Origin of the sequence: Pectobacterium jejuense (genome assembly GCF_026800125.1) — a bacterium.
Taxonomy (GTDB): Bacteria; Pseudomonadota; Gammaproteobacteria; order Enterobacterales; family Enterobacteriaceae; genus Pectobacterium; species Pectobacterium jejuense.
Window position 1 is genome coordinate 230,687 of sequence record NZ_JAPQKX010000006.1, and the last position, 57,671, is coordinate 288,357.

The following is a 57,671-nucleotide window of genomic DNA, read 5'->3' on the forward strand; positions in this document are numbered from 1 at the left end:
TATCTTCCAGTTCGCTATCGAGACGCATGCGGTAAATACCTAACGCATCATCACGCAGGCTGGTTTTGAGATACTTATTCGCCAGATTACGGGCAACGCTCACCTGCACGGCAGCCTGTGGCGTCCATGCATGCGGCGTAAAGCTCCAGGTGCGGATATCAGCACGTGGTTCGATACTGATGGCCGATGTCGCTTCACGTTTACCCGGCAGAGCCAGATGTGATTTCACCTCGCCAGCAGACTGACGCGGGATCGTCGCTAAATAGCGTTCAACCTGCGGCAAAATCTGTGCAGCTGGCATATCTGCCACCAGATAGTAGGTGACCGGAGCAAACACCGCTTTATGCCACTGTGACAGCAGCGCGGGCGCTGAAATTTGCTTCAGCTCTGCAATTTCAGGCTGCTGCCAGGCTGGCGCACCGAAACGCAGTTTGGCAATGTCACTGGCCCGTGTTCCTGAAACCGATTGATCGTCATTGGCTTTTTGACGCGCCAGACCCATCATGCTCTCTTTCATCACTTCAGGATCGATACCTGGAGCCACATTCAGCTCACGGTATAACGCTAACAGGTTTGCTAACTCACCCGTTGGCGCATTCCCGCTTACCGTCAGTTGATCCGCTTCCTGATTGATGCCCAGCGACAGCGTTTTTTCCTTTTTCCAGTTACTGAGCGCTTCACCGCTCCATGTTGCTGGTCCGCTTTGGTTGACTAATTGACTTGCCAGCTGAACCTGCCACGGATTGGTCGACGTCGACAAATATCCCGCGTCGCTCACTGCCGTCAGGTAGACTTTTTTACCCGCTTCTGGCGCACGCAGCCAGACCACGCGGTCACCATTGCTCAACTGCCACTGTTCTACCTTCTGCGCGGCAAAGGTCTTCACCGCCGTGCGTTTCCCCGTTTGCGTTACCGCAGGCAATTCAGGGATAACTTTCTCTTTTTCTACCTGTAACGGTGCCAGCGTCGCGGCCGCCCACTGTGCCTGTAACTTACGAATCGCATCCGGCGTCGGCAACGTGAAAGGTGTCGCACCCGGCACGCTAAACTGTGCCAACGTATCCGGTGAGGCTAACCAGCGTTGCCATTGGCGGTTCACGTCCTCTGCCGTGATCGTGTTCAAGATGTCCAGCGCATCCTTACCGCGCTGCTGGCTACCAACATAAGGGCGATCCTGCTGCCATGAGATGGTCAAGAGTTGAACCCAGTCTGCAAACTCACGTTTTTCAGGCGCATCGCTCATACGCTGTGCCGCTTCACGAATGTTGGATTTGATCTCCGTGATGTCCTGCTCGTTTAACGGATAGCGTTTAAACCGCTCAATTTCTTTCAGCACAGCAGACATCGCAGCGTCATGACCACCCGGCATCACATTCGCGAAGAAGCCCAGCGCTGCCGTTGTTTTACCGATATCCGATTTACGTACCACCAGACTACTGGCGTCTTGCGGCAGCTCCGCTTGTTGACGGCGAACCTGACGCCCTACCGCAGACATCGTGATTTGCGTCAGCACACGGTGATAGTAGTCAGACTGACCGAATGTGTCCTTGTCATTGAAACGGTAGACAAATGACACCTGGCTGCTGCCGCTTTGGCTATCCTGCAAACGCGCAACGTTGAGTCTCGGTTTCAGTAACGGCTCGTAGTAATCACGAGCTGGCACAGCGACATTTGGCAGCGGTGCAAAATAGCGTTGAATTTCGCGTTCAGCATCCGCAGGCGTGATATCACCAATAATCATCAAACGCATATTCGACGGGTGATACCAGCGTTGATAGAAATCCTGCAGTACGCTGGCTGGCGTGTCGTTAATCGACGCTTCCGTGCCAATCGTCGGGCGGGAAGGATAACGAGAGTCATGGCGAATTGCCTGTACGCGCTGCTGGTTCATGCGTTCCGCTACGCCCAGCTTGCCACGCCACTCTTCCAGAATAATTTTGCGCTCATCATCAAGATCGCTTTGCAGCAGTTTCGCATGGCTCGTCATCTGGCTCAGCGCCTGCAACGTCGTGCCCAGATCGCGATTCCCTTTCGGCGGGCTCATCATATACATGGTGCGCTCGTAGTTGGTCACAGCGTTATAGCTCTGACCACGTACCCAGCCTTGCTTGTGCAGCTCGGTACTTACGCCTTGAGGAAACGCCTCGCTCGCACGGAACACCATATGCTCCACGATATGCGCAACACCGGATTCGTTGTCCTTCTCATCAATCGAACCGACATCAACAATCAGGCGAACATCTATCCGCGACTTTTGCCCCTCCAGCGGTACGAGGGTGTAGCGAAGTCCATTCGCCAATGTCCCTTCTTTAATGACCGGCAATGGGCTTTTCACTTCTTCAGCCTGGCTCACAACACTTCCAGCTAACAGGCAAATAGCACCCGCCAGCCAGTACATGATTTTATTTTTCATCACTGACCTTTATTATTTTTCTCACTTACCATGAATACGTCACATCCAGCCAAAACTGACGACCTAATCCATAGTTAGATTCGTTCTTATTGGCTTTATTCAGGACATTGAGTACATCTACGCCCACTTTTAGATTCTGCTTACCTAATGGCTGGGTATAAGTCACACGCCAATCCAACAGCATATTGTTGCCATACTGCTCTTCTTCATAAACATCGGTAGCACCAACATATCCGGAACAACGGTCATCATCTGGACAGTTAATAGTTTCAGTTCGCGTCATCGCCTTATAGCCACCCACATAGCTTAAGCGTTGCGTCCAATCTAAACGCCAATTAGGAATTTCAGTATTCAATTCAATAAATGCTGTCCAAGGACGGTTGAAATTATCTGCCGGTTTATCAATCGCGCGGATCATTTTCCCGTTGTAGAGAATATAGCCATCGAGATCCGCTTCGGTGTCATAGTCTTTATTTGAGGAAGTACTTTTTTGAATATTTCCTCCCGCCGTCCAGCTAAATACCGCGGAATTCCATTCAATTGGAGAAACCGGTTTTACCACTAGACTAAACGTGTCGGATTCAGACTTACCATTATTAGTGAGCTCATAAGTTTTTGTGGTTTTATTTTGCTCAGCAGAAAATTGATCTTTTGCTTCACGATGAACCCATTTCAGCGCCCAAACCGTATCATAAATACGCTGCTGCACACCGAGATTCAATTCATCACTGTAGGGTGTGTTTAATGAGGTGTATTTATAATTAACTGGCCGAAGGTTTGTCATAAATTGCCAGTCTTCTGTTGTATTACCCGAACTCCTTGACGTTGATGGGCATGAAGTGCCAACAATGTGATCAGTTCGGCATTCGTTATAACCCAATTTACGGGCTTCTCTCAGCTTATAAGCCAAGACATTGCCTGCATAGTAACGATTAATTCCACCGAAGACTTCAGTGGAACGATCTCCCCATATATCATAGCTTGAGCTAAAGCGCGGTGAGACATTCATGTTTTTCATATAGTCATCATAATCAACACGAATTCCGGGAACCATGGTTAAGCGGGAATAGGTCAATGTATCTTGTAAATAAACAGCATAAGTGCTTGCTGCGACTTTTACATCCGAAGCTTCATATACTGTTCGTTGACGGAAATACTGTTCACCGTCAATACATGCAGAATCACCATTACATACCACATTATTTTTTCTGACCGCATTAGCATAAGAATAGGAATTATTTTTACGCTGATACCTAGCTTCGGAAAAGTCGGTATCAAAACCAAAATCAAACTGGTGCTGTACACCCCATGCAGAAAAAGGATTTAGCTGCCAATCCTGTTTAAAGTTAATGCCAGATTGCTCGGTTCTTACCGTGCCATACCCACCCTGCTGGGCAGCAGTTCCTGAAAAACTCGACACCCAGTCAATACTATTTGTTTTAGCCCAAGAATAAAAATTCTCCCCCTTATTCTTTATGGTATTCTCATTCTGCTTCCATATTAACTGTGTGGCAACTTTGCCCCACTTATTCTGGTTATCCCACTTAAGGTTGGCATTATACCCCCCTCCTTCGGCAGTAAAATCCCCATCTTTTATATTGGAACGTACATAGCTTGCACTATGAGGTGAATGCATGAATGATAAGCTAAATTGATTTCGCTCATTGGCATCCCACGCCCCCCGTAACATATAGGTTTCAGATTCGCGCGACTGGTCTTCCCATCTTTGAAAAATCGTATGCCAGAACGGAATGTCAGATTCCTTACGGCTATACACAAACATCAGCGCAGCATTATCACTTAGTGGCTGACTCACATTCAGGTTATAAAAATTTTTGGTAAACTTAGGCTGCCTCTTAGCCGTAGTAGCGGCACTGAACGAGGCTTCATCTTTTTTCTCCAGATGATATTTCGTCCATGACGAACGCGTTGTACGGTAAGAGACAGAACCAGACGGCTCGGTAAACGAGGGTTTCTTAAGTTTGGCATCAATGACACCGCCAGTGAATTGGCCATACTTAGCCGACACGTTACTGTCATAAACCGACAGGCTTTCAATCAGGCTACTGTCTATCCAGAAGGATTCAGGATGACCAGAGGGGAAATCATTAGCGGCATTCCCATTGGCTGTAGAACCCACCTCACCGACATTCACACCGGGGTTCAGGCGATCGTTGTTCGACATCCCGTCGATCATGAAGTTGTTGTTATAGAACTTCTCACCGTGAAATGAGACAACATCCGGGGCCAGTTCTCCTGGAGTCTCACTATTGCGTGAGGTTTCAGAGAATTGCACATTTGGGTTAGTGCGCAGCAATTCAGTAATATTTCCATTAGCTGTCGGCTTTTTTGCGATTTCCTCAGCCACCAATTGTTGGCTACCGATCTCCATCGGCCCCGGCGTAATCTGCGCTTTTACCATAATCACATCGCCGCGCCCTTCATTTCCTGAACGGCTATTCTCTGCACCCGTAGGTATGCTCTGTACATCATCCGCCGCAGGCACGCTAGCCATTGGGCGAATGATAAAAGCTTTACCGGTTTCTGTAGGCTCTGCATAAAGGTTATTACTGTTCAATAACCTGTCCAAAGCCTGTTCCACCGTGTAGTTTCCTTCCAACGCAGGAGCTTGCTTCCCTGCCACCAGTTGGCTATCAACACCAAAATTGACACCCGTCTGCCGTGCCAACTGTGTTAATGATTTCTCCAATGACTGAGCAGGAAGGTGTATTGATTGTGCTGGTGCCGTTGCGCCAAACGCCGAGCCGCCTCCGCTTAACGCCAGCGTTAGCATCGCCGTCGGCCAAATTGTGTTACGCATCCCCAAAAAATTACGCATGAATTTACCCTGAATTATTTTATGTTTTCAGGAGAGAAGACGTTGTTCAGCAAAAATCGGGCAGAAGAAAATAAAAATAATTATCATTTATATTTAAATTAATTATTTACCATTGATTATTAACGATTTTTATTTTCACTAATCCAGACAATGTAGCCGAGAGACTGCCGGACGGAGATGGGAAGGGAGTGTTTCAGTAGTTCGAGCGCCTGCTGACTGTCATTCAATGGCAGAACGCCGGTGAAGCGCAGACTGTCTAGTTCCTGACGCTGACGCGGATCCAGATAAATGAGTCCTGGGTAATGACGGGAAAGTTCATCAACAACCTGAATGAACGGGGCATTTTCAAAAATCAATTGGTTGTGAATCCAACCCGCTTCCATTGATGCCCCCACTGGCCGGGTAATATGGAGCCGATCGAGTCCAACCTGCTGACCAGCACCAAGGTCGAGGCGAATATGCGAGTTCTCATTTGCAGTAACACGTACACGAGATTCGTCAACGCTCACCAGCGTATCTTCTCCTGTATCACGTACGCTATAGCGAGTACCCAGTGCCTGAGCCGCTGCCTGTGCACTGTCAATCACAAACGGTCTGCTACGCGGATCTTTGGCAACATGCGCGTAAACTTCACCACGTAGCAACGTGATTGTTCGTTTTTGTGATGTGAAGGAAATATTCACAGCCGAATTGCTGTTCAGCATCAATTCGCTGCCGTCATCCAGAACAATGCGCCGAACTTCACCAGCAACAGTGCGCTGATCGGCCAACCAATAAGCATAAGGCAGTTGGCTTAGTAACCAACCACCTGCGATGAAAATCGCCAGGGCAGCATAACGGGATGAGCGTGATTTTCGGGATGTCGCCGCTGGCGTGATGGCTGCACTTGCCCATAATTGCTGCATCTGATGATAAACCACAGAATGGCGAGCATCGATCTGGCACCACTGCTGCCACTCCTTGTGCAGTAATATCGCGTCGTCGCTATCCTGCTCGACCTCCGAGAAGCGTAGTACCCATTCAGCTGCTTGTTGCTGAATCTGCTCAAAGTCAGCGTTATGCTTCATCATGTTCCTGGAAAAAGATCCGGCTATGGAAATGCACCATCGCTTTCGCCAGATATTGCTTTACGCTACTTTCGCTAACGTGCAGCGCCTCAGCAATCGCCCGATAATCGTGTCCTTCCACACGCGCCATAATAAACGCACGCTGTACCTTTTCATCTAACTCATGGGTCAGAATATGTAGCGCTGTCGCCACAAGTTGACTTATCGCAACACGATATTCCGCAGAGTGCTCTTCTTCCCCATCAACTAGTACTGCTAATGCAGATAACGCATCTTGTTCCAGCTTACGCTTACGGAACTGATCGATCATGACGTGATTCGCCGTCACCATCAGATACGCCTTAGGCTGTCGGATAGCGGCAGGGTCGGCAAGCGTCAGGAGTTTTAGGAAGGTGTCATGGGTAAGATCATCTGCCTGATGAATGCAGCCTATTTTTTTACAAAGCCATCCCCGCAGCCATCCTTGGTGGGTCTGGTAAAAATCACTCCAGAAAGAAATTAGCTGCGTCATAATGGTTTCAACAGGCAAAAAGTAGATAATATTAGTTTAATTGATACTCATTATCATCTAAGCCAGTGACACGATGCAACACTTTTTAGACAATTCGACTACAAGCACTTTATGGTATCTCTTCGTTCATCATCTACCTTCTTCCATAGCTGAAGTGGACATACCCAAAGTCAGCCGATGTACAATTTAAATTACGGTATCTAAACATTCGATTGATTCAATAAATATCAATTCTCTAATAAAAAACCGGAGCTGCTTATCAAACCAGCTCCATTTTCATACAGATATTAATACACTAAGGGATTATTTATCCTCACCAATAAACCAAGTCACACTGAAATTTTATTTCATAAAAACTCACCGTGGAAGAATAATAGTGTAAGGTTGACCATCAGCGAAAGCAAACAAAGAATTAATATGCTGATAATCAGCATAAGCCAAAGCTTCAATATCTAGGTAAACAAGTTCCGCCTCTCTTTTTCTTCTTGTTTTATGCCCATCACCAAAATCATTAAGCTCCTTGAAAAATAAATCCCATTCATTACGGGTAATATATCCCCAGGATTTTGGCGTTTCTGTTTTTAGATTATTATATTGAAATGCTAAATCTGCTATCGCCGTCCTTGTATTTGCCGGTAACTCATTAAATTTCAAACCAACTGATTCAGCATCAAAGGCCTTTTCTACCTTTCTTAGTGCTTTTTGTGTGTAAATAGAGGTTAAGAAATCAGCCTGATCTGCAGTCAAACTTAATGGTGATTGCCTTAATTTTTCAACAGCAACATGTTCTTTAATTACGGTATAAGGTGACAATATATCCACAAGATATTGCGGTACGCCATCACGTAGCAATTCATCTTTATCTCTTTGTCCTAAATCCACCCCCCCACCGATAGTAACACCTGAATTCTTATATACCTCCCCCTTTTCATTTCTAGGAACATACCCGTTTGTTTTAAATCCTTCAGATTCTAATAAAAAATCTATATTAATACGCAATTTGTCTGAAAGCATCTGCCGGCGTAATTTTATTCTATCATCAAGCAACTTTTCAACACCGGTTCTAATAGTACAATTTTTACGAGGGAAGGCTACACAGGTTAATAAAAACATCCCCTTATCCTCCTCCTCTAAAAAACTCCCATCACTCTGATCAACGTCTCCAGTAATTAATAATGCCACACACGATGAACATGAACCAGCACGGCATGAATAGGGTAAATTATCCCCTCGCTTTTCGAATGCATCTAATATATATTCATCACCATCGCAATCAACTGTAACCCCAGTAGTTAAATCACTTACCTTGTATGTCGCCATTTTCACTCCCCTTTTCCAAGATACATTTCATCGTGCACAAAAACACTTTTCCCGTTTACATCCAGGTCGCCGTTTTTTTATCTCTTCAGGTTTTACTTTTTCTTCTGTTTCTTTTCCTCCATGAAAATTAACTTCCAATTTACTTTCACTTTGAAAAACTTCATCTTTTTTCATTCACTGGCCTCATTTATAAAACAAATAGCTTCATCTGCCATCATGGCTATATCAATTCACGATTCACACCGTAAATTAGAGGGTATAATGCAAGATCCTAATCATTTTTTATTTTAAAGGAGTTTAATAACCAGAATTGTCCTGTGGAATAAATAGAACCATTGAAATAATTACGATCAGTAACTCTACTATTGCGATAGGGTTCGTAAATTCCTCACCAAATGGTGAATTAAGAAATTTAATCAGAATGAACCAGGCATTAAACAGCCCATACACTGACAAATTCAATCATAACAATTGGTTAGCACATAAACAAGAAAAGGGGCACCATTAAAGGCGCACCTTTTCTCAGCATTGGGAATATTCTAGAGAAGAAAAAATATTAACGGGTATCGCTTGAAGATCGGAATAAATCAATATTCCCGATCTTCAATCAGGCGTTTTCCCAGCGTGATGCAGTCAACGATCTCATAGTCGAGCTTTTCATACATGCCGATGACAGCATCGTTGTCTTCGCGCACCATCAGGTGAATCTTCGGACAGCCGCGAGCAATGAGCTTTTTCTCCAGACGGCTAATCAACGCATTCGCAATGCCGCGCCCGCGAAAATCAGGATGCACGCCCAGATAGTATGCCGATCCACGGTGACCGTCGTAACCGCCCATCACCGATCCCACGAGTTCGCCGTTCACCTCTGCGACCAGAAACAGATCGGGATCGTGATTGAGCTTACGTTCGATGTCCATTTCAGGATCATTCCACGGGCGCAGCAAATCACAGCGTTCCCAGAGGGTGATCACGGCTTCAAAGTCATCCTGCCTGAATATGCGGATTTCCATCACAGTCGCCATTTTGCAATAAGGTAAATCGTGATTATCGCGTGATTTCTATCAGACGCAATCTCAAATTGCGCGCCGCCGTCAGGAATCACACAACAGGTGACCGGGGATCGATTTTATTGATGGTATACTGCCTGCCTTTATTATTGTGCCCCATCGCCAAAGAAACGAGATGCCCACTATGTCTGACGTCAATGCGGTAAAACATTTTTTGCTTAGCTTACAGGAAGATATCTGCCAGCAGCTTGCAGCGATCGATGGCGGAGCCGATTTCGCCAAAGATGAGTGGCAGCGTGCCGAAGGTGGCGGCGGGTGTAGTCGCGTGCTGTCCGGCGGACGCATCTTTGAACGCGCTGGCGTAAATTTTTCTCATATCATCGGTAAGTCGTTGCCGCCTTCAGCCAGTACACATCGTTCGGATCTGGCTGGCCGCAGCTTTCAGGCAATGGGCGTTTCGCTGGTGATTCATCCGCTGAGCCCTTACCTCCCCACCAGCCATGCCAATGTGCGCTTGTTCATCGCCGAGAAACCGGGAGAAGAGCCGGTTTGGTGGTTTGGCGGCGGATTCGATCTTACGCCCTATTATGGTTTCAAAGAGGACGCGGTGCACTGGCATCAGACCGCTCACGACCTGTGCCAGCCGTTCGGTGAGGATGTGTACCCACGCTATAAAAAGTGGTGCGACGATTACTTCTTCCTGAAACACCGTAACGAAGCGCGCGGTATCGGCGGACTCTTCTTCGACGATCTCAACGAGCCAGATTTTGCTACCAGCTTTGCCTTCATTCGCGCCGTCGGTAACGGCTTCCTTGATGGCTATCTGCCCATCGTTGAACGGCGTAAAGATCTGCCGTGGGGAGAACGCGAGCGCGAATTCCAGCTCTACCGTCGCGGCCGCTATGTGGAATTTAACCTGATTTGGGATCGCGGTACGCTGTTTGGTCTGCAAAGCGGTGGACGCACCGAGTCAATTTTGATGTCTATGCCACCGCTGGCGCGCTGGGAATACCAGCATCAGACTGAGCCGGGTAGCCCGGAAGCCCTGTTGTATCAAGATTTTTTACCAGCCAAAGACTGGCTGGCAGAAAGTCACACGCAAAACAAGGAAGCATAAGTCATGCAGATTTGGGTCGATGCCGACGCCTGTCCTAACGTCATCAAAGAAGTGCTATTTCGCGCGGCGGATCGCACACAAACACAGGTCACGCTGGTTGCCAACCAGACCATAAAAGTACCGCCGTCGCGCTTTATTCGCACGCTGCGTGTCTCAGCGGGTTTTGACGTCGCCGACAATGAGATTGTGCAACGCGTTGAAGCCGGCGATCTGGTGATCACTGCGGATATTCCGCTGGCATCGGAAGTGATAGAAAAAGGCGGCATCGCGTTGAATCCACGCGGCGAACGCTATACGCCGGATACCATTCGGGAAAGGCTAAATATGCGGGACTTCATGGATACCATGCGCGCCAGTGGGATACAAACCGGTGGCCCCAGCGCATTAAATCAGCGGGACCGCCAGCAGTTCGCTAACGAGCTGGACAAGTGGTTGCAGCAGTCAAAAAAGCCATAATGACTTGAAAGACTCGCCATCCCGTGTTTGCTGCTTTTAACAGACAAAGCAGGATGGCGATGCTGACTTAGCGATACTTACTTAGCGATAAACCGGCAGCAGATCGAGGCTGGCAAGGATATGTATCAGCGCGGTGCTGATACCAAATAGTAGCACCAGCGCAATCATCGCATTGCCGCCCCGCACGCGGAACAGCGGACTACCGAAGCGGCGACGCGATGCGTAAGCCAGCAGTGCAGGCGTAATCACCGCCCATACAGCAGCGGCCAGCCCGGCAAAACCAATCGCATAAATAAAGCCGTTCGGATACAGCAGACCGCCGATGACCGGCGGCAGAAACGTCACCACTGCCGTTTTGGATCTTCCCATTCGGCTATCGTCAAACTTCAGCAAATCTGCGAGATAATCAAACAACCCCAGCGTCACGCCGAGAAACGAGCAGGCCACAGCAAAGTTGGAAAAGACAGTGAGCAGCACGTCCAGATAAGGGCTATTCAACACCCCACCCAACGCCTGCACCAACACATCGATATTACCGCCCCGCTCCGCAATCCCGATAAAGTCAGGACGGGCAATGTTTCCCATCGTACCAATCAGCCAGATGGCATACATCACCAGCGCCAGAGAACTGCCAATAAACAGACAGCGCTTGATGATCTGCGGTTCACGGCCGTAGTGCTTCACCAGGCTGGGGACGTTGCCATGAAAGCCGAAAGACGCCAGACAGAATGGCAATGTCATCAGCACATACGGCAGATAGCTGGGTGCCTCTTCCGCCACATTGAGTAACACAACGGGCTTTACGTTCCACAGCAGGCTGCCAAACGTCATGAAAAAGGTCAGTACCTTTGCCGCCAGAAAAAAAGCGGTCATGCGGCTCACTGCCGCGGTGCTCCACCACACGGTCAACGCGACAAACAGCGCAAACAGGAAGCCGCCTATACGAGCAGAGAAATCGATCGACATCTCAGCAAGCGTGTGATGGATAATTGAACCACTCGCCGAAATGTAGGCGTACGTCAGGATATAGAGGACAAACGCAATCGATATGCCGTTAACGACATTCCAGCGCTTACCCAGCAGATCTTTGGTCAGCGTATCGAAGCTAGAACCGGTCGGATAGTTGAGGTTCGCCTCCAGTATCATCAACCCCGAGTGATACATGCAAAACCAGGTAAACACCAGCACGGCAAATGACCAGAAAAACCAGGCCCCCGACATCACCACCGGCAGGGAAAACATCCCGGCGCCAATAATCGTTCCTGCAATAATCATCGACCCGCCAAACAGCGAAGGAAGACGCTTTCCTGTACCGCTTTTTTCTACTGTATTTTCGTTCACTGTGCGTGTTGCCATAACCGATATTCGCTCGTTGGTTTTTTTATCGAGTCTGGGGAAGGCCCCCTACAGACGAGGTGGGATCATGGCATAAAACCAAAATTATTCCATTGATTCATCTTAGCCAGGCGACTATTTGGTCGATAAATTGCGATAAATAAAAAACCCAGCCGACTTCTGGCTGGGTTTGTCTGTATGGCAGGAAATGGCTTACAGCGGCTGAGTTTGTGCTTCTACCACCGCCAGCGCCACCATATTCACGATCCGGCGTACCGAGGCAATCGGGGTCAGGATATGCGCTGGTTTCGAGATCCCCATCAGCACTGGGCCGACCGTCACACCTTCTGAAGACGACACACGCAGCAGGTTATAGCTGATACGCGCAGACTCCATATTCGGCATGATCAAGATGTTAGCCGAGCCTTTCAGCGGGCTATCTGGCATTTGCTCGCGACGGATGGCTTCTACCAGCGCGGCGTCGCCGTGCATCTCGCCGTCGATCTCCAGTTCCGGTGCCAGCTTGTTGACCAGCGCCAGCGTTGCGCGCATCTTCTGCGCCGTCGGAGAATCCGAGGTGCCGAAGCTGGAATGCGACAGCAGCGCGACTTTCGGCTCGATACCGAAACGGCGTACGCTCTCTGCCGCCATCAGCGTGATTTCAGCCAGCTGTTCCGGCGTCGGATCGGCGTTGACATAGGTATCAGCGATAAAGGTGTTGCCGCTTGGCAGCATCAGCGCGTTCATCGCCCCCGCAGCCTGCACGCCTTCGCGGTAGCCGAACACTTTCTCAACTACATCGAAATGCTCTTCATAGGTACCAATGGTGCCGCAAATCAGCGCATCCGCTTCGCCACGGTGAACCATGATGGCACCGATCAGCGTTGGGTTGCCGATCACCGCGCGCTGCGCTTTTTCCTGCGATACGCCGCGACGCTTCATCAGTTCGAAATACTCGCTCCAGTATGCTTTGAAGCGCGGATCCGATTCGTTATTGACCACTTCGAAATCTTTACCGATGGTCAGTTGCAGCCCCAGCTTTTGCAGACGCATTTCGATGACGCTCGGACGACCAATCAGAATCGGGAACGCCAGCCCCAGCGTCACCAGCTCCTGCGTGGCGTGCAGCACACGCGCATCTTCACCTTCCGCGAAGACTACTCGTTTCGGCTGCTGACGCGCTTGTGCGAAGATCGGCTTCATGAACAGGTTGGTTTTGTAGACGAACTGGGTCAGTTTTTCGATGTAGGCATCGAAATCTTCGATCGGACGCGTCGCCACGCCGGAATCCATTGCCGCCTTCGCCACCGCCGGTGCGATCTTGATGATCAGGCGCGGATCGAACGGTTTCGGGATCAGGTAATCTGGGCCGAATGACAGCTCTTGGTCGCCGTAAGCAGATGCCACCACTTCACTCTGCTCCGCCAGCGCCAGATCGGCAATCGCATGCACGCAAGCCAGTTTCATCTCTTCGTTAATCGTAGTCGCACCCACATCCAGCGCACCACGGAAGATGAACGGGAAGCACAGTACGTTGTTCACCTGATTCGGGTAGTCAGAACGGCCGGTACAAATAATCGCATCCGGGCGCACTTCCTTCGCCAGCGGCGGCAGAATTTCTGGCTCTGGGTTTGCCAACGCCATGATCAGCGGGCGCGGTGCCATGGTTTTCACCATTTCCGGCGTCAGTACGCCAGGACCGGAGCAGCCGAGGAAGATGTCAGCATCAGGGATCACGTCCGCCAGCTTGCGGGCACCGTTATCCTCTACCGCATACGCCGCTTTGGTCTCTTCCATATTTTCGTCACGACCATGGAAAATCACGCCGCGCGAATCACACACCACGATGTTGTGCTTCTGGAGACCCAGCGCCACCAGCAGATTCAGACAGGCGATAGACGCTGCACCCGCACCGGACACCACCAGACGCACATCAGAGATATTTTTTTCTACTACGCGCAGGCCGTTCAGAACCGCAGCAGTACAGATAATCGCCGTGCCGTGCTGATCGTCATGGAAGACGGGAATCTTCATGCGCTCACGCAGTTTCTTCTCGATGTAGAAGCACTCCGGTGCCTTGATGTCTTCCAGATTGATACCGCCGAACGTCGGCTCCAGCGCAGCGATCACGTCGATCAGCTTGTCTGGATCCAGCTCGTCGACTTCGATATCGAAAACATCAATGCCGGAGAATTTTTTGAACAGAACGCCTTTGCCTTCCATTACTGGTTTACCGGCCAGTGCGCCGATATTGCCGAGGCCCAGAACGGCCGTTCCGTTAGAGATCACGGCGACCAGATTGCCGCGCGCGGTGTATTTGTAGGCTGCCAGCGGATCTGCCGCAATTTCCAGACAGGGTGCGGCGACACCGGGAGAATACGCCAGCGCCAGATCGCGCTGCGTCGCCAGCGGTTTAGTCGGGGAAACCTGAATTTTGCCGGGGATCGGATACTGGTGGAAATCAAGGGCGCTTTGCTTTAGCTGTTCATCCATCTTATGTACCTTTTCGGTTTTGTTGTGTCTGTAGGGTCAAGAGTACCCAGTATAGTGTTTGCGTATGGCTAAACTACCGAGGATGGCAAAAACTGAGGGGGAATGCTGGTTAATATAGTTATTTTATTTGACGGTTTTTCGTTCAAAAAATGGCATCAGGTACGCCGAATAGGCCGTTCGGAAGCCATTCAGGGGGGAATGAGGCGGAGCTAATAGGCACAGACGTCACGTGATGTAAAACACCACGCAACGGAGAAAAGTGGGTTACTGCGTCATATTCAGAATAGTACGAATATTGCCCGCACTGGTGGCGATAATATCGATGGCTCCCGTGCGTAACGCACCGAGAATGGCTAACGCTTTAGTGTTTTCAGAGGCAATGGCAATCACGCAGGGAATTTTATGTAACTCCTCAATACTCACGCCGATGACCCGTTCGTTCATCACCGTATCGACATGCTGGCCCTGAGCATTAAAGAAATCATACCCGGCAATATCACCAATAACGCCCTGATTCAGGCTGGCATCAATAATTTCATGCGGGGTAAACCAGCCAAGTTTAACCATGTAGCTGTTCTCATTCATATCCCCAATGCCCACCAGCGCGATATCAGCCTTGCGCGCCCGATCCAGCGTTTCCTTAATCGTGCCGTTCTGCATGAACGCTTCTTTCAGCGCCCGGTTTTCGACATAAGCAGGTGAGTACAGCGTTTCACTGCTGCCCCCAAATTTCTTTGCCAGACGGCGGCTGATATGGTCGGCGTTAATGGCATCGCCGGGACGGTGTGTTCCGCCGATACCGCAGATAAAGCGGCAATTGCGTTCCGTCACATTGCTCACATGGTCTGCGACCGCCGCCACATTACGACCCTGCCCCACCGCCACCACCGTATCGTCCTTCAACGACACAGCCAGATAGTTGGAAACCAACGCCGCAACCTGCCGCCGCTGTTCTTCCTCATCCTGATGATCTAACGCAATCAGGGCGCGCTTTATCGAAAAGCGTTCCAGCATCTGCTGTTCGAGGCGCGTGCTGAATACCGGATGATAGCGCACAGTAATTTCAACAATGCCCTCTTCCTTCGCCCGCTTTAGCAAACGCCCGACTTTAATGCGCGAAATACCAAATTTCTTGGCGATCTCTTCCTGAGTAATTTCGTCCTGATAATAAGCGACGGCGATTTCAGTCAGAAGTTCGCTTTCCTGAGATCCTGATTGTTTTTCCATCTGGTCACATTTTCCTTACGCAAGGGGATCGGTTTATACAGACGCTGTGTCTACAGATGAAAACAGTCGCGATGAATAATTGTTGCACGCCGGGAAGAGAGGCTCAAGCCCGGCGCGATTATCCCTGACGGTGGCGCAAATGGACAAAGATAGCCGTGCCGTAAGCCAGCCGAAAAAACTGGCTCCGGCAACGGGAGGGAATTACCGTTGAATGGCATCGATCTTCAGCATTTTGGCAATCACCAGATCGAGCTCTTTCTCATCGAAAATCTTTTTCCAATCCGGTTTGATGATGTTTTCTTTACCGTATTCAATGGCGATCATACACGCATCTGAAAACGGATTAGTACTGCGGAAAGCCACCGCCAACGCGATCTGGATATGACCATAAAGCATGGCTTTTGCGGCGGCTTCTGGCACACCAATCGTGTTAATGGTTTCATCCAGCGCTTCTTTCATCAAAGTGCCTACCATACAGGCTACGGTTTCAACCAGCGTCGGTTCCAGATAGGCCAGCTGTTTTACCGTCACCCAATGCACGTCAAGCACCGGGCCATACATCACTTTAATCACACCGGCCAATGCCGCTTTCTGCTCGTCGCTGCCTGTTTCATAAGATGCTGCAACGTGTTGCGGCGCCGCCACGCCACCAAATGCATCAGCATGTTCTTCCGGCGTGAAGCGATCCAGGAATACGGAAGGATGGCACGGATGTGCAACGGCGTAATCGATATCATCACGTTTGGCGATAAGATTGGCATAGGCCGCAGCCGGGTCCAGCGTCAGCAGCACCGCATTGCTTTTCATCTGTGGAACGACAAGCCCGGAGACTACCTTCAACGCAATATCCGGCACAGCCAAAATCACCACATCACTTTCAGGAATAACCTGTTCGGCAATGGACAATTCCCTGCCTGCGGCAACGACCTGCTCCTGCGCGCGTGGAGAGTTCTCGCAGTAAAACACCTGATAGTCACTTTTCTGGAAATTGGCAGAGATACGCATGCCCATTTTGCCGCCAGCGCCCAGTACGGTAATGGTTTTCAATTCAGCAGCCATGATTGTTACTCCTCGGATTTGCAATAATAAAAAGTGATTAAATAGAATGTGTTATGGGTAATGAACGGCCAGCATACGGATTTCGGGTATACAGATAGTTCAGGCTATGACGCGTCCAGGCGTCTTCCAGACGGCAGGTTTCTTCCGCATTGGCTTGCCACGGCAGCCAATGCTCAACGATCTGGTTAATGTTGCGTTCGTTCGGGCGTACGATCTGATGAAGTGCGTCGTAATCCAGCAGGCCGGTTCCCAGCAGGCAACCGGAATAGGTAAAGCCCACCCACCCTTCCTGACGGGCAAAAGCAAAATCTTTGATATGCAGGTTAACCACGCGTGGAGCCGTCAGTTCAACCACCTCGCGCGGATACTCCAGCGCGGCCACACAGTTGCCGGGATCGAGACAAATTCCCAGTGCTGGGCTGTCGATTGCGTCAACTACGGCGAGCACGTCGCGCGTTTTTACCTGTTCGTAGGTTTCCAGCCCCAATTGAATATGATGCCGTTCAAACTCAGGCAGCACCTGGCGCAGTAACGTAAGCGCCTCGTCTTGCGTCGGCTTATGTGTTGCCGTATTGAACATCGTGCGGATAAAACGAACATCCAGTGCACGGGCTATCGTGAGATAGCGCGTCAGGTGCGCCGTATCTAATCCTCGTGTCCCCAGCTCCAGTTGAATGCCGAAATCGGCAGCGTGCTGTCGTAGCGTTTCCAACTCGGTGGACGTGAGTGTTTCAACAGCAGCGTAATCACAAATCTGAAAAACGCCCGCACCAGACTCTGCCGTTTGCTCCAGCATGGCGTCCAATCCCAGTGGGTGTGGTACGCGAGAAGAGGCCCGCCAGAAGAACGCATAAGTACTTAATCCGATTGCCATGTGTATTTCCTCTCTCTTACGCCTGCGAGCCGAGCGCGAAAGCTTCATCCATAATCGCGTTAAAGGCTGCCGGATCGTGGGCAAAGCGCCCCAGAAACAGGCCATCAACCGAGTCGCCAAGCTGACTAAGTAACCCCGGCCCCGCACTACCGCCGTAAATGACTCGCCCCTCGCGCACTCCAGCCTGTATTGGAAAATGCTGTTTTAACGCCTGACAGACCTCGCTGATGTATGCCGTCGGGGCGGGCTCCGCACTACCAATCGCCCACTGTGGTTCGTAGGCCAGTACCAGCTCACCCGTCAACTGCTGCTTCTGCGCCAGATCCAGCGCCGCCGCCAACTGAGCCTGACAGGTGTCGATCGCCTGCTGCGTCGAACCGCGTTTCTCTTCGCCGACGCATAGCACTGGCGTTAGCCCATTACGCCAGGCCGCCGCCGTTTTCAGCGCGAAATGTTCATCCGTTTCACCAAAATAGCGGCGGCGTTCGGCATGCCCGATTTCAACATAGCGACACCCCATTTCGTGCAGCATGGTGCCGCTCACTTCCCCAGTGAAAGCTCCGTTATCCGCCCAATGCAGATCTTGCGCACCGACATGAATGGGAGACTGGGCAAACCGTTGCACAACGGGCGCTAACGTCGGGAAAGCAGGCAGAACAAACAGCCTGACCGAGGGCAGTGACGACAACGGATGCTGTGCCACCATCGCCTGAATGTGTTGGCACCAGTCGAGCGTCTGCTGGTAGCCGAAATACATTTTCAGGCTGACGCCCAGCGTCAATTTACGAGAGCTCATCGTTCACTCTCCGTTTGCGTCGCCGCCTGGCATGAAGGAGTCGACGTTGCATCGCTGTTCAACACCGTCGATATAGCAGCAAGAATCATCGCTAGCGATATCGCCCCCGCATCGGGTGTTCCCAGACTTTTTTCTGCCAGCGGGCGGGCACGACCAATTTTGGGTAACAGCTGCGCGGTGTCATCAGCCGCCTGCTGGGCGCACTGCGCGGCCTGCTGCCAGGCTTCTGGCAAGCTCATTCCAGCTTCCACTCGTTGTGTGAGTGCCAGACTAAAGGGGATCAATGCATCTACCAGCGTTTTATCTCCCGGTTTCGCCTTGCCGAAATGCATCACGCTTTCTTTAGCCTGACGCACACCATCTGCCACACGGCGACCGTCAGGACGTTGTTCATCACCTAATACGGTTCCCAACGCATTCAACGCGACGCCCCAGATTGCCCCAGACGTTCCCCCAGCCCGATCGGCCCAGGCATCTGCCGCACGTTGCAATAACGTACCGGCACCCGCCTGCCGTTCCAGCATTTCTGCCGCCTTTTCCGCCGCGGCAATCACCCCACGCTCCATGCCAATGCCGTGATCGCCATCTCCGGCAATCGCATCAATACGGCCCAACTCGGTGACGTTAGCCAGCACAATATCACGCGCTGCATTCAACGCCGCCGCAACACAATGTGCCGCCGCCTTCGATGCCGCCGTAGCAGTTGGGATCACATCGAGCTCTGCTGTGAATGTCTGCTCAGCCAGCGGTTCGGCGGGAGACACACTGCCTTTACGAAAGGCCGGTGCATCAGCAGGTGCACGCCAAAAACGCTCCAGTTCCTCATCCAGCCAGAACAGCGTGAGCGACAGACCGGCCATATCGAAGCTGGTCACGAGTTCACCCACTTCCGGCTCGACCACCGTCAGCTCCTGCTCGACCAGCAGTTGCGAAACTCGGCGATAAACCACAAACAGTTCTTCGTATTTCACGCCACCGAGGCCGTTGAGCACCACGCTAATCCGCTGCCCAGAGAGCGTCGCAATATCTTGTGGCACCTCTTTCAACAGTGAACTGACCAATAGCTCAGCCAGTTCATCGGCGGTTGAAATAGGAACATCGCGGATACCTGGCTCACCGTGAATCCCCATGCCTACCGCCATCATGCCTTCAGGAACGGTGAACAGCGGGTGCTCCGCCCCCGGCAACGTACAACCAGAGAAGGCCACGCCGAGTGAACGAGTACGCTGGTTGGCACGCTCGGCAACCTCAAGCACGGCGGCCAGATCGTAGCCCGCTTCCGCCGCCGCAGAGGCCGCCTTGAAGACCATCAGATCGCCCGCCACCCCACGGCGTTTGTGCGATTCGTTCAGTGGCGCACTGGAAATGTCATCGGTCACTGCCAGCAGCTCACACGGAATTCCCTCCGCATTCAGACGCGCCTTGGCCTGTCCGAAATGGAGCACATCGCCAGCATAGTTACCAAATGTCAGCAGTACGCCACCACCATTGTGTGCAGCACGAGCAACGGAGCAGATCTGCTGGGCAGATGGCGAAGCAAACAGGTTGCCCATTGCTGCGCCGTGCGCCAGCCCCTGCCCGACCAGGCCAGCAAACGCCGGGTAGTGGCCGGAGCCACCCCCGACCACAATGGCGACCCCACCTTCACGACTGCGAGTGCTCCTGACCACGCCGCCAGGCACCTGACGCACTTTGTCAGCATGCGCAGCCGCAAAGCCTTCGGTCAGTTCCCGGGCAAAGGCGGAAGGTTGGTTGAACAGATACGTCATATTAATGCTCCTGTGTTACTGAGGCGGCTTTCGATACCCGATCCGAACGACTGAGCAGAACCATTAACACTGCGGAAAGCAGCATAAACCCGCCGACAATCATCATAGGCATCACGTAGGTTCCGGTTACGCCCCGCACGGCACCCGTGATGTATCCCGCTGAGAATCCAGCGACATTACCAATAGTGTTGATGAGTGCGATGGCCGCAGCCGCTGATGCTCCGGTAAGAAACTGAGTCGGTAACGTCCAAAAGTTAGGTAGTGCAGCAAAGATGGAACAGGCAGTCACGGTGATCACCGCAATTGTCGCCGTAGGGGATTCCATGAACAGCGCCAGCGGAATGCTGATCGCACCAGTTAGCGCTGGGATAGCAATGTGCCATGAACGGCAGCCACGACGCGTTGCATCACGCGACCAGAAGTACATTGCGATGGCCGCGGGCAAATAAGGAATGGCCGTAATCAATCCTTTATCCATGACATTGAACGTCGTGCCGAACTGCTGCTGGAAACCCGCGATAATCGTTGGCAGGAAGAATGCCAGCGCATAGAGACCGTAAATAAAACCAAAGTAAATCAGGCACAATACCCACACGCGTTTGTTAAACATCACGGTCATGACGCCAGGGTGTTTGCTGTGATTTTTGGTGGCGTGTTCGCTTTCCAGCTCACTAACCAGCCAACGTTTCTCATCAGCATTAAGCCACTTGGCATCAGACGGACGATCAACCAGATAAAACCAGGTAATGAGGCCAACAATGATGGCTGGAACAGAGACACCGAGGAACATCACCCGCCAACCGGACAACCCAAACAGGCCATGTTGATCAATCAGCCAGGCAGCCAACGGCGCGCCTAACACTACCGTCAGCGGTTGTGCCAGATAGAACAGTGACAGGATTCTGCTGCGATAGCGGGCTGGTACCCACATACTGAGGAACAAGATCGCACCGGGGAAGAATCCCGCCTCTGCTATCCCCAGCAGGAAACGTAGGATATACAACCCTTCAATACTGCTTACCCAGGTAAACAGCAACGACACGATGCCCCACGACACCATAATGCGCGACAGCCATTTGCGCGCCCCGAAGCGGTGCAGCGCCAGATTGCTGGGGACTTCCAGCAAAATATAACCAATAAAGAAAATGCCTGAAGCCAGCCCGAACTGCGCCACGGTCAGCGCAAGGTCGGCATTCATACCATTCGGCCCCGCGAACGAAATGGCCGTACGATCGAGGAAGTTAATAAAGAACATCAGGCCGACGAAAGGCACGAGACGCCAGGAGATCTTGCGAATGGCCGACTGTTCTACAGCAGATGGTTTTGTGGTGGACGGTTTTGTGGCAGATTGCCCCGCCGTTGCTGCAACCGATACTTTACTCATACAGCCCCCTTACTACCGATAGTCAATCCCTTCCATGACATCGCCTCTACGCCAGGCTGTTCCTGCATTTCATCCTCTTTCGTCATTCGATACCCGGTGTGACCTTTGTTATTTGTTGTCTTTTTTATCGTTTGCATACAGGTCTGACACATTGTTATGCCCTCTAAAGATACAGATCATTAATACACATAATGAACATATGAACGATATATTTGCTCCAATCTTTTGCCTATCTCTCTGTTTGAAAATTGTGAGCATGATCTAAATATGTATCAAAAAGGTAAAATACCGCCTTAAAAGGCGTAAAAGCGACCAAGATCACGCTTTCAATCCTCTTTTCTTCTCTGACAAAACAAAAAACAAATAATCACACATTGAACATTTGAAAGAAGCGGTATATGTTTAGCCATGAAAAGGCCGGAAATGTACGGAATCATGCGGAGAGATTCTCGTTAGTTACTGTTTATTAATGTTTTTATAAACAAACTAACGAAAGCGACATATCAGGCTCACTTTGACCCTTAGCCAGGCAGGAGATAGATATGCTCTCGATTGCAATTGGTGCAGACAGCGCCGCGATTGATTTGAAAAACACGATTACTGATTATTTACAGCAGAAGGGGCTGACGGTGACCGACTACAGCTACGATCCCACCGGGGAAAATCCAATCTACCCCGATGTTGCCTACACGCTGGCCCACGCCATTAAAGACGGTAAGCACCAGCGTGGGATCCTACTGTGCGGCACGGGGATCGGCATGTGTATCGTGGCTAACAAGGTCAATGGCATTCGTGCCGCTCAGTGCCATGACACCTATTCCGCCCAGCGGGCTAGAAAAAGTAACGATGCTCAGGTGATCGCACTGGGCGCGCGGGTTATCGGCCCCGAACTGGCAAAAGAGATTGTCGGCGCTTGGCTGGATGCCGAGTTTGAAGGCGGCGGATCCGCACCAAAAGTCGAGAAAATCAGCTACTACGAACATCAGGAAAATCACCGGTAATCCTGTCTGACGGCCCGCAGCGCTCCCCAGACTGATTGGCCGTCAGTCTTACGTTTCGTTCAACCCATTTATACGTTCCATCGAAAGAGCCCAACCGCAGCAATCGGAAAAAGCGCATGTTATTTCACGACCTCATGGTGCAGTGTGTTGGCTCTGTTTTGCGCATGCCATTTCTCTTTTACATCAAGGAGCTCACTCATGAACCAACTCGAAGCCCTTAAACAATTTACCGTGGTGGTCGCCGATAGCGGCGATATCGACTCTATTCGCCAATTTTCACCGCAAGATGCCACCACAAATCCCTCATTGATTTTGAAGGCCGCGACGCTGCCGCAGTATCAGCCGCTGTTTGATGACGCGATTGCCTATGCGCATCAGCAAGGCGGTAGCAAAGAGACTCAGCTCATCAACGCCAGCGACCGACTGGCGGTAAACATCGGTGCGGAAGTACTGAAAAGCATTCCAGGGCGCATCTCCACCGAAGTGGATGCCCGCCTCTCGTTCGATCGCGGGATGTGCGTGGCGAAAGCACGCAAGCTCATTGGAATGTATCAGGAAAAAGAGATTCCACGCTCACGCATTCTGATTAAGCTCGCCGCCACCTGGGAAGGGATTCGCGCGGCTGAAGAGCTGGAAAAAGAAGGGATCAACTGCAACCTGACGCTGTTGTTCTCATTCGCACAGGCGCGTGCCTGTGCCGAAGCGGGCGTCTTTCTGATCTCCCCGTTTGTGGGCCGAATTTATGATTGGTATCAGGAAAGGCAGCCCACCAGCGACTATCAGGCAGAAAACGATCCCGGCGTCATTTCTGTACGTAATATTTACGACTACTACAAGCGCCACCGTTACCAAACCGTGATCATGGGTGCCAGTTTCCGCAAAGTGGAGCAGATTTTAGCGCTGGCTGGATGCGATCGTCTGACGATCTCCCCTGCGCTGCTGGAACAGTTGAAAAACAGCGATGCGCCCGTTGAACGCCAACTGACACCGTCAACCGAAGGATTCCATCATCCCTCTCCGCTCTCTGAAGCTGAATTCCGCTGGGAGCATCATCAGGATCCGATGGCCGTCGATAAACTGGCGGAAGGCATTCGTCTGTTCGCCGCCGATCAACAAAAGCTGGAAGCGCTGCTGGCAGCCAAGCTGTAATTTCTGGAGTCAAGCATGTCCTCTCGTAAAGAACTTGCCAATGCTATCCGCGCGCTGAGCATGGATGGGGTGCAGAAAGCCAAATCCGGTCACCCGGGCGCACCGATGGGCATGGCCGATATCGCCGAAGTGCTGTGGCGCGATTATCTTAACCATAATCCGGCCAACCCTAACTGGGCCAACCGTGACCGCTTCGTGCTGTCCAACGGCCACGCGTCCATGCTGATTTACAGCCTGCTGCATCTCTCCGGCTACGATCTGCCGATTGAAGAACTGAAAAACTTCCGTCAGTTGCATTCTAAAACACCAGGCCACCCTGAATACGGCTACACCGCCGGCGTTGAAACCACCACGGGTCCGCTGGGTCAGGGTATTGCCAACGCAGTAGGTATGGCGATTGCCGAGCGCACGCTGGCAGCGCAGTTCAACCGTCCGGGCCACGAGATTGTCGACCATCACACCTACGCCTTCCTGGGCGACGGCTGCATGATGGAAGGGATTTCCCACGAAGTCTGCTCGCTGGCAGGCACCATGAAGCTCGGCAAACTGACCGCGTTTTATGATGACAACGGCATCTCCATCGACGGTCACGTTGAAGGCTGGTTTACCGACGATACCGCGGCCCGCTTTGAAGCCTACGGCTGGCACGTTGTGCGCGGCGTGGACGGTCACGACGCTGACGCTATCAAACGCGCCATCGGTGAAGCACAACTGGTGACCGACAAGCCGTCGCTGCTGATGTGCAAAACCGTGATTGGCTTCGGCTCACCGAACAAGGCTGGTACGCATGATTCCCACGGTGCACCGCTGGGTGATGCAGAAGTGGCGGCTTCCCGCGAACAGCTGGGCTGGACGCACGCGCCGTTTGATATCCCGGCTGATATTTATGCTGCCTGGGATGCCAAACCGGCCGGTCAGCGTAAGGAAGCGGCCTGGGATGAGGCGTTTGCTGCCTACGCCAGCGCGTACCCTGAGCTGGCTGCCGAGTTCAAACGGCGCACCGGCGGTGAACTGCCAGCCAACTGGCAGGCTGACGCACAGAAATTTATCGACGATTTGCAGGCGAATCCGGCGAAAATCGCCAGCCGTAAAGCGTCACAGAACGCGCTGGAAGCCTACGGCAAACTGCTGCCGGAATTCCTGGGCGGCTCTGCCGACCTGGCACCGAGCAACCTGACCATCTGGTCCGGTTCGGTTTCACTGGATAAAGACCACGCGGGCAACTACATCCACTACGGCGTGCGCGAATTCGGTATGACGGCGATTGCCAACGGGATTGCGCTGCACGGTGGTTTCGTACCGTATACCGCGACTTTCCTGATGTTCGTGGAATACGCGCGTAATGCCGTGCGTATGGCCGCGCTGATGAAAATCCGCAGCATCTACGTTTACACCCACGACTCCATCGGTCTGGGTGAAGACGGCCCGACGCACCAGCCAGTTGAACAGCTGGCCAGCCTGCGCGTCACGCCGAACATGAGCAACTGGCGTCCGGCAGATCAGGTGGAAACAGCGGTGGCGTGGAAATACGCCATTGAGCGTCAGGATGGCCCGACGTCGCTGATCCTGTCCCGTCAGAATCTGGCACAGCAGTCACGTACGGCTGAGCAACTGGCGAACGTGGCGAAAGGCGGCTACGTGCTGAAAGACAGCGAGGGTCAACCTGAGCTGATCCTGATTGCCACCGGTTCTGAAGTTGAACTGGCTGTCGGCGCGTATGACAAACTGACTGCCGCAGGCCGCAAGGTACGCGTCGTGTCGATGCCGTCTACGGATGCGTTCGACAAGCAGGATGCAGCCTACCGTGAAGCAGTCCTGCCGAAAGCCGTATCGGCACGCGTAGCGATTGAAGCGGGTATTGCGGACTACTGGTTCAAGTACGTCGGCCTGAACGGCGCGATTGTCGGCATGACGAGCTTCGGCGAATCGGCTCCGGCTGAGCTGCTGTTCGAAGAATTCGGCTTCACCGTCGATAACGTCGTTGAAAAAGCGCAGGCGCTGCTGAAGTAAAGCGGCGATGCGATAAAATTGATGCGATAAAACTGCGATACCGTGCGCAAAAGGATCGCAAGCAGCCACATTGTTTGTGATCAAGATCTATTAATTCATCTGACCACATTGCATGACTCCAGCGCCGCATGCTGATATTGCGGCGCAACACCACAAGTTGCACCAGCCTATTTTTATCGCGGCGTGCTACTGCTTCGGCAGGCAAGACCAAAGTAAAAATGCATTTCCTCTTTTCAAGAGGTGCATTTTTATTTTGGTCTTTTTTTTTGGCCTAATTGGCGTCAACACAGGGTAAAACTATGAATTATCAAAAAATGGATTATCAAAAACTTGGAGTCGACATCCTCGCGTTAAGCGGCGGCAAGCAGAACGTCAGCAAGCTGACCCACTGCGCCACCCGCTTACGCTTTGAGTTCAACGACAGCGATGCCGTACAGGCAGAGGCGATTGCCAAACTCCCCGGCGTCATCAGCGTGGTGGATCGCGGCGGTCAGTTTCAGGTGGTCATCGGCAACGATGTCCAGATCACCTATCGCGCGATTTTGAACGAGATTGGCGAGATGACCAGCCAGCGCACTGCCAGCAGTAAGGAAAAACAGAAAAAAGGCGGTATTTTCACGCAAATCATCAGCGTAATCTCCACCACCTTCACGCCCGTTATCCCGGCGATTACCGGCGCAGGGATGATTAAAGCGCTGCTGGCGATCCTCAAACTGACAGGGCTAATTTCCGCCGACAGCACGACCTATCGCCTGTTGGACACCATCTCCGATGCGGCCTTCTTCTTCCTGCCCGTCCTGCTGGCTTACGGTGCCTCCATCAAGTTCTCCTGCAACCCGATTCTGGCGATGACGATTGCTGGCGCACTGCTGCACCCGAATCTGGCTCAACTACTGGCTTCCGGCGGCCCCATCAGCTTTATCGGTATTCCGGTGCGGCTGGCGGACTATGCCGGATCGGTATTGCCGATCATTCTCACCGTGTGGATCATGTCCTACATTGAGCGATTCGCTGAAAAAGTCTCACCGTCGATGATCACTTTCTTCACCAAGCCGATGATCGTGCTGCTGTTTACCGCACCGCTCGCGCTGGTAGTGATTGGGCCTTTCGGGATTTTCCTCAACGATCTGGTCGCCAGCGGCGCGGCGATCATCGACGGAAAAGCGAGCTGGCTCATTCCGATGTTGATGGGCGGTCTGCAACCGTTTTTGGTGATCACTGGCACCGCCTGGGCGATGACGCCAATTGCTACCTCGCAGCTGACTCGCAACGGCTTCGAGATGATCAACGGGCCCGGTATGCTGGCCTCCAACATTGCTCAGGGTGCTGCCACACTGTGCGTGGCGTTTAAAACCAAGAACAAGAATCTGAAACAGCTGGCTTCTTCCGCAGGCTTCACCGCTCTGCTGGGTATCACCGAGCCTTCCCTGTACGGGGTGACGCTGAAACTGAAGAAACCGCTGATTGCCGCTATGATCGGCGGGGGCTGTGCAGGGATCTATGCCGGGCTGGCTGGGCTGGTTCGCTACGCCTTCGTCTCACCGGGTCTCGCGGCGCTGCCTGCCTTCATTGGTGAAAACCCGATGAACATCGTCCATGCGCTGATCACCTGCGCCATCGCGATTGTCGTCACGTTTGCGCTCACCTGGATCATGGGATTTGACGATCCGGTGGATGAAACAGACGCAGTACCAACCACCAATAGCCAGTCGACACCAGTCGCAGAGACCGCCAAAAAGCCGCAGGCGACGGAAGGCCACACTGAACCGCAAGCGATTATGAGTCCCCTGTCCGGCAAGCTGGTCGCGCTGAATGACATCAACGATGACGTATTCTCACAGGGATTACTGGGACAAGGCGTGGCGATTATTCCTGACAAGGGCGAAGTGGTCGCGCCAGTGAGTGGCGAAATCATCACGTTCCTTGAGTCTAAACACGCTGTCGGTATCCGGACAGATAACGGTCTGGAGTTACTGATTCATGTCGGCCTCGATACGGTGAATCTCAACGGCAAGCACTTTACCGGCTATATCAAACCGGGTGACCGGGTTAGCGCGGGCGATAGGCTAATCAGCTTCGATCTGCATGAAATCACGCGTCTGGGTTACGACCCGATTACGCCAGTGGTGATCATCAACAGCGATGACTACGCCAGCGTCGTCTGCACCGCACCACAGCCGATCGCACCACTGGATACGATCATTAAAGTGAACGCCTAATCCCCATAAAGGCATTGGGTGCCCTGCCCAATGCCTCTCGGATGTGAGAGAAAATATGCATTACCAACAGCAAAAACACTTTCCTGCGGGCTTTCTGTGGGGAGCCTCGACTTCGGCTTATCAGGTTGAAGGGGGCTGGCAGGCCGATGGAAAAAGCCCGTCGATCATTGATAAGTGTCTGCCCCCAGAAAACACCGCCGACTTCACCGTCGCCAGCGATCACTACCACCGCTTTAAAGAAGACGTGCAGCTGTTTGCTGAACTGGGGTTAAAGGCCTATCGCTTCTCTATCGCCTGGACGCGTATTCTTCCCGACGGCATCGGTGCCATCAATCCGCTGGGCATCGCGTTTTACAACAGCCTGATTGATGAACTGAACGCGCACAATATCGAACCGGTCGTCACGCTCTACCATTTCGATTTGCCTTATTGTCTGGAAGCCCAGGGCGGCTGGCAGAACCGCGCCACGATTGATGCCTTTGTTCACTACGCCCGCACGCTGTTTACCCATTTCGGCAACAAGGTGAAATACTGGCTGACGATTAACGAGCAGAACACCATGATTCTGCACCCCGGCGCGATTGGCCTGCCGGAAGGTGGCGTTTTGCCATCCAAAAAAGTGCTATATCAGCAGAACCATCACATGATGCTGGCGCAGGCGCAGGTCATGGCGTTGTGTCACGAACTCGCGCCCAATGGCCTGATTGGCCCGGCGATCAACACCACCTCCATGTATCAGGCCACCAGCAAGCCGGAAGATGCCATCGCCGCGCACAACTGGGAAACGCTGCGTTGTTGGAGCTTTCTGGATGTCGCAGTGCACGGCCGCTACAACGCGCTGGCCTGGCGTTATCTGGAAGATCGCGGTCTCGCGCCGGAGACATTGCCCGGCGATGACGACATCCTACTGTCAGGCAAGCCCGACTACGTGGCGATTAACTACTACTCCACCGCCACCATTGCCGCCAGTAAAGGCGATGCATCGGATGTCAGCGCCCGCGCGGGCGATCAGCAAATCATGCTGGGCGAACCCGGCGTCTATCGCGCAGCGGAAAACCCGCACGTGGATAAAACGCCTTATGGCTGGGTGATCGATCCCATTGGCCTTCGACTCACATTGCGTAAAACCTACGAGCGCTATCATCTGCCAATCCTGATTACGGAAAACGGCATGGGCGCGCCGGATAAACTTGAGGCCGACGGCTCGATCGACGATCAATATCGCATCGATTTTATTGCCCGCCACATTGAACAGATGCAGCTCGCTATCAGCGATGGCGTTGATCTTATTGGCTATTGTCCGTGGTCGGCGATCGATGTGGTCAGCACCCATCAGGGCTACGGTAAACGCTACGGGTTTATTTATGTGAACCGCGATGAATTCGATCTGAAAGATCTGCGACGCATCAAAAAGAAAAGTTTTTACTGGTATCAAGGTGTCATAGAATCAAATGGAGCGCGCTTATTTCCTCGCGCCCCGTGATACCGCCGATACCGGGAACACCGTGTTAAAACGGGGATAAGCACGACGCTGGATATTTCACGTTGCAGGAAGCCGATTTCCCGCAACGTGACAAATCAGGGGCAATCTTATCTCACTGACTTTCCTACCGAATCACTCAAGAAACGCATGATGGCTGAACCGATAAAAGCAATAAAAATACTGAACAATAGCCTGGTGTTATCTTCTGATGCAGATAACAACGAAATCATTGTTATGGGGAAAGGGATCGGTTTTAACAGCAAAACCGGCGATATTCTCGATCCGGCCAAAATTGAGAAGACCTTTATTCTCAAGGATGGCACATCGCCACGCGAATTTGCTCGTCTGATTGAGCACGTCGGGGAGGAATATGTTCACATCGTGAATAAGATTATTGATGATGCGAACCGACAGCTTCATGGTCGCCTGAGCGAACAGGTCTTTTTTACTCTTATCGACCACATCAGCTTTGCGATTGAGCGCTATCGCAAAGGCATCAGCATACAAAACCGTCTGCTTTATGAAGTAAAACGGTTTTATCCGCAGGAGTTTGCGATTGCCTCACGGGCGCTCAACGACATTAACCAGCAAATGGATCTGGAATTACCCGAAGAGGAAGCAGGCAATATCGCGTTCCATTTGGTCAACGCCCAAACCGACGTCCAGAATATGGAAAACACGCTCCAGTCGGTCAAGATGCTGAAAGATATCTTTAATATTATTCAGTACAACTTCCATATCGTGATTGATAAAGAGTCCATTAACTACTCTCGCTTCCTGACGCATATGCAATTCTTTATTCAGCGTCTGTTGGAAAATAGCCTGATTCATTCAAACGATGACTTTATTTTTGAGCAGGTCACCAAAGAATATCCTGATGCCTATAAATGCAGCCGACTGATCAAAGACTATATTCATAACCTGCTCAACATCGACATTTCTAACGATGAAATGCTGTACCTGATTATTCATATCGTCCGCATCACCCCAGAGCAGGAAAGCGCGCCCAGTAGGCGATAAATTGATAAGCGGTTTTCCTGCCGCTGCTGCATCCCCTCGTTCGGATGATCCCACAAGTACAACACGCATAAGCCTCCATCCCTGATAGCCCCGTCTGGACAGGATACCGCCCATGCGGGTGACACGGCGATAGCTGAAAGTTTCATCGCATTTTTGGTTACTGGGCATGTTCAATCAGTAAGGCATTGGCTACTATCATCCTCATAGGCAAATTATGGAAAATTTTTGTGGCAACGATTACAGATATCGCTCAAAAGGCCGGAGTGGCAGCCTCAACCGTTTCTCGCGTACTTAATAACGACCCCAGCCTGTCTATAACCAAAGAAAAACGCCAGCTCATCAAGAAAATTGCCCATGAGTTGGCCTATTTATCGCCGACACAACGTAAGCAGCAGAAAAAAAAGTTAGAGAACTCGCTTGTTGTCCGCTCTCATTTCAAAATGGATAATGACAATTTATTAAATCTCGCCGTCGTCCACTTTCTTACGCCCTCAGAAGAACTCAACGACCCTTATTTCACCGCAATGCGCATTGGCATTGAAAACCGCTGCCATCATTTTAATATTTCGTTACGCAATCTATTCACCACAAATTTATCCTCCAATAGCCATACGTTATCTCAGGCGCAGGCGATCATTTGCGTCGGTCACTTTAGCGATAACGATATCGCCTTAATTTATTCATTAAATAAAAACCTGATTTTTATCGACTCTGCCCCCCTCGATAAACAATGTGACGCCGTGCTTTTTGACCGAGAGGCGGCTGCACGCGAAGTCTTACATTACATTGTGAATAGCGACGCTCAGCGTCCCGCATTTATAGGGAATAATGAGAGCCGGCTGCATGTCTTTCAGGAAATAACGCAAAAACACGGTATCTACGACGAGTCGCGATGCAAGGTCAGCCAGTTATTCTGTATTGAGTCCGGCTATCAGGCGATGAATGAGTTACTGCAACAAAAAGAGTGGCCTGATGTGGTGTTCGCGGCGACAGACATTATCGCTATTGGCGTGTACCGGGCGATTCAAGAGAAAGGTATTTCCATTCCCAAGCAAATAAAAGTGATTGGGATGAATGACATCCCCACAGCACAACATCTCAATCCCAGTTTGACCACAATGCGACTCTACCCCACTGAAATGGGCGAAGCCGCCGTCGATCTGTTTTTAGAGCTGGTGGCCGGACGCTATTATAAGAAACACGTACAGATTGGTTATGAAATGGTGTGGCGCGAAAGCTTCACGCTCAACGATGCCCTTCTATAATACGTCCTCTTATCTTCTCTACCCTTACAAATAAAGCGGCCGCGTCAGCAAGCTACGCGGCCAGAGAGCATCAATTAGCGGTTATTTTCCACAGCTGATTCCATCCCCCATTATCATGCCATTGAATACCGGATGCCCCGTTCTCTGTTGAACGGCTATTAACATCCAAAAGCTTCCCACTGTTCCTATTCATGATTTTATAATAGCCATCGCCCGCATCCAAAATCAGCCATTGCTGGCTAAAATGGCCGGTGTTATACATTTGGAGAATTTGCGCACCATCCTCATTGGCACTGAAATTAACATCAATGTATTTCCCGCTATTCACATTCACCAGATTGAAGTAACCATTGCCAATCGCGTTAAAATAAAAACGCTGGCTGTCCCAGTTGCCGTCAGTGTATTGTTCAACCCATGCGCCGTCTTCACGTGAACCGCTTACGACATTCAGTGATTTGCCACTCTGTCGATTAGCGATCTTATAGCGGGTTCCGTTGATAAAATTGATTTGTGATTCGGCAAACGCGTCCAGTGCTCGGGTAAATTGCAATACATTGGTTGAAACTTGCGTCGTCGCGCCTAACGCGTAGCCATCCGGTAACACCTTTGCATTACCCGCAGGCTCCCAATAAAAAACCCCGATCCCTTTATTTCCCGGCACCGCTTTAACAAGATTAATCGTATCCCTAATCGTCCAGTAACTGTCTGTCGGGTTGGTTTCCAAGCCGCCGACTTCAACGACCATGACTTCCTTACCATACCGGCTCGCCATATCATTGAGATTGCTCGCCAGTGCGCCAGTGAGTTCCCAATAATTTTTCCCCTCCCAATAGGGGTAGAACGAAAAGCCAATCACATCGGTTTTCCCACCGTGCGTGGTGAGAAAATTGTCAAAAAACCAGCGAGCGTTTGAATTATTATTCCCATGCGCCAGATGGCTGATCACCTTAGAAGAAGGGCTGACCGCTTTAACCGCATCATAGCCCGCATTCAGTAGCTGCGTTAAATTGGCAAACCGGCTGGTACTGCCTTCCGGGAGTAAAATTCCCGGATTCATTTCGTTGCCGACCTGCACCCATTCCGGCGTCACGCCAGCGGAAATAAGCGCAGTCATCACCTCATGAGTATGGTTATAAACGGCCGTCGTTAATTGGCTCAGATTGTAGTTCGCCCACGCGGCTGGCTTTATTTGATGACCTGGATCCGCGAAAACATCACTGTAGTGGAAATCTACCATGACGCGCATTCCCATCGCTTTAGCACGCTGCGCGGCATCCACCACGCGGGTTTTATCCGTATAGCCAAGCATCGTCCAGGTCGTATTATCTTTATGCCATAGCGCACTGGGGTCGGGATTAACGAAAATGCGTAACCGTACAGCGTTTATGCCGTGATCGCGCAATATCTGTAATACATCTCGCGGCGTTCCTGCATCATCACGCCAGGTTACCCCTCGATCTTCTAATTGCTTAACCCAGCCAATATCCGCGCCATAAGCAAACGGCTGCGCCGCTTTCGCCAGATTGGCTGACATGAACCCTATAAACAGCATTAACAATACAGAGATGATTCCTGAATAATTATTCTTTTTCATTCATTTCTCCTTGAGGCGATGCTCTTAAATGGTATTTATCACGTAACGTTCGGGGACAGAATAACAATACAAGGCTATATATTTATAAAAAAAGACTATATTTATCAAAGTGAATATCGCTTAATAGAATAAGCAGCCAACATGAATATGACAGGCTGCTCAATTAACTATCTGACTTTTGCTATTTATTCGTTGTTAATTAATCCGCTTTCCATTTTCATCAAAAAAATGCAGATGTTCACTACGGCACGTCAGCGGAATCGTTGAGTAAGGCACAATACTATTGTCCCCCGACAAATGAACCTTGAAATTATTAACGCCAGAATACGCACCAAAAATATAGGTCGCATTACCCAACCTTTCAGTGACCTCACTATTGATCGACAAGCTGACGTCCCCGCCGTTCGGGTCAATACTCAGGTGTTCAGGGCGAATACCCACGGTAATGTTCTGATCGGCGTGCAATCCGTGGTTAGCAAGATTAACGGAAAGTGTATTGAGCTTATTGATCAAGATACTCACGTTACTCCCTTCAACCTGTAGCACTTTGCCGGGTAAAAAGTTCATATTCGGCGAACCGATAAAACCAGCGACAAAAAGATTCTCTGGCTTATGGTAGAGCGCCATCGGTGTCCCAACCTGTTCAATATATCCCTTGTTTAACACCACAATTTTATCCGCCAGCGTCATCGCTTCCACTTGATCGTGCGTCACATAAACCATGGTGTTACGCATTTCCTGATGAAGCCGGGCGATCTGTAAACGCATTTCCACACGTAATTCGGCGTCGAGGTTCGATAAGGGCTCATCGAATAAGAACACTTTAGGATCGCGCACAATTGCCCGTCCAATCGCAACGCGCTGACGCTGCCCACCAGACAGCTGTTTCGGTGTGCGGTCTAACAAGGCTTCTAGCTGGAGCGTCATCGCGGCCTTGCGCACCATTTTTTCGACTTCAGCTTTGGGATGCCCGTTCATTCTCAGCCCAAACCCCATATTTTCAGCCACCGTCATATGCGGGTACAGCGCGTAAGACTGGAACACCATCGCAATCCCCCGCTCTGCGGGATCAAAATGGTTAACTAAACGGTTATCAATATGAATTTCGCCATCCGTGATCTCTTCCAGTCCAGCGATCATTCTCAGCAACGTCGATTTACCACAGCCCGACGGGCCGACGAAGACCACAAATTCTCCTGAATTAATCTCAAGATTAATACGATGGATTGTTTCAGTCTTATCGTAACGCTTCACTATATTTTTTAATAAAATATCAGCCATGTTGAACCTCAAACTTAATTTGCCATTGCACGCGCATTACTTCACTGCGCCCGTCATACTTGCGATAAATTGCTTTTGCATGGCGAAGAAGATAAGTAAGCTAGGAAGAGTAGAGATGACTGTTCCTACCATAATAAGCCCGAAGTCTGGAGAATAGGCAGAAGCAAAGCTGGATAACACCAGATTAATCGTCTTTAATTCATTAGACTGGAGGACAATAAGCGGCCAGAGAAAAGCATTCCATGACGTCATAAAAACAATAATAAACGCAGCGGAATAACTGGCTCGCATAATCGGTACGTAGACATACAGAAAAATTTTCCACTCCGCGACACTTTCTACGCGCGCAGCGTCGATCAACTCTCTCGGAAACGTTTTCGTACATTGCCTAAAGTAGAAAATAATAAATGCGCCTGCCACCGTCGGCATGACAACGGCAAAATGCGTATCCAGTAAGCCAGCCTTACCAAACATGGTGAAAAGCGGGATCATTAATGCCGCAAACGGGATCATCATCGTCGTTAATAACGCAACATAGACACGCTCACGATTCTTACTGGAATAAATCTCAAAGGCATAACCCGCGATAGAGCACACGACAAGCGTTGACACCGTGCTAATCAACGCAATCTTAGAGGTATTCCAAAACACTAATGCCAGATCCACCTGGCTCGTCAGATTGGTAAAGTTGACCAATAGCTGATCGCCAAACGTGAATTTACCCATGTTGATTTGGCTGGTGCTATTCGTGCTCGATACCACCATCCAATAGAATGGGAAAAGCGAGAAAATGCTCATCAGCACAAGAAAAATATGCATCAGCATGCTGTTAATTTTACTTTTTCTCATATCATCCCTTCCGTGCTGCTTTAAACTGAATCAGCGCAAGTATTGCTGAAAAAACAACAATCACGTATGAAACTGTTGCCGCATAGCCAAAGTTCGGTACAAATTTGAATGACAGATTATAAATATAAAGCGATAACGTCAGCGTCGCATTTGCTGGACCACCATTAGTGATATTCATGACTTCATCAAACAGCTGTAATGTGCCAATAGTTGATGTCACACTGGTAAAAAGAATAACCGGTTTCAATAAGGGTATGGTGATGAAGAAAAACTGCTTAATTGGGCTGACGCCATCAACTCGGGCGGCCTCATAAATGGATTTATCAATATTCTGCATAGCAGAAAGATAAAATATCATGTTATATCCCGTCCAACGCCATGTAATCGCAATAATGATGGTCACCTTCGCCCAGAAAGGATCGGATAACCACGGAATCGGATCGTCAATAACATGAATAAACAGCAAGAATGAGTTAATCACGCCATCCAGTTCAAACATACTCTTGAAAAGAATTGAGTAGGCCACCAGAGAGGTCACACAAGGCAAAAAGATGGCAATTCTAAACCATTGGCGATATTTAAGTTGAGACGAATTCAAACAAGAAGAAATAGCCAGTGATAAGAGAATCATAATAGGAACTTGGATTACCAGAAACGTTAGCGTATTCCAAAGTGCCGTTTTGAACATAGGATCACTGAATAAACGAATGATATTTCCCAGGCCAACAAATTGTGTCACCACACCACGGCCAGACTGAAAAGAGAGCCAAAGTGATTTGAAAATAGGGTATATCGTCATTAAGGCAATTAACCCAACAGCCGTAGCGACAAAAGCCCAGCCGTTGATGTTATAAAGCCTATTCATTTTAGGTTTATACATCATTATCACACCATCGATTTCTGGAGAGAAATACTTGAGGGCTTTACGCCCTCAAGCTCACACTCGCTACTGCATAATCTGATTTTTTAATGTAGCTTCGGCGCGTTTTAAAACGTCATCAACAGAATCTCCTTTCAGTAATGCAGGTATTTCAGCAGCAATGGCGTTATCAACTTCCTGGGTATACATACCGTAGGAAACCTGTGGAATTTCAGTCACCCATTTAGAGAAATCAGCAAACACGGGCTGACCACCAAAGAACGGATCCTTTACTGCATAAGCAGGGCCGGACGTGGCGGGAAGGAAGGTCGCAAGCGCACCGCGATCAACCAAAAGGGTTTGATACATGTTGCTATCTGCCGCAAAGGTTTTCTGCAAAAATTCAATCGCCTGTTTAGTATTTTTGCCACCTTTTAAGACATACCAGCTCGAGCCCCCCTGATTGGAAGCATGTACCGCTTTATCGAGGTTCAGCCGTGGGATCGGCGCAACACGCCATTTTCCTTTCTGATCTTCAGCACTTTTAATTGAGCCAATCACCCATACACCAGAAACCACACTCGCCGATTTTCCGGCATTAAAACTCCCCACGAAACTCGACCAGCCAGAGATAGGACGTGCAATTTTCGCGTCATTAATCGCTTTAATCGTTTTCAATGTTTCTTTCAGTGCATTGTTTTTAGTGAGATTGAGTTGTCCTTGATTATCGAAGAACCATTCTCCACCGGACTGCATCATAATATGAGGAAGAACCACATCGTTCATATCGTAGGTCAGCATATCAACACCGGTTTTCGCTTTTACCTGCTTACCGATTTCAATATATTTATCCCAGGTAATATTCACCATATCACTCTCTTTATATCCGGCAGCCTCCAGATAATCGAGCCGATAGAACATTCCCGCCACGCCGGAATCAAAAGGAACACCGTATACCTTATCCCCTACCGTCATCACTTTCGTTTTATAAGGTGCAAACTGGCTATAATCGATAGCGCCCTGTAATGGGATAAACGAATCAGGATAAGCCTGAAGATATTTCTGAGCATTATAATCTTCAATAAGCACAATATCAGGAAGCGAGTTTTTAACTCCTGAAGCCAACATGGTATTTAATTTCTGCTCAATATCTTCTTTACCTGAGTCGATCACTTTCAGACTAAAACTTGGATCGGCTTTTTTATATATCGACGATGCCTCATGCATTGCCGCGACATTGAAATTAGGATCCCAGGCCCACACGGTGACTTCAGCAGCCAGGCTCTGACTCGATAAGCCCAGCGTGAGGAATGAAACTGCAAATAGGGTAGATACTTTATTCTTGATCTTCATCAGAGCAGTCCTTCTTTACTTTTTGTAAAGAGAGAATATGAGTTACTGCATAATGAAGCAACGAGTTACACCGCTTACATTCTTTCATCCGGTGATACGGGTCACACAACAGGGAGAAAAATGACGAAATATTCGATCTAAATACAAAAAATTTAGGAAAAATTTCCTCCCACAAAGCCCATGCCAGCCCATAAAAATGATAAAAATAAAAACAAAAAACATCATAATTAATTGAAAATTAAACAAAAAATGACAGTATAAAAAGGTTGATCAGCTCATATTAACCATAATCACGCCTTCACCGTGGAATTACGCAAAAATGAAAGCGTTACCACACAGAATCAAGCGGCACATGGGATACCCGTGTGCCGCAAAACATGTCTATGCCTTGGCAAACCAGCCGCGGATGATCGCGTGCTGTAGCAGCATAATGGTCTTACCGTCTTTAATCCGGCCATCGTTCATCATCGCAACGGCTTCGCTGAACGGTAGCTCCAGCACCTCAATATCTTCATCGTCCACACCGCCGCCCTCATTATCCCGCAGCGACTCATCGTATTCAGCAGCGAAGAAGTGCACGCGTTCCGTCACGCTGCCCGGCGACATGTAGGCATAGAACAGCTTTTCCACATCGCCGATCGCATAGCCGGTTTCTTCGATTGCTTCGTTACGGATACATTCTTCGGGCGAATGGTCGTCCAGCAAACCCGCGCAGGTTTCCAGCAGCATGCCGCTTTCGTTGCCGTTGACGTAGGTGGGAATACGGAATTGTCGTGTCAGAATCACCGTGCCTTTCGCCCGGTTGTACAGCAGAATCGTCGCACCATCACCACGGTCATAAACTTCACGAACCTGGCGAACCACACCGCCATTATTTCTTTTTAAATCAAAAGTATATTTGTTCAGAATATACCAATTATCAGATAGCAGCTTCTTTTCGACGATATCAATGGGAGACGACATGCAAACACCTCGATGCTCGATGACTGAAGGGATTTTTCGGTGACAACGCTTCGTTACAATCGTTTTCATTATAACGGTGCAGATTCATCATATCCCCTTTTAGCCCCTGCATAAACGGGCAGTGCAACGTAAGCCAAACGGAAACATCTCGTTCAATAAACGCTAACCACATGATTTATATAACGTGAAATCCTCAGCAATCCGACCGCCCCTTTCATCCGGCATACGTGCATCGTCTATACTGAATCTTCAGTAACTCACGTTCCGGGAAGTCGCTGCGTTTTCGTCGCCCTATAAACACCGTCAATTCGTCATAACGCGCTTATCGCAACCGCCTTCCATGATTCACGCGGATTCAATACCGCATCATTTCTCCAACAACATCATCGAGGTAGATAACATGAGTCATTTCATTTTCTCTTCACCTAGAAAATATGTTCAGGGTCGTGGCGTGCTGGATGAGCTAGGCGAGCAACTTAAACCGCTGGGGACGAAAGCCTTTCTGATGGCGGACAGCACGGTGTGGGACATCATCGGCCAGCGCGTCGATGCCTCACTCAAACAGGCGAGCATCGGCCATCATTACGAGCGCTTCAACGGTGAGGCTTCCAGCAACGAAATCACCCGTCTTGCCAAGCTGGCGCGTGACGCAGGAACGAATATCGTCGTCGGATTAGGTGGCGGTAAAACACTGGATACGGCAAAAGCCGTTGCCGATGAGCTAAAACACAACGTCGCTATCGTCCCGACCGTGGCCTCAACGGATGCACCGTGCAGCGCGCTGTCCGTCATCTATACCGATGACGGCGTGTTTGAATCCTACCGTTTTTACAATAAGAACCCCGATCTGGTGCTGGTCGATACCGCCGTGTGTGCGCAGGCACCCGCGCGTCTGTTCGCCTCCGGCATTGCCGATGGACTGGCCACGTTTGTCGAAGCACAGGCCGTTCAGCGCTCTCACGCTCTCTCCATGGTGGGCGGTAAACCTACGCTGGCGGGCATGGCCATTGCCGAAACCTGCGAAACAACGCTGCTAACCTACGGCTACAGCGCCTATAAAGCTGTGGAAAAAGGCGTGGTCACACCGGCGGTAGAATCCGTGGTTGAAGCCAACACGCTGCTTTCCGGTCTGGGCTTTGAGAACGGCGGGCTGGCGGGCGCTCACGCCATCCACAACGGCTTTACCGCGATCAAAGGCGATATCCACCACCTCACGCACGGGGAAAAAGTTGCCTACGGAACGTTAACGCATATGGTGCTGGAGCAGCGGCCTGATGAGGAAATCGCCCACTATATTCGCTTCTACCGCGCCATCAACATGCCAACGCTGCTAAAAGATCTGCATCTGGAAAATGAGCCGTTTGAAAATCTGATCAAAGTGGGTGAACTGGCGTGCAGCGACGCCGATACGTTGAAAAATCTGGACAGTAAGTTAACGGCCGAAGACGTCGCCCACGCGATCGTTGCCGTCGACGCGTTCAGTAAAACCATCGCTTAACCGCAGTCGCGGTAAAAAGCCCGACTCCCGCAAGATCGGTCCAGTGGAGTCGGGTTCGATATATCCGATGCGCGCATCTCCTCCGTCGTTGTCCTGCCAAAAGCGTTCTCTCTGCGTCACCAACCTACTCATTACTATTCACTTTCATTTGACGAGAAAACGGGCAGGATAACGACATATTCTCTCAACTCTGAGCCATCGAATGACGGAACGTCCTCGCCATATCGCCCTATCGGATACGCTGATTCTTGCTCTTTTCGGGACGATCGTGCTGGCGTTAGGAATGGGGCTTGGGCGCTTTTTGTATACGCCGATGCTGCCTGTGATGCTGGAGGAAGGTCGCTTCACCTTCGGCCAACTGTCCTATATTGCCAGCGCGAACTACGCCGGCTATTTGTTCGGTAGCCTGTTTTTCTCTTTCAGCCGTCGCGCTTCAACCGCTCAACCGGTGTTCCTGTTGTTTAGCGCTGCCGCCGCAACCGGCGTTTTACTCTTCGCGATGGCTCTGACCACCAATACGGCGCTGGTCATGATCGTTCGCTTCCTTGCCGGGATCGCCAGTGCGGCGATGATGATCTTCGGTTCTTTGACTATTTTGCACCACACAAAGCATGCGCACGTTATCGCCTCGCTCTATGCCGGGGTTGGCGTGGGGATCGTGTTGGGCAATGAATACATCATCATCGGGCGGCATTATGCCCTCACCGCCGAGCCATTGTGGTGGGGAGCGGCTTTGATCGCCGTACTACTTCTGCTCGCCTTACTCATTCTTTCACCGCAAAAATCCACCGTCGTGCAGCAGCCGCTGGTCAATGCTGATGAACCGCCTCAGCTTGGCTGGCGACGGCTTGCGCTGCTGTATGGCCTCGCGGGGTTCGGGTACATCATCATCGCCACTTATCTGCCGTTGATGGTGATCGCACTGGACATGCCGCGTTTGTCCCTGCATTTATGGTCGCTGGTTGGGCTGGCGGTGATTCCTGGCTGTTTTTTCTGGCTATGGGCTGCCAGTCGCTGGGGGACGTTACCCTGCCTGACGGCGAACCTGCTCATTCAGGGAAGCTGCGTCCTGTTGACGCTGTTCGGTCACTCTCCCGTGGCATTGATATTCAGCTGTATCGGCTTTGGTGCTACTTTTATGGGAACGACCTCGCTAGTGATGCCGTTAGCCAAGCGGCTACGCGCACCACATGGCATCAACCTGCTTGGGCTGGTGACGCTCACTTACGGCATCGGTCAGATTCTTGGCCCGCTGCTCACCAGCGCCCTGACGAATACCAACGCTGTCGCGCCAGCGATCCTATGTAGCGCAGCAGCACTTTTCATCGCGGCAGGGCTCTGCTTCCCCTATCGTCGTTCATTACCCTAATCCCGGAGAACCCATGCCATACGTCAACATCAAAATCACCAATGAAGGCGTCACCGCTGAACAAAAACGTCAGTTGATTGAGGGCGTGACCCAGCTGCTGGTCGATGTGCTAAACAAAAACCCCAAAACCACCGTAGTGGTGATTGATGAGGTCGAAACGGACAACTGGGGAATCGGCGGCGTGCCGGTGACGGAATTGAGGAAGGCCAGCAAGTAAGAAAGCGAGTGATAAAGAGTGGAAAGGTGCCACGCTATTCCGAAGTAATAATCGGTGGCACCCGTTTTATATCCCCAACATCGTATCAATCAGCAGATACATATTCAGAGAAACCACTAGCACGACAATAAGCTGCCCGATGCGCTGAACCCATTTGCCGTTGACCATCGTCCCCATCAGTTCACGGTTGCCGGTGAAGGACAGCAGCGGAACCAGTGCCAGCGCAATCCCGAAGCTCAGCACCACCTGACTCAGCACCAGCACCCGCGTCGGGTCCATACCAGACAGGATCACGATAAACGACGGCAGCATCGTCACAGTGCGGCGCACCCAAAGTGGGATATGGAAACGTACGAATCCCTGCATCACCACCTGGCCCGCCAGCGTGCCAACGACGGTAGAAGACAGGCCAGCAGCCACCAAACTCAGACCGAAAATGACCGCGGCGGCTTTACCCAACAGCGGCTCCAGCGTGAGGTAGGCTTTATCCAGATCGGCAATATCCTGATTACCACTGAAATGGAATGCCGCCGCTGCTGTTGCCATCATGGCCAAATTGACGAATCCAGCGATGGTCATCGCAATCGCCACATCGACTTTCGTCGCCGAATAACGCTCGGCACGGGTATGGCTACCTTCATGCTGCGTCAGGGAAGAATGCAGATAAATCACATGCGGCATAATGGTCGCCCCCAACACACCTGCGGCCAGAAGCACGGCATCAGAGGTTGGCAGACTAGGAATCGCCATGCCTTTGGCTAACGCGGACAGCTCAGGCTGAGAGAAGACCAACTCGACAATATACGCCGCGGCAACAAACAGCAGTAGACCGCCAATGACCATCTCCAGCGGCTTCTGCCCGCGTTGTTGCAGCATTAAAATCAGGAAGGTTGCAATGGCGGTGAGGATCGCGCCTTCCAGCAGCGACACGCCCAAGAGCAGTTTGAAACCAATCGCCGCACCGATAAATTCGGCCAGATCGGTCGCCATCGCAATAATTTCGGCTTGCACCCAATACGCCCAAACGACCGGGCGCGGAAAGCGATCGCGAATATGCTCCGCCAGGTTCTTGCCCGTTGCGATCCCCAATTTGGCGGACAGCAGTTGGATCAGCATCGCCATCAGGTTCGCCCACACCACCACCCACAGCAGCGTATAGCCATAGGCCGCGCCAGACTGGATGTTAGTGGCAAAGTTACCCGGATCGATGTAACCAATCGCCGCGATAAACGCCGGCCCCATCAGAGAAAGTTTGACCTTCCTTGATGTGCGGCTTGTTGACTCAATAACACGGCTACCCGGCATAGTATGACCCTTCTAACACTGGTGTTATATTACTCTCACAAAACGATAATGATTATCAAGTGCATTTAGAGTGGTAATACCAATTCTTTTGATAGCTAATGATGATGAGTCATTCAAAACCTAAAAAACATCTTTTTTATCAAACAAATCTTAACAAAATGTACACTAAATAATTCACGTTGCAGGAAGGCGGCAACACAGTGAATCCCCAGGAGCTTACATAAGTAAGTGACTGGGGTGAGCGAGGAAAGCCAACGCACATGCAGCTTGAAGTATGACGGGGGATATAAACAAAAAACCCCATGCGGTGAACACGGGGTTTGGAATGAAGATACGTTGCACATGATGGTGCGTAGAAAGCAAATAGTGCGTAAAAGCAGAAAGAATCAGTCTTGTGCTTTTGATACCGCGACCATCGCCGGACGCAGTAAGCGACCGTTCAGCGTATAGCCTTTTTGCATGACCATCATGACATGGTTCGGCTGGTGATCGGCCGAAGGTAGCATCGTCATTGCCTGATGTACTTCTGGGTTAAACGGTACGCCCACATCACCTACAACCTCGATGCCAAACTTGCGTACAGCATCCAGCAACGATTTCAGCGTCAGTTCAACACCTTCAATCATCGCGGCCAGTGATTCGTTGGCTTTATCCGCCGTATCCAGCGCACGTTCCAGGTTATCGATCACTGGCAGCATTTCGCTGGCAAATTTCTCTACCGCAAATTTGTGCGCTTTCTCAACATCCATTTCCGCACGGCGGCGAATGTTATCGGCTTCAGCACGGACGCGAAGCATATTGTCACGTTCACGCTGTTGCAGTTCGCTCAACTGGGTTTCCAGCTCGGCGATGCGCGCATCACGCGGGTCAGCTACGTCTGCCGTCTCTGGCGCGGCATCCGCTTGCTGCCCTTTTGCTGCTTCCTTTTGATCCAGGACTTGCTCGTCAGGCGTTTTCTGTTCTTTACTACTCATGAAATTCTCCGCGGTTTAGCATTAATCTCGCTAGTTGCTTATTATGGGGATCAAAATCGGGGATTCAAGGGAACCAGTCATATATTGGTTCCAGCCGCTGCCGATACACCACGCTGAGGACAAAAACAGCAATGAACACACCGCTTACAATGAACAGGCCGTTTAATTGTATTGGCATTGTCGGCCATCCGCGCCACCCAACGGCGCTAGCAACGCATGAGATGCTTTATCACTGGCTCACCGACAAAGGTTACTCGGTTCTGATCGAGCAGCAGATCGCCCGTGAGTTGAATCTAAAAGACGCACCGACCGCGAGTCTTGCCGACATCGGCCAGCAGGCGGATTTGGCGGTTGTCGTTGGCGGTGATGGCAACATGCTCGGCGCCGCGCGCGTGCTGTCGCGCTATGACATTAAGGTGATCGGTGTGAACCGTGGCAACCTCGGTTTTCTGACCGATCTCGACCCGGATCAGGCGCAGCAGCAGCTTTCTGACGTTCTCGACGGCCATTATTTGAGCGAACAGCGTTTCATGTTAGAAGCGCACGTTTGCCGCGCAAACCAGCAGGACAGCATCAGTACCGCCATTAACGAAGTGGTGCTGCACCCCGGAAAAGTCGCACACATGATTGAATTTGAAGTCTATATTGACGACAAGTTCGCCTTCTCCCAACGCTCAGACGGCCTGATTATCGCCACGCCTACCGGCTCCACCGCCTATTCCCTTTCCGCTGGCGGCCCGATTCTGACGCCGTCACTGGATGCGATTGCGCTGGTACCCATGTTTCCGCATACGCTGTCTGCACGACCGCTAGTCATCAACAGCAGCAGCACGATTCGGCTGAAATTTTCCTGCATTACCAATGACCTGGAAATCAGCTGCGACAGCCAGATTGCGTTACCAGTACAGGAAGGCGAAGAAGTCCTCATTCGTCGCAGCGAACATTACCTGAATCTAATCCACCCCAAAAATTACAGCTATTTCAATACACTAAGTTCAAAACTCGGCTGGTCAAAAAAATTATTCTAAAATTTTATCCAGCTACTTTACTGTATATAAAACCAGTTTATACTGTATGTAATCACATGTGATTACATACAAGGGTTTATCATGCTGGCGCAACTCACTATCAGTAACTTCGCCATCGTGCGCGAATTAGAAATCGATTTTCAGTCAGGAATGAGCGTAATCACCGGGGAAACCGGTGCGGGGAAATCCATTGCGATTGATGCCCTCGGTTTATGTCTGGGAAATCGTTCTGACGCCAGCATGGTCAGACCGGGCGCTGCCCGCGCCGACATTTGCGCCCGCTTTGCGCTGGCGGATACCCCGACGGCACGTCAGTGGCTGGAAGAAAACCAACTGGATGACAGCAACGAATGCCTGCTACGCCGCGTCATTAGCGCTGATGGCCGCTCGCGCGGTTTTATTAACGGCACCGCCGTGCCGCTGTCTCAGTTGCGTGAGCTCGGCCAACACCTGATTCAGGTACATGGTCAGCATGCTCATCAGCTACTGCTGCGCCCCGATCATCAAAAACACCTGCTGGATGCCTATGCCGATGAACCGAAGCTGCTGGTTGCGATGCAGCAGGTTTGGCATCAGTGGCACCAAAGCTGCCGCGCGCTGGCGCAGCTGCAACAGGCGGCCATTGAGCGCGAAGCTCGCCGGGAACTGCTGCAATACCAATTAAAAGAGCTAAACGAATTCGCCCCACAGCTCGGTGAATATGAGCAGATTGACGTTGAATATAAGCGTCTGGCGAATAGCGGTCAGCTACTGACAATGAGCCAACAGGCCATGCAACTGCTGAGCGAAGATGAAGAGCAAAACATCATCAGTATGCTGCACAGCGTAAAACATCAGCTTGGCGAACTCATCAGCATGGATGACAAACTGTCCGGCGTACTGTCCATGCTCGAAGAAGCAGGCATTCAGCTTAGCGAAGCCAGCGATGAACTGCGCCACTACAGCGAACAAATGGATCTCGACCCGATCCGCCTGTATGAACTGGAACAACGCCTGTCGCGCCAGCTCGCGCTGGCACGCAAGCATCATGTTGCTCCAGAGGCGCTCCCTGCATTCCATCAGCAGCTATTGGAAGAACAGCAACAGCTGGAACAGCAGGAAAGCGACCACGACGCGCTTAGTGCTTCCGTCGGCGAATATCATCAGCAGGCGTTGCACCTTGCAGAACAGCTGCACGTGCGCCGTCAGCACCACGCCAGCGAACTGGCTCAGCTCATCACCACCAATATGCGTGAGCTGGCAATGCCACACGGCCACTTCACCATTGATGTGAAATTTACGCCAGACAACCTGACGGCTACTGGTGCCGACAGTATTGAATTCCGCGTGACCACGAACCCTGGTCAGCCGCATCAGACGCTGGCAAAAGTGGCCTCGGGCGGTGAGCTATCGCGTATTGCACTGATTATTCAGGTGATCACCGCGCAGAAAATGGACACACCAGCAATGATATTCGATGAGGTCGATGTGGGCATTAGCGGGCCAACCGCTGCCATCGTCGGCAGAATGCTGCGCCAGCTCGGTGAATCTACGCAAGTGATGTGCGTGACGCACCTACCTCAGGTCGCGGGCTGCGGTCATCAGCACTTCTTCGTGAGCAAACAAACGGACGGTGCAGAAACGGAAACCCTGATGCAACCGTTGGATAAACGTGCTCGGCTACAAGAACTGGCACGTCTCTTGGGCGGCAGCGCCGTCACCAAAAATACGTTGGCAAATGCCAAAGAACTGCTGGCAGCCTAAAATCTGCTGCCGACAAAGGCGAGAAAGGTGCATCACGGGTAAAAAAGCTCAACTTTTTTACCTTCCTGAGGTCATACAATCGCCTTGCAGGTTTCCAAGTCCTGCAAGGTCTATTATCATCGGCAACCTATGCCCTTAAGGAATGTAATCACTATGCGCTGTAAAACGCTGACTGTCGTCGCCGCGGTGGTTGTTATGCTGACTGCCGGTTGTTCCACACTGGAAAAAGTGGTCTATCGGCCGGACATCAATCAGGGAAACTATCTGGCACCGGCTGACGTTGCGAAAATTCACACCGGCATGACCAAACAACAGGTCGCTTATACGCTGGGTACTCCTATGATGCAGGATCCGTTTGGCAGCGATACCTGGTTTTACGTCTTCCGCCAGCAACCGGGTCATGAATCGATAAAACAGCAGACATTGACGCTGACCTTCAGCGGCAGTGGCGTGTTAACCAACATCAACAACAAACCTGCGCTGGATTAATGCTTTCAATGCCGTTCGGCTGAATCAGGATGAACGATTCTGGTAGCCAGAGGCGGCGCGTTAAGACGAAGCCCACAATGGGCGGAGTGCTTGAAGGAAGCCAACGCACACGCGGCTTGATGTATGACGGGTATAACAGCAGGCAAATCTGAACATTTCAGGTTTGCCTGTGTTTTTTTGTAAGGGCATTTCGATAAGGACGCTCAGTAAAACGTCATGTGCCGTTTAGCGTTACCGATCAGGATTTGCTCTTAGCACGCTCTGCGCGCTGACGACGTAGTTCTTTCGGATCGGCAATCAGTGGACGATAAATTTCCACGCGGTCACCCTCCTGTACCACATCGGCCAGCTTCGCCGCGCGGCTGTAAATACCGACTTTATTCACCTGTAAATCGATATCATGGCGCAGTTCCAGCAGGCCCGATGCCACAATAGCCTGCTCAACCGTACTGCCTTCTTCCAGCTTCACCGTACGTAGATACTGGCGTTCCGGCAACGCGTAGACCACATCAACCTGCATTGCGGACACTGTAGACCTCTTTTGCTCGCTGCGTGAAAGCCTGCACCATATTTCCTGCCAGCTCCTTGAATACTTTGCCAAAAGCGAGTTCAATCAAGGCATTGGTGAATTCAAATTCCAGATGCAGTTCGACTTTACAGGCATCGGCGCTCAGCGGCGTAAAATGCCAGTCGCCACCCAGTTGACGGAACGGGCCATCGACCAGCTGCATATTGATGTTCTGGTTGTGTGTTAGCGTATTACGTGTGGTAAAGGTCTTGCTGATACCGGCTTTGGAAACGTCCACTGCGGCGGTCATCTCCCCTTCTGAGGAGGAGAGCACGCGGCTCCCCGTACAGCCCGGTAAAAACGCGGAGTAGGAAGCGACATCATTCACCAGCTTGTACATCTGTTCAGCGCTGAACGGCACCAGTGCGGAACGACTTATCTTTGGCATACTATTTTCCGTGATTCATAAAACGCGCAAAATAATAGCACTGATAGCCCGACAGACAAAAATTCTGCGAAGCTTATCGCACGATATCATTAACCACGACACGGACGCACGGCGGGGATTTCATTCCCAATGACATCCAGTATAATGACGGCACTATGACAAAGAAAAAAGCATACAAACCCGGTTCCGCCACCATTGCGCAGAACAAGCGCGCCCGTCACGAATACTTCATTGAGGAAGAATTTGAGGCCGGCCTTGCGCTGCAAGGATGGGAAGTCAAATCACTGCGCGCAGGCAAAGCAAACCTCAGCGACAGCTATGTCACCTTCATGAACGGTGAAGCTTACCTGTTTGGCGCAACGATCACGCCGCTGAATGTGGCTTCATCACACGTTGTGTGCGATCCCATACGCACGCGCAAACTCTTGCTCAACAAACGCGAGCTGGATTCACTGTTTGGCCGCGTCAGTCGCGATGGCTACACGGTCGTCGCACTATCCATGTATTGGAAAAATGCCTGGAGCAAAGTCAAAATCGGCGTGGCGAAAGGTAAAAAAGATCACGACAAGCGTGATGACATCAAAGAACGTGAATGGAAGTTAGACAAAGCCCGTATCATGAAGAACGCCAATCGCTAAGCCACTGGCTTAACAACGGTAAGTTCTGATATACTGGCGAAAGTTTCTTGGGGGCTGATTCTGGATTCGACGGGATTTGCAAAGCCCAAGGTGCATGCCGAGGGGCGGTTTGCCTCGTAAAAAGCCGCAAAAAAATAGTCGCAAACGACGAAAACTACGCTTTAGCAGCTTAATAACCTGCTTTGAGCCCTCTCTCCCTAGCCTCCGCTCTTAGGACGGGGATCAAGAGAGGTCAAACCCAAAAGAGATCGTGTGGATGCCTTGCCTGGGGTTGAAGCACTAAATCTAATCAGGCTAGTTTGTTAGTGGCGTGTCTATTCGCAGCTGGCAAGCGAATGTAAAGATAGACTAAGCATGTAGTACCGACGGTAGAGTGGTTCCGGACGGGGGTTCAAATCCCCCCAGCTCCACCAATTTAGACATCGGGTATTACCAGATAAGTCCGATGAAGTACGAAAAGCCCGCATGGCGCAAGCCCTGCGGGCTTTTTCGTGTCCGTTGTTGTCCGAGGATATCCAGCCAAGTCCAGAGAAAATTAGTACACGTTTAGGTACACGCTAGACTGTGGTCCATTAAACGTGTACCAATTATGGAAGGGATACCAACATGGCGCGCATCACACGCCCTCTCACTAACAACGAGATCCTTAAAGCTAAGCCCCGTGAAAAAGAGTTCACTCTGCACGATGGTGACGGCCTGTTCCTGCTCGTAAAAATATCTGGCAAAAAGCTCTGGCGCTTCCGATACCAACGTCCGGTAAGCAATAGTCGAACTAATCTGAGTCTCGATTCATACCCTACCCTTACACTCGCAGCAGCGCGCCAAATCCGCGATCAGCATCTAACCTTACTCGCGCAGGGAATCGATCCCCAGCAGTTGCAAGAACAAGCATCAGAGCAACGCTAGATTGAGTTAGATAGCATTTTCTCAACAGTCGCTGCCAACTGGTTTCAGATTAAAAGCAGAAGCGTTACGGAGGATTATGCGAAAGACATTTGGCGCTCTTTAGATAAAGATGTTTTCCCTGCTATCGGGGCAATACCTGTTCAGGAGATAAAAGCCAGAAAGATTGTTGAAGCACTAGAGCCAATCAAAGCACGTGGTGCGCTGGAGACAGTCCGCCGATTAGTACAGCGTGTTAACGAGATAATGATTTATGCGGTTAATACTGGCCTAATAGATTCCAACCCTGCTTCAGGGGTAGGCATGGCCTTTGAGAAACCCAAAAAGCAAAACATGCCGACACTACGGCCAGAAGAATTGCCGAAATTAATGCGTTCTTTGGTGATGTCAAATCTATCTGTGCCGACTCGCTGTCTAATTGAGTGGCAGCTCCTGACGCTCGTTCGCCCTTCAGAGGCTTCAGGTGCAAGATGGGCAGAGATCGATCTCGAAGTGATGAGGCCTATCAGCGCTCAGCGAGAACACGTTTTTCCGAGTAGAAACAACCCAAAACAACCAATGAATAGCCAGACTGCTAATGCCGCACTGAAGAGAATTGGTTATGGTGGGAAGCTTGTTGCGCATGGTTTGCGTTCTATAGCCAGTACAGCCATGAATGAAGCTGGATTCAATGCTGATGTTATTGAGGCAGCTTTGGCTCATGCTGATAAGAATTAGGTACGAAGGGCTTATAATCGTTCAACCTATTTAAAACTTAGGTATGAATTAATGGATTGGTGGGGTAATGAAATAAAAAGGCAGCCATAGTAATTATGGCTGCTCATTAACAGATTCACTTATCAATTAATTTTAGAGTAGAGAGATCTACTCTATCCTCATCTACGGCTACAACATTGTCGCCTAAATCATACAATACGCCATCTACCTGCCTGTAATAGTATCCATCACTAATCAGCTTATTTATTGCATAAAAAAACTGATTCCCAGTACATCCTATCTCTTTTATGACATCTACATGTACACGAGGCTTCCAAGGTTGCTTGGGCATTTTCAACTTTATTTTTTCCATTAGCTCTTCATTAATTTCATTTATATCTTTATTTTTTATGTAGTGAGAACCATTAACATATTTTGTTAGTGAGTTATTCCTCTCAACTGCTTTTAAATCAGATATACCATATCTATCTAGCGCTTTCTTCAATATTTCAAATGTATTCCGAACTGATATTCTTTTCGAGCCATTAAGATTGGCAATGTTTGTTCCACTTATAAAGCCCCATGTATCAATAACTAATTCAGCATTAAAATTATCGTTTGTGATGGTATTGATACTACTCTCATTAATATTAAATGTTTTCAAAACTCTTGCAACTGAAATAAATGCAACTATAAATCTCCATCTTTTAATAAAACCTTCCCCATAGTTTTCTGTTCTTGCCCCCCTCAATGTTTCATCCACGGTCCTAAAGATATGTGCAATTTTCGGCCAGATTTTGATAGAGGATTGAGGAGAAAATATTAAATCATACACATCTTTTTCTTTCAGAATTCGTGAATTCATACGTGAAGATTTATATGGAAGTTTGAGTATAAGGCACGTGTAGCATGATGCAAGATATAATGGCGTCATAATCTCAGAGACTGAAACACCTTGGTTTTTATAGAAATTCTTCCTTCTTTCATAATAAAACCCTGAACGGATTAGTATATCCTCTATGTCTCTCTGAATTTTATCAGTCGCATGCAAAGATGCAGATTGAACAGCCGTTTGATTATTTGTAGCTCTTATTACTGAGTCCCTTAACACTTCATCTTTTGACACTATCACCTTCACTAATACAGTCCTATTATTTACATCCTCTCCCCCTTCACTAAAATACCTAAAAATGGACTCTGTTGTTTGAAGTCCATTCACTATTTGTATATCTTCCATGTTTATAGATTTCCCGATTACACTTGCAGATGTGGCAAGGATAGTAACCCCATTATTCAACAACCAAAAATCCGGTGAGTTTATATTTCTTAAAGTATCTTTAATATCTTCATTAACTGAATTCAGCCCCATAAAATCACGAACATTTGAATCAAACAAATACCTACGAAGAACACCATCATTACTAATGAATTTATAATAATCATTCAAAGTAGATAACATGACATATTTTTCCCCTCTTGAAAAAACCTCTAGAAAAGGGAGCTCAAGAGAGAAATTTGGTATTTGCCTATATAATAAAACTAACTCCTTACTTCCTATAAAACTAAAGCTGACATTACACTCACCAAAAGAATCTAAGGTTATCGTTTTAACTTGCTCTGCTCGACTAATAATAGACTCTCCAACGTCAGCACCATCCCCTCTAGATGCATAGATATAATTAACATTAAATGTGGATAGGCGAGGAGATAGTTTTTTATAAGTTAAAATAAAACCCTCTCTCATAGACAATATTTTTTCAGAATAACTCCCATTCAAATCATCTGTATTTATTCTAAAATCAAACAATTCAGTTATACTCGCAATTAAGCTATCCAATGTAGCTTGTTTGTAAGTATCATGATGCTTACACGTAATAATCCATACTGATAGCTCAGAACTAGTTTTAGGCCATGAGAAATCAGTTGCATCTACTAATAAGTGACCATTTACAAATATATAAAAGCCATCAATTCCACCATCAAACTTGCCATCTACCCATCCATGATTGATTTCTTCTGCTGAGAGATCATATTCTTTAAGAATTTGCTCCAATGATAAATATTCGAACACTGTACCTCGATCATTTGATGGCGATTTGTTATATACACGATCATCAATAATTCCATCTAACAGAACTGTATCATTTCTAGCCATAAAATCCTCACCTGATAGAACCTAACATTTACTCTGAAAAATCATACTACTTATGTAAAATAAGTTATATGAGACATGTAATCCAAGATATAACTGTTTTCTTATCAGGATTGTCTGTCATATTTACCCCATACATAAAAGTATGGTGTCTCCTCATAAACGTGAGACACCATATAGAATCATCCTGTTAGCACTTTTCCTCACTCAACTTCAGAGGAATTTTTTTAGCACGGAACAGCGGACAGTTATAGCTGATTCCTCCCCTGACTGCCTCAAAGCTTGCCACGCCCTCGAACAGCGCAGCACAGCACAGCGAATCGCTCAGGCCGCGAAATTAAATAGAATTAAATAAACACTTTACCGATGGCGCGCAATGCTCTCCCCGCCACGCCTGCCCGCTTAAGAGGTCGCTTTTAATGCATGTGCATTAACGACCTCAGGGCTCGCCAGTGCTGGCGCTTGCGGGGCATTAAGTGTCGGCAAAACAAATGCAAAGCCATACACCTTAGGATGCATGACTATTTTACGGAAAAATGGCGGGATTTTCGGGAGTTATTGAGCGGTCTGCTGTGCAACCAGTTCTGCGCGCTGGCGAGTGAAATTCAGGTTCTGTACGGGTGTGAGTTTTTCACGATTATCATCCTGCGAAGCCCCGTCAGGCCTGAATCCGATGACCGTTAAAATGTCATTATTCTGCGCAGAATAATTAATTTTTTCACCGGCGGCCAGCCAGACATTAAGTGCCTCGCGCAGATAGTCGACCGAGTGCTGCATGGCGCAGTTTCTGACGGCGGGATGCTGGCTGTTATAGCCCATTAATTCAGGTGCGAGCGCTGCGGCCAGCTCCGCCCCATGCACCTGCATAAAATCATTCAGCCGGTTACGGATGCTGATACGCTGCACCTCTTCATGCGACCGGATATAGCGACCGGCAGTCTGATTAATTTCCCATTTCTTTACCCCAATAATATCGCGAAGAGTTTGCAGACTCCGGACACGGCTGTCATCACCGGTGGCGATTATTTCGCGGTATGACTGTTCGGCCTGCGTCAGTTCTTCCCTGCGTTGCAGCCAGGCGGATTTGTTTGCCTGACAGGCCTCAAAGGCTTTCTGTAGCGTCAGTGTGGTCACGTAAGTTTCTCCTGATGACTGGTCGTGCTTAAGCGCCAGCACGGTTAACGGTGGCCGCCGGTTCGGACGCAGGGATGACCGGCTCTGTCGGCGGTGAACAGATAACCCCGTCAACAGATTCAAGCGTGCGGAAAGTTGCCGAGCACTCGATATTCACGCACTGGTGATAGCGTTGTTTGACGTTCTCAGACAGATAACGACTGGTGCGGGCGTGCGCACTGGTTTTGCAGAACGGACAGTGAAACATACTTATGCCTCCACCTTAGTGCCGCCATTCTCAGCTAGCTTTCTGCCGAGCATCATTCTCTTCGCTGGGCTGTGTAACAGTTCCATATCCACACAGGTAATCTGCGGGCGATGCATGCCCGTCACGGATAGCACCGGCTCGTGTTTCATATCGAAGTGATACAGACTGCCCTGACGGTTGAGGGCATCACGCAGTTCACCGATGGCCACAGATTGCGGTGCGCTTTCCCCCTTCATTTCCAGGGCACGAATGCGCAGCAGGAAAGCGCGAATGAGCGCGACGTGATTCTGGCTGCGCTTTTTATGGTGCTGGCGAACCGCTACGACTGGCAGCTCTTTCTAGAAGTGACCGGCCCCGGTGGTAGCGGTAAAAGTATTCTGGCCGAAATTGCGACCCTGCTTGCCGGGGAGGACAACGCCACGTCATCGACCATCGAGACGCTGGAATCACCACGTGAGCGCGCGGCGCTGATTGGCTTCTCGCTGATACGCCTGCCTGACCAGGAGAAATGGAGCGGTGACGGCGCAGGACTTAAGGCCATCACCGGCGGCGATGCGGTGTCGGTCGACCCGAAATACCGCGACGCCTATTCGGCCTATATCCCGGCGGTGATTCTGGCCGTGAACAATAACCCGATGCGCTTTACTGACCGCAGCGGAGGCGTGTCCCGTCGCCGGGTCATCATCCACTTCCCCGAGCAGATCGCCCCGCAGGAGCGTGACCCGCATCTTAAGGGCAAAATCGCCCGCGAACTGGCCGTCATAGTTCGCCAGCTCATACAGCGGTTCAGCGACCCGATGACCGCACGCACGCTGCTCCAGTCGCAGCAGAACTCCGGCGAGGCGCTCAGCACCAAGCGCGACGCCGACCCGGCGTTTGATTTTTGCGGCTATCTGGAGGCACTGCCTGACGCTGACGGCATGTATATGGGTAATGCCAACATTATTCCGCGCCAGCCACGACTTTACCTGTATCACGCCTATCTGGTGTACATGGAGGCACACGGCTACAAAACACCCTGAGCCTGACGATGTTCGGCAAGGGATTACCCACCATGCTCAAAGAGTACGGCCTGAACTATGACAGGCGGCGAACAAATCAGGGTATACAGACTAATCTGACACTGAAAGAGGAAAGTAACGGCGACTGGCTGCCGAAGTGCGATGAGCCCGCAACAAAATAACCAACCTCAGACCGGCGATGCCGGTCTATCTAGTACTACTAACAGTTAAATACAAAATATTAAGCCAACCTACAACCACCAATAACGTTCATCCCAATTAATCGCAAGTAAAAAGTACTCATAGCAAAAAAACAGTATTTAAACCCTTAAGATTTCGTTATAAGATTAAGCGGACAGATGAAGACTAAACATTTCTCACAGTAATTTCACTTAGAGGTATATTTAATCAAGATGCCAAAGTTAATAAACAACAAACCCAAATACATTATATTTGCAATTATTTTACTCTCCACTATAGCAGTTGGTTTTCTTTTTACGAATAAATATAGTGAGATTGTATCAGTCGTGTGTACTGTGGTGGGTGCCATTAGCTCTCTAGTTGCAGGTTTCTCGACAGAACGAGCATTTAAATCAATAGAAAAGGAGATTGAAGATCAACCATCTGAATACGTTAAATTAATTTATAGAAAGAGAATAAATTACTTAAGAAAAAAATCATTACTGTCATCAACTATAAACACCTTAATTATTCGCTTGCTAGTTAAAGTCATTGAAAAAATTGAAATTGAAAAAAATGAGAGCACACAAAAACATAAATCAAAAAAACAAACTCTAACTGAGATTTTCTTAATCAAAGTTAAACTTAATATTTTCAAGGCAAAATTAGTGACGTTCATGGGCATGATCATAGCTTTCTTATTAGCAATATTTATGGGCTTTTCAAACGTACCTATATTCATATTGCTAGGTTATATGATTATCCTTGAGTGTCTCGAACGTATCACCGCTTATCGGGTACATAAAGGATACTTTGGTGCAAATCGATATGAAGCGCTCCAGTTAATACAGTTCATCAGTATAAACCAAGACGATGAAGATATTACTGGTGGTGGCCGCCAAATACTCAAAGGCATTGGCACCAACACAAAAGAGCATGGGCTTAAAGATGCCGGAGAATTTGCCAAATGATAAATTCTGATATGATATCTAAATTTTTAAATACAGGTTTAAATATCCTTACATTTTATCACCCAGTTCGTACAGCTATTGGATATGTCGTAGCTGCACTAGCATGGTGTGCAACAGGAGCATATCCTGGGATAATTTTAGCATTAGGTATGGAGTCCAATAATTACTCAAAATCAACTATATCTCTAGTAGGATTTATTGTCATACAAGCAAAAACAGTTTTTGATGGACTAACTGGCCGTGGTGTCAACGAGGAAGTACAAGCGATCATTAATACAATTGATAAGTCACCAATGACACAAGCACAGAAGCGTATTCAATATGTTGCACTTATCAATTCTCAGATTGAGAAATACAGCAAAAGAACACAGTCTAATTCTGAAGATAAAAATGTGCCTGAGTAATCCCCTTATCATTTTATATTTTTCCGATGGAGCCTTAATTTTACTTCAGCGTAGCATTTTGGATTAGCTCAAAAAAAGTGAACAGTGAAGTATTCACGACCTATCCAACTGAAAAAAAAGATAAAATTACCAGAGTGCACAGTGTGAACAGTTTTCCTAGAAAAAGTTTTTTCTTCGCGTTGATGATGAATGTACTACTTGATAAAAAGCCATCGATGAATCTTACATAACAAAATTGGTATACCCATGAAACCTGAATTAAAAAATATTTATTATATACATGCAGTTACAAAGCTAACACAGATTCCCCCAGCTCCACCAATTTAGATTCCGGTTATTACCAGATAAGGCCGGAAACGTGAAAAAGCCGCTAACCGCAAGGTTCAGCGGTTTTTTTATGCCTGTAATAACCCAGCTATACCCTTCACAGCAGGATCTCTACCGCTGCGGGAATGGCCGTTACTGGCCCTGAAGAACCTTGTAGAAGGCTACTCCACAGCATGGACAGGGATCAAGCTTGGGTATTCTGACTAGCTGAACACGAACATATTGTACCGCCCCCCGATCTGATTCTGAAATAAGCAAACATGTTTGAAGTCATGTAAAATATCGACAAAACACGCTGTTGATACAGGTCATGGATAGATGCGCCGTCTCTATAAAAAAACGATAACTTATTTATTGTCGAAGGATTTTCTCGTTACTCTCCTCGTATTATCCATCATGCTATCTATTTTCTGGTACATGCTTTGGGCCTCGCAGCTGTCACGTCGTACGATACTGATCGAGTCACTCCCTGACTTCACCATCTACCTTACCTTTGGGATCGTTTTGGGGCTTATCTTTGCTGGCCGTACGCTCTACTCTCGATCGGTAAAGAAGAAACTAAAGCATATGCTCGAAATGTTCCTGTATGGCTTTGTGTTGGGGTTTCTTTCTATCGTGAATATTTTTGACGTGTACGTTTATCTGTTCCCCGATGACGTGATTAATTACACATCCGATTATGAGATTGTTTTTCCTGGGCCATCCACAGGGAAAAGTAGTCGT

47 protein-coding genes, 1 other RNA gene and 2 pseudogenes (2 of these 50 running past the window's edge) are annotated in these 57,671 nt (G+C 49.7%); 22 read left to right on the forward strand and 28 right to left on the reverse strand.

Features of this window, described 5'->3' with window-relative positions; translation table 11 throughout:
* The 7 genes from NXT09_RS13180 to NXT09_RS13215 all read right to left on the reverse strand — a co-directional run.
* On the reverse strand, positions 1–2,413 hold the 5' portion of the coding sequence (locus NXT09_RS13180; RefSeq protein ID WP_268579980.1) for a M16 family metallopeptidase. 359 nt of this gene lie to the left of the window's left edge; only the first 2,413 of its 2,772 coding nucleotides appear in the window; its start codon is at positions 2,411–2,413; its stop codon lies off the left edge, out of view.
* A 25-nt stretch (positions 2,414–2,438) separates the two neighbouring features.
* Positions 2,439–5,252, reverse strand: coding sequence for a secretin and TonB N-terminal domain-containing protein (locus NXT09_RS13185; RefSeq protein ID WP_268579981.1), 2,814 nt, complete (start codon positions 5,250–5,252; stop codon positions 2,439–2,441).
* Between the two features lie 119 nt (positions 5,253–5,371).
* Entirely contained in the window at positions 5,372–6,322 is a 951-nt protein-coding gene (locus tag NXT09_RS13190) for a FecR family protein (protein WP_268579982.1), read from the reverse strand.
* Entirely contained in the window at positions 6,309–6,830 is a 522-nt protein-coding gene (locus NXT09_RS13195; RefSeq protein WP_268579983.1) for a sigma-70 family RNA polymerase sigma factor, read from the reverse strand. The genes NXT09_RS13190 and NXT09_RS13195 overlap by 14 nt, the downstream gene beginning before the upstream one ends.
* Before the next feature lie 357 nt (positions 6,831–7,187).
* Positions 7,188–8,150 carry a pesticin C-terminus-like muramidase gene (locus NXT09_RS13200; RefSeq protein ID WP_306417503.1) on the reverse strand — a complete coding sequence of 321 codons (963 nt, stop codon included), beginning with the start codon at positions 8,148–8,150 and terminating at the stop codon, positions 7,188–7,190.
* A gap of 27 nt (positions 8,151–8,177) precedes the next feature.
* Positions 8,178–8,324 (reverse strand): hypothetical protein, encoded by a 147-nt coding sequence (locus tag NXT09_RS13210; protein ID WP_268579984.1) that lies wholly within the window; start codon positions 8,322–8,324, stop codon positions 8,178–8,180.
* A gap of 413 nt (positions 8,325–8,737) precedes the next feature.
* Positions 8,738–9,163, reverse strand: a complete 426-nt coding sequence (locus tag NXT09_RS13215; protein ID WP_039274944.1) for a GNAT family acetyltransferase — start codon at positions 9,161–9,163, stop codon at positions 8,738–8,740.
* Positions 9,164–9,344: 181 nt separating this feature from the next.
* On the opposite strand from NXT09_RS13215, the gene hemF reads away from it, so the two are divergent.
* Positions 9,345–10,277, forward strand: coding sequence for an oxygen-dependent coproporphyrinogen oxidase (hemF, locus tag NXT09_RS13220; RefSeq protein ID WP_268579985.1), 933 nt, complete (start codon positions 9,345–9,347; stop codon positions 10,275–10,277).
* A 3-nt stretch (positions 10,278–10,280) separates the two neighbouring features.
* Positions 10,281–10,733 (forward strand): YaiI/YqxD family protein, encoded by a 453-nt coding sequence (locus NXT09_RS13225; RefSeq protein WP_010307164.1) that lies wholly within the window; start codon positions 10,281–10,283, stop codon positions 10,731–10,733.
* Between the two features lie 81 nt (positions 10,734–10,814).
* On the opposite strand, the gene mtr is transcribed toward NXT09_RS13225, so the two are convergent.
* The 8 genes from mtr to NXT09_RS13265 all read right to left on the reverse strand — a co-directional run bounded on the left by mtr (position 10,815) and on the right by NXT09_RS13265 (position 21,670).
* A complete protein-coding gene (gene mtr, locus NXT09_RS13230; RefSeq protein ID WP_268579986.1) occupies positions 10,815–12,089 on the reverse strand; it encodes a tryptophan permease in 1,275 nt (424 codons plus the stop codon).
* 192 nt (positions 12,090–12,281) lie between these two features.
* Positions 12,282–14,561, reverse strand: a complete 2,280-nt coding sequence (gene maeB, locus NXT09_RS13235) for an NADP-dependent oxaloacetate-decarboxylating malate dehydrogenase (protein WP_205553217.1) — start codon at positions 14,559–14,561, stop codon at positions 12,282–12,284.
* A 264-nt stretch (positions 14,562–14,825) separates the two neighbouring features.
* Positions 14,826–15,788: a sugar-binding transcriptional regulator gene (locus tag NXT09_RS13240; RefSeq protein ID WP_205553219.1), complete on the reverse strand. Its 963-nt coding sequence runs from the start codon at positions 15,786–15,788 to the stop codon at positions 14,826–14,828.
* A 201-nt stretch (positions 15,789–15,989) separates the two neighbouring features.
* Positions 15,990–16,847 carry a phosphogluconate dehydrogenase C-terminal domain-containing protein gene (locus NXT09_RS13245; RefSeq protein ID WP_268579987.1) on the reverse strand — a complete coding sequence of 286 codons (858 nt, stop codon included), beginning with the start codon at positions 16,845–16,847 and terminating at the stop codon, positions 15,990–15,992.
* A 37-nt stretch (positions 16,848–16,884) separates the two neighbouring features.
* Entirely contained in the window at positions 16,885–17,721 is an 837-nt protein-coding gene (locus NXT09_RS13250) for a sugar phosphate isomerase/epimerase family protein (RefSeq protein ID WP_268579988.1), read from the reverse strand.
* A 16-nt stretch (positions 17,722–17,737) separates the two neighbouring features.
* Positions 17,738–18,517 carry an L-erythrulose-1-phosphate isomerase gene (gene lerI, locus NXT09_RS13255; RefSeq protein ID WP_205553226.1) on the reverse strand — a complete coding sequence of 260 codons (780 nt, stop codon included), beginning with the start codon at positions 18,515–18,517 and terminating at the stop codon, positions 17,738–17,740.
* Positions 18,514–20,286: an L-erythrulose kinase gene (gene lerK, locus NXT09_RS13260; RefSeq protein WP_268579989.1), complete on the reverse strand. Its 1,773-nt coding sequence runs from the start codon at positions 20,284–20,286 to the stop codon at positions 18,514–18,516. Before lerK ends, lerI begins: the two co-directional genes overlap by 4 nt.
* Before the next feature lies 1 nt (position 20,287).
* The gene (locus NXT09_RS13265; protein ID WP_268579990.1) at positions 20,288–21,670 is read right to left on the reverse strand and encodes an MFS transporter; all 1,383 of its coding nucleotides are present in this window, start codon (positions 21,668–21,670) and stop codon (positions 20,288–20,290) included.
* A 542-nt stretch (positions 21,671–22,212) separates the two neighbouring features.
* Between NXT09_RS13265 and rpiB the strand changes: the two genes are divergently transcribed.
* From rpiB to NXT09_RS13300, 7 genes are all read left to right on the forward strand, one after another.
* Positions 22,213–22,671 (forward strand): ribose 5-phosphate isomerase B, encoded by a 459-nt coding sequence (rpiB, locus tag NXT09_RS13270; protein ID WP_014914261.1) that lies wholly within the window; start codon positions 22,213–22,215, stop codon positions 22,669–22,671.
* Positions 22,672–22,869: 198 nt separating this feature from the next.
* Positions 22,870–23,820, forward strand: coding sequence for a transaldolase (tal, locus tag NXT09_RS13275; RefSeq protein WP_268579991.1), 951 nt, complete (start codon positions 22,870–22,872; stop codon positions 23,818–23,820).
* A gap of 15 nt (positions 23,821–23,835) precedes the next feature.
* Complete coding sequence (gene tkt, locus NXT09_RS13280; RefSeq protein WP_039516842.1) at positions 23,836–25,830, forward strand: transketolase; 1,995 nt, start codon at positions 23,836–23,838, stop codon at positions 25,828–25,830.
* A gap of 314 nt (positions 25,831–26,144) precedes the next feature.
* A complete protein-coding gene (locus tag NXT09_RS13285; protein WP_268580046.1) occupies positions 26,145–28,049 on the forward strand; it encodes a beta-glucoside-specific PTS transporter subunit IIABC in 1,905 nt (634 codons plus the stop codon).
* A 55-nt stretch (positions 28,050–28,104) separates the two neighbouring features.
* Positions 28,105–29,532 carry a glycoside hydrolase family 1 protein gene (locus NXT09_RS13290; protein WP_268579992.1) on the forward strand — a complete coding sequence of 476 codons (1,428 nt, stop codon included), beginning with the start codon at positions 28,105–28,107 and terminating at the stop codon, positions 29,530–29,532.
* Positions 29,533–29,682: 150 nt separating this feature from the next.
* A complete protein-coding gene (licT, locus tag NXT09_RS13295) occupies positions 29,683–30,552 on the forward strand; it encodes a BglG family transcription antiterminator LicT (RefSeq protein ID WP_268580047.1) in 870 nt (289 codons plus the stop codon).
* A 227-nt stretch (positions 30,553–30,779) separates the two neighbouring features.
* Entirely contained in the window at positions 30,780–31,817 is a 1,038-nt protein-coding gene (locus NXT09_RS13300) for a LacI family DNA-binding transcriptional regulator (RefSeq protein ID WP_268579993.1), read from the forward strand.
* A gap of 70 nt (positions 31,818–31,887) precedes the next feature.
* On the opposite strand, the gene NXT09_RS13305 is transcribed toward NXT09_RS13300, so the two are convergent.
* The 6 genes from NXT09_RS13305 to nudK all read right to left on the reverse strand — a co-directional run bounded on the left by NXT09_RS13305 (position 31,888) and on the right by nudK (position 38,716).
* The gene (locus NXT09_RS13305; protein WP_268579994.1) at positions 31,888–33,411 is read right to left on the reverse strand and encodes a glycosyl hydrolase 53 family protein; all 1,524 of its coding nucleotides are present in this window, start codon (positions 33,409–33,411) and stop codon (positions 31,888–31,890) included.
* A gap of 195 nt (positions 33,412–33,606) precedes the next feature.
* A complete protein-coding gene (locus tag NXT09_RS13310) occupies positions 33,607–34,692 on the reverse strand; it encodes an ABC transporter ATP-binding protein (protein ID WP_268579995.1) in 1,086 nt (361 codons plus the stop codon).
* Positions 34,693–34,728: 36 nt separating this feature from the next.
* On the reverse strand, positions 34,729–35,541 hold the full coding sequence (locus NXT09_RS13315; protein ID WP_039274968.1) for a carbohydrate ABC transporter permease: 813 nt from the start codon (positions 35,539–35,541) through the stop codon (positions 34,729–34,731).
* A 1-nt stretch (position 35,542) separates the two neighbouring features.
* Entirely contained in the window at positions 35,543–36,424 is an 882-nt protein-coding gene (locus NXT09_RS13320; protein ID WP_039274971.1) for a carbohydrate ABC transporter permease, read from the reverse strand.
* Positions 36,425–36,487: 63 nt separating this feature from the next.
* Positions 36,488–37,753: an ABC transporter substrate-binding protein gene (locus NXT09_RS13325; RefSeq protein ID WP_268579996.1), complete on the reverse strand. Its 1,266-nt coding sequence runs from the start codon at positions 37,751–37,753 to the stop codon at positions 36,488–36,490.
* A 381-nt stretch (positions 37,754–38,134) separates the two neighbouring features.
* Positions 38,135–38,716, reverse strand: a complete 582-nt coding sequence (gene nudK / locus NXT09_RS13330; RefSeq protein WP_095701687.1) for a GDP-mannose pyrophosphatase NudK — start codon at positions 38,714–38,716, stop codon at positions 38,135–38,137.
* Positions 38,717–39,116: 400 nt separating this feature from the next.
* Here nudK and NXT09_RS13335 point away from each other — a divergent pair, with 400 nt between their 5' ends.
* From NXT09_RS13335 to NXT09_RS13345, 3 genes are all read left to right on the forward strand, one after another.
* Entirely contained in the window at positions 39,117–40,214 is a 1,098-nt protein-coding gene (locus tag NXT09_RS13335; protein WP_095993745.1) for a glycerol dehydrogenase, read from the forward strand.
* Between the two features lie 202 nt (positions 40,215–40,416).
* Positions 40,417–41,583 (forward strand): MFS transporter, encoded by a 1,167-nt coding sequence (locus tag NXT09_RS13340; protein WP_268579997.1) that lies wholly within the window; start codon positions 40,417–40,419, stop codon positions 41,581–41,583.
* A 13-nt stretch (positions 41,584–41,596) separates the two neighbouring features.
* On the forward strand, positions 41,597–41,800 hold the full coding sequence (locus NXT09_RS13345; RefSeq protein ID WP_010282462.1) for a 2-hydroxymuconate tautomerase family protein: 204 nt from the start codon (positions 41,597–41,599) through the stop codon (positions 41,798–41,800).
* A gap of 66 nt (positions 41,801–41,866) precedes the next feature.
* On the opposite strand, the gene NXT09_RS13350 is transcribed toward NXT09_RS13345, so the two are convergent.
* Entirely contained in the window at positions 41,867–43,105 is a 1,239-nt protein-coding gene (locus NXT09_RS13350; protein WP_268579998.1) for an Nramp family divalent metal transporter, read from the reverse strand.
* A gap of 386 nt (positions 43,106–43,491) precedes the next feature.
* A complete protein-coding gene (gene grpE, locus NXT09_RS13355; RefSeq protein ID WP_039470939.1) occupies positions 43,492–44,079 on the reverse strand; it encodes a nucleotide exchange factor GrpE in 588 nt (195 codons plus the stop codon).
* Between the two features lie 149 nt (positions 44,080–44,228).
* On the opposite strand from grpE, the gene nadK reads away from it, so the two are divergent.
* The 3 genes from nadK (at position 44,229) to bamE (ending at position 47,339) form a co-directional block, all read left to right on the forward strand.
* The gene (gene nadK / locus NXT09_RS13360; protein WP_010282445.1) at positions 44,229–45,107 is read left to right on the forward strand and encodes an NAD(+) kinase; all 879 of its coding nucleotides are present in this window, start codon (positions 44,229–44,231) and stop codon (positions 45,105–45,107) included.
* Positions 45,108–45,188: 81 nt separating this feature from the next.
* On the forward strand, positions 45,189–46,850 hold the full coding sequence (gene recN / locus NXT09_RS13365; protein WP_268579999.1) for a DNA repair protein RecN: 1,662 nt from the start codon (positions 45,189–45,191) through the stop codon (positions 46,848–46,850).
* Between the two features lie 153 nt (positions 46,851–47,003).
* Positions 47,004–47,339, forward strand: a complete 336-nt coding sequence (gene bamE / locus NXT09_RS13370) for an outer membrane protein assembly factor BamE (RefSeq protein WP_120358274.1) — start codon at positions 47,004–47,006, stop codon at positions 47,337–47,339.
* 238 nt (positions 47,340–47,577) lie between these two features.
* Here the strand turns inward: bamE and NXT09_RS13375 are convergent, their stop codons facing one another.
* Positions 47,578–47,859 (reverse strand): RnfH family protein, encoded by a 282-nt coding sequence (locus tag NXT09_RS13375; RefSeq protein ID WP_010282431.1) that lies wholly within the window; start codon positions 47,857–47,859, stop codon positions 47,578–47,580.
* Positions 47,849–48,295, reverse strand: a complete 447-nt coding sequence (locus NXT09_RS13380) for a type II toxin-antitoxin system RatA family toxin (protein ID WP_010282427.1) — start codon at positions 48,293–48,295, stop codon at positions 47,849–47,851. Before NXT09_RS13380 ends, NXT09_RS13375 begins: the two co-directional genes overlap by 11 nt.
* Before the next feature lie 155 nt (positions 48,296–48,450).
* Between NXT09_RS13380 and smpB the strand changes: the two genes are divergently transcribed.
* From smpB to NXT09_RS13395, 3 genes and pseudogenes are all read left to right on the forward strand, one after another.
* Positions 48,451–48,933 (forward strand): SsrA-binding protein SmpB, encoded by a 483-nt coding sequence (smpB, locus tag NXT09_RS13385; RefSeq protein WP_010282425.1) that lies wholly within the window; start codon positions 48,451–48,453, stop codon positions 48,931–48,933.
* Between the two features lie 50 nt (positions 48,934–48,983).
* Positions 48,984–49,346: a transfer-messenger RNA gene (gene ssrA, locus NXT09_RS13390) on the forward strand.
* A gap of 193 nt (positions 49,347–49,539) precedes the next feature.
* A pseudogene (locus NXT09_RS13395) lies at positions 49,540–50,643 on the forward strand (phage integrase central domain-containing protein).
* Between the two features lie 25 nt (positions 50,644–50,668).
* Here NXT09_RS13395 and NXT09_RS13400 read toward each other — a convergent pair.
* The 3 genes from NXT09_RS13400 to NXT09_RS13410 form a co-directional block, all read right to left on the reverse strand.
* On the reverse strand, positions 50,669–52,687 hold the full coding sequence (locus tag NXT09_RS13400) for an AIPR family protein (protein ID WP_268580000.1): 2,019 nt from the start codon (positions 52,685–52,687) through the stop codon (positions 50,669–50,671).
* Between the two features lie 552 nt (positions 52,688–53,239).
* Positions 53,240–53,818 carry a phage polarity suppression protein gene (locus NXT09_RS13405; protein WP_268580001.1) on the reverse strand — a complete coding sequence of 193 codons (579 nt, stop codon included), beginning with the start codon at positions 53,816–53,818 and terminating at the stop codon, positions 53,240–53,242.
* Between the two features lie 28 nt (positions 53,819–53,846).
* A complete protein-coding gene (locus NXT09_RS13410) occupies positions 53,847–54,065 on the reverse strand; it encodes an ogr/Delta-like zinc finger family protein (RefSeq protein ID WP_268580002.1) in 219 nt (72 codons plus the stop codon).
* A gap of 275 nt (positions 54,066–54,340) precedes the next feature.
* Between NXT09_RS13410 and NXT09_RS13420 the strand changes: the two are divergent.
* From NXT09_RS13420 to NXT09_RS13435, 4 genes and pseudogenes are all read left to right on the forward strand, one after another.
* Positions 54,341–55,248, forward strand: a pseudogene (locus tag NXT09_RS13420) (DNA primase family protein); the annotation flags it as partial.
* Between the two features lie 231 nt (positions 55,249–55,479).
* Complete coding sequence (locus NXT09_RS13425; RefSeq protein WP_268580003.1) at positions 55,480–56,217, forward strand: hypothetical protein; 738 nt, start codon at positions 55,480–55,482, stop codon at positions 56,215–56,217.
* Complete coding sequence (locus NXT09_RS13430) at positions 56,214–56,621, forward strand: hypothetical protein (protein WP_268580004.1); 408 nt, start codon at positions 56,214–56,216, stop codon at positions 56,619–56,621. Before NXT09_RS13425 ends, NXT09_RS13430 begins: the two co-directional genes overlap by 4 nt.
* A gap of 645 nt (positions 56,622–57,266) precedes the next feature.
* Positions 57,267–57,671, forward strand: partial view of a hypothetical protein gene (locus NXT09_RS13435; RefSeq protein WP_268580005.1) — the 5' portion only. The gene runs 174 nt beyond the window's last position; only the first 405 of its 579 coding nucleotides appear in the window; the start codon lies at positions 57,267–57,269; its stop codon lies off the right edge, out of view.

What these genes read in the sequence shown, in the direction of transcription:
- NXT09_RS13400 (WP_268580000.1), bottom strand. Translation starts at nt 52,687, where the DNA reads ATGGCTAGAAATGATACAGTTCTGTTAGATGGAATTATTGATGATCGT.
- lerK (WP_268579989.1), bottom strand. Translation starts at nt 20,286, where the DNA reads ATGACGTATCTGTTCAACCAACCTTCCGCCTTTGCCCGGGAACTGACC.
- NXT09_RS13335 (WP_095993745.1), top strand. Translation starts at nt 39,117, where the DNA reads ATGAGTCATTTCATTTTCTCTTCACCTAGAAAATATGTTCAGGGTCGT.
- bamE (WP_120358274.1), top strand. Translation starts at nt 47,004, where the DNA reads ATGCGCTGTAAAACGCTGACTGTCGTCGCCGCGGTGGTTGTTATGCTG.
- NXT09_RS13185 (WP_268579981.1), bottom strand. Translation starts at nt 5,252, where the DNA reads ATGCGTAATTTTTTGGGGATGCGTAACACAATTTGGCCGACGGCGATG.
- NXT09_RS13240 (WP_205553219.1), bottom strand. Translation starts at nt 15,788, where the DNA reads ATGGAAAAACAATCAGGATCTCAGGAAAGCGAACTTCTGACTGAAATC.
- NXT09_RS13245 (WP_268579987.1), bottom strand. Translation starts at nt 16,847, where the DNA reads ATGGCTGCTGAATTGAAAACCATTACCGTACTGGGCGCTGGCGGCAAA.
- nadK (WP_010282445.1), top strand. Translation starts at nt 44,229, where the DNA reads ATGAACAGGCCGTTTAATTGTATTGGCATTGTCGGCCATCCGCGCCAC.
- NXT09_RS13290 (WP_268579992.1), top strand. Translation starts at nt 28,105, where the DNA reads ATGCATTACCAACAGCAAAAACACTTTCCTGCGGGCTTTCTGTGGGGA.
- NXT09_RS13200 (WP_306417503.1), bottom strand. Translation starts at nt 8,150, where the DNA reads ATGGCGACATACAAGGTAAGTGATTTAACTACTGGGGTTACAGTTGAT.
- maeB (WP_205553217.1), bottom strand. Translation starts at nt 14,561, where the DNA reads ATGGATGAACAGCTAAAGCAAAGCGCCCTTGATTTCCACCAGTATCCG.
- NXT09_RS13315 (WP_039274968.1), bottom strand. Translation starts at nt 35,541, where the DNA reads ATGAGAAAAAGTAAAATTAACAGCATGCTGATGCATATTTTTCTTGTG.
- NXT09_RS13380 (WP_010282427.1), bottom strand. Translation starts at nt 48,295, where the DNA reads ATGCCAAAGATAAGTCGTTCCGCACTGGTGCCGTTCAGCGCTGAACAG.
- NXT09_RS13210 (WP_268579984.1), bottom strand. Translation starts at nt 8,324, where the DNA reads ATGAAAAAAGATGAAGTTTTTCAAAGTGAAAGTAAATTGGAAGTTAAT.
- mtr (WP_268579986.1), bottom strand. Translation starts at nt 12,089, where the DNA reads ATGGCAACACGCACAGTGAACGAAAATACAGTAGAAAAAAGCGGTACA.
- smpB (WP_010282425.1), top strand. Translation starts at nt 48,451, where the DNA reads ATGACAAAGAAAAAAGCATACAAACCCGGTTCCGCCACCATTGCGCAG.
- NXT09_RS13345 (WP_010282462.1), top strand. Translation starts at nt 41,597, where the DNA reads ATGCCATACGTCAACATCAAAATCACCAATGAAGGCGTCACCGCTGAA.
- NXT09_RS13265 (WP_268579990.1), bottom strand. Translation starts at nt 21,670, where the DNA reads ATGAGTAAAGTATCGGTTGCAGCAACGGCGGGGCAATCTGCCACAAAA.
- NXT09_RS13320 (WP_039274971.1), bottom strand. Translation starts at nt 36,424, where the DNA reads ATGATGTATAAACCTAAAATGAATAGGCTTTATAACATCAACGGCTGG.
- NXT09_RS13350 (WP_268579998.1), bottom strand. Translation starts at nt 43,105, where the DNA reads ATGCCGGGTAGCCGTGTTATTGAGTCAACAAGCCGCACATCAAGGAAG.
- tkt (WP_039516842.1), top strand. Translation starts at nt 23,836, where the DNA reads ATGTCCTCTCGTAAAGAACTTGCCAATGCTATCCGCGCGCTGAGCATG.
- NXT09_RS13250 (WP_268579988.1), bottom strand. Translation starts at nt 17,721, where the DNA reads ATGGCAATCGGATTAAGTACTTATGCGTTCTTCTGGCGGGCCTCTTCT.
- NXT09_RS13430 (WP_268580004.1), top strand. Translation starts at nt 56,214, where the DNA reads ATGATAAATTCTGATATGATATCTAAATTTTTAAATACAGGTTTAAAT.
- NXT09_RS13410 (WP_268580002.1), bottom strand. Translation starts at nt 54,065, where the DNA reads ATGTTTCACTGTCCGTTCTGCAAAACCAGTGCGCACGCCCGCACCAGT.
- NXT09_RS13190 (WP_268579982.1), bottom strand. Translation starts at nt 6,322, where the DNA reads ATGATGAAGCATAACGCTGACTTTGAGCAGATTCAGCAACAAGCAGCT.
- NXT09_RS13310 (WP_268579995.1), bottom strand. Translation starts at nt 34,692, where the DNA reads ATGGCTGATATTTTATTAAAAAATATAGTGAAGCGTTACGATAAGACT.
- NXT09_RS13340 (WP_268579997.1), top strand. Translation starts at nt 40,417, where the DNA reads ATGACGGAACGTCCTCGCCATATCGCCCTATCGGATACGCTGATTCTT.
- rpiB (WP_014914261.1), top strand. Translation starts at nt 22,213, where the DNA reads ATGCTCTCGATTGCAATTGGTGCAGACAGCGCCGCGATTGATTTGAAA.
- nudK (WP_095701687.1), bottom strand. Translation starts at nt 38,716, where the DNA reads ATGTCGTCTCCCATTGATATCGTCGAAAAGAAGCTGCTATCTGATAAT.
- NXT09_RS13425 (WP_268580003.1), top strand. Translation starts at nt 55,480, where the DNA reads ATGCCAAAGTTAATAAACAACAAACCCAAATACATTATATTTGCAATT.
- tal (WP_268579991.1), top strand. Translation starts at nt 22,870, where the DNA reads ATGAACCAACTCGAAGCCCTTAAACAATTTACCGTGGTGGTCGCCGAT.
- NXT09_RS13195 (WP_268579983.1), bottom strand. Translation starts at nt 6,830, where the DNA reads ATGACGCAGCTAATTTCTTTCTGGAGTGATTTTTACCAGACCCACCAA.
- licT (WP_268580047.1), top strand. Translation starts at nt 29,683, where the DNA reads ATGGCTGAACCGATAAAAGCAATAAAAATACTGAACAATAGCCTGGTG.
- NXT09_RS13325 (WP_268579996.1), bottom strand. Translation starts at nt 37,753, where the DNA reads ATGAAGATCAAGAATAAAGTATCTACCCTATTTGCAGTTTCATTCCTC.
- lerI (WP_205553226.1), bottom strand. Translation starts at nt 18,517, where the DNA reads ATGAGCTCTCGTAAATTGACGCTGGGCGTCAGCCTGAAAATGTATTTC.
- hemF (WP_268579985.1), top strand. Translation starts at nt 9,345, where the DNA reads ATGTCTGACGTCAATGCGGTAAAACATTTTTTGCTTAGCTTACAGGAA.
- NXT09_RS13225 (WP_010307164.1), top strand. Translation starts at nt 10,281, where the DNA reads ATGCAGATTTGGGTCGATGCCGACGCCTGTCCTAACGTCATCAAAGAA.
- NXT09_RS13375 (WP_010282431.1), bottom strand. Translation starts at nt 47,859, where the DNA reads ATGCAGGTTGATGTGGTCTACGCGTTGCCGGAACGCCAGTATCTACGT.
- grpE (WP_039470939.1), bottom strand. Translation starts at nt 44,079, where the DNA reads ATGAGTAGTAAAGAACAGAAAACGCCTGACGAGCAAGTCCTGGATCAA.
- NXT09_RS13285 (WP_268580046.1), top strand. Translation starts at nt 26,145, where the DNA reads ATGGATTATCAAAAACTTGGAGTCGACATCCTCGCGTTAAGCGGCGGC.
- NXT09_RS13305 (WP_268579994.1), bottom strand. Translation starts at nt 33,411, where the DNA reads ATGAAAAAGAATAATTATTCAGGAATCATCTCTGTATTGTTAATGCTG.
- recN (WP_268579999.1), top strand. Translation starts at nt 45,189, where the DNA reads ATGCTGGCGCAACTCACTATCAGTAACTTCGCCATCGTGCGCGAATTA.
- NXT09_RS13215 (WP_039274944.1), bottom strand. Translation starts at nt 9,163, where the DNA reads ATGGAAATCCGCATATTCAGGCAGGATGACTTTGAAGCCGTGATCACC.